Source organism: Pseudomonas sp. NPDC087342 (assembly GCF_044744265.1).
In the GTDB taxonomy this organism is placed as follows: domain Bacteria; phylum Pseudomonadota; class Gammaproteobacteria; order Pseudomonadales; family Pseudomonadaceae; genus Aquipseudomonas; species Aquipseudomonas nunensis.
Map to the genome: position 1 here is coordinate 156,175 of NZ_JBIUXZ010000002.1, position 48,045 is coordinate 204,219.

The window sequence follows — 48,045 nt, forward strand, 5'->3', positions numbered from 1 at the left end:
CAGCCGCACCTGGCCTTTACCTGCCTGGCGCCACGGGTCGAGGACCACGAATACGACGTCGACCACGGCGCCCTCAATGGCGAATGGACCTGGTTCATCCGCACTAACCGCGACGGCATCAACTTCGCTCTGTACACCGCTCTCGATACCGGCGTGGCGCCGACCGAGGCCGACTGGCAGAACCTGATCCCGCACAGCGACACGGTGATGATCGAAGGCTTGAGCCTGAACGTCGAAGCCGTGACCCTGAGTCTGCGCGAAGGTGGCTTGCCGATCATCGAGGTTCGCCCACAAGGCCTGGCGCCTTATCGCGTGCAATTGCCGGACGCGGCCTACAGCCTGCATGTGCAAAACAGCCTGGAATTCGTCAGCGACAGGATTCGCCTGCGCTACGAGGCGTTGAATCGTCCGGCGCAGGTTCGGCAATTGGAACTGGCCACGGGCGAGCAGAAAGTCCTCAAGGAAACCCCGGTGCTTGGCCCGTTCGATGCCGATGCCTACGTTAGTCAACGCCTGTGGGCCACGGCGCCGGACGGTACGCAGGTACCGATCAGCCTTGTGGTCAAACGCGAAGCCCTCGGTAGACCAACACCGCTGTACCTCTACGGCTACGGCGCTTATGGCGAAAGCCTCGACCCGTGGTTCTCCCACGCGCGCCTGAGTTTGCTGGATCGCGGCGTGGCGTTTGCCATCGCCCACGTGCGCGGCGGCGGTGAACTGGGGGAAGCCTGGTACCGCGCCGGCAAGCAGGAACACAAGCACAACACCTTCAGCGACTTCATCGCCTGCGCCGAGCATTTGATCGCCAACGGCTTCACCAGCCCACAGCAATTGGCGATCAGCGGCGGCAGCGCCGGGGGTTTGCTGATCGGCGCGGTGCTCAATCAGCGTCCGGAGCTGTTCGCGGCGGCGATTGCCGAGGTGCCGTTTGTCGACGTGCTCAACACCATGCTCGACCCGGACCTGCCACTGACCGTCACCGAATACGACGAATGGGGCAATCCTGAAGAGCCGGACGTCTATGATCGGATCAAGGCCTACGCCCCGTACGAAAACGTGACTGCCCAGGCGTATCCGGCGACTCTGGTGATCGCCGGTTACAACGACAGTCGCGTGCAGTACTGGGAAGCGGCCAAGTGGGTGGCGAAATTGCGCGCGACCAAAACCGACGACAACCTCCTGCTGCTCAAGACCGAACTGGGCGCCGGGCATGGCGGGATGAGCGGGCGTTACCAGGGATTACGTGACGTAGCCCTCGAATACGCATTTGTTTTCCAGGTTTTGCGCATTGCGTGAGGAACTTGGCTTGGCGTACCGGTCTTAATCTCGTACGCCGACCTACCCTTGTAGGAGCGAGGCTTGCCCGCGAAGAGGCCATAAGATCCAACATCAATGTTGGCTGATACATTGCCTTCGCGGGCAAGCCTCGCTTCTACAGGGGGATGAGCATCAATCAGCAAAAAACAAAAAAGACCGTGACGACATGTCAGAACCGACCTTACTGAACAACGAAATCCGCGACTGGCTGATGGACTGCGGCCTGTTCGATCAACTGCTGCCGGTCGACTTTGCCGCCGCTTCCGGTTATTTCAGCATTAGCACCATCGCCCAGGGCGAAGAGATTTTCCACGAGGGCGATGCCGGCAGCTTCATGTGCATCATCCACACCGGCCAGGTGTCGGTGCAGAAGACCAACAGCGACGGGCAAACGGTGGTCATGGCCACCCTGCGCAGCGGTCGGGCGTTCGGCGAGATGGCCGTGCTCGATGGCGAGCGGCGCTCGGCCAGTTGCGTGGCGGCGAGTAATTGCCAGCTGCTCAACCTGGGCAAGGACTCGCTGGAAAAGATGCTCAACGACGCACCGAAGATCGCCGCCAAAATCATCCGCGCCCTCGCCGTCTCCCTGTCCAAACGCCTGCGCATGGCCGACGGGCAGCTACTGTCGCAACAGGTTTAACCGCCCGGCGATTTGATTTTCGTGCTGTTCGGCTCAAGTCCCGGCAACGGCTGGTCCTTGGTCGGCGGGCTGGGCATTTCGATCGGCACAAGGGGCGGGCCGCCACTGCCAACCCCGGTCCGAGGCACGCTGGTGGGGGTGATCTGCGGGTACGGCGTGGGCGTCGCGGTGCCGGGTGAACCGGACATCGGCGCCGGACTGGTGGGTATGGTTTGCTGCTCCTGGGCCTGCACTGCAGTTATCGAGAGCGCGGCCAAGGCAATGACCGTTAGAATGGTGCGCTTCATCAATGGCTCCGTTGGCCTTGTTGTCTGCTTGCAGGCTACTCCCAACCGCGTCCGTTTGCCTTATGCCAATTTTTTCCAAGAGCCCGCCATGAAACGTTTCGTTCTGCTCGACACCGCCCCCATCCCTGAAAACGGCGGTGCCCTGTGCCTGTTCGAATACGGTGAGGATTTCGTCATCAAGATCCAGGGTGGCGACGGCGGGCAATTGATGAACACCCGCATGCACGGCTCCGAAGACGCCCTGGCCGAGATCCCGTGCCGCAAGGTCGCCGGCCGGCCGAACTCGCGCGTGTTGATCGGCGGTTTGGGCATGGGCTTCACCCTCGCCTCCGCCCTCAAGCACTTGGGCAAGACCGCCGAAGTGGTGGTCGCCGAACTGGTGCCGGGCGTGGTCGAGTGGAATCGCGGGCCGCTGGGCGAAAAGTCCGGTAACCCATTGCTCGACCCGCGCACCGTGATCCGCATGGAGGACGTGGCCAAAGTGCTGCAAGCCGAGCCCCAGGGTTTCGACGCGATCATGCTCGATGTCGACAACGGCCCCGAAGGCCTGACCCAGCGCGCCAACAGCTGGCTCTACTCGTCCGGCGGCCTCAGCGCCTGCGCCAAGGCCCTGCGGCCCAAAGGCGTGCTGGCGGTGTGGTCGGCCAGCGCTGACAAGCAGTTTTCCGACAAGTTGAAGAAGGCCGGTTTCAAGGCCGAAGAAGTCCAGGTCTTTGCCCACGGCAACAAAGGCACGCGCCATACGATCTGGATTGCCGAGAAGCTCAAGGGCTGAGCTAAACTCTGTTCATAACCGTCATTAGTCTTCTACAAAGGTGAACCCATGAGTTCGTCCACCCCGACCAATACCTCGAAGCTGGATCGCATCCTCGCCGACAACCAGCGCGACAAGGAAATGGGTTACCGCGACAAAGCCCTGAAGATGTACCCGCACGTGTGCGGCCGCTGCGCCCGTGAGTTCTCCGGCAAGCGCCTGAGCGAACTGACCGTGCACCACCGCGACCACAACCACGACAACAACCCGCAAGACGGCTCGAACTGGGAACTGTTGTGCCTGTATTGCCACGACAACGAACACTCGCGTTATACGGATCAGCAGTACTTCGACGAAGGCTCGCTCAGCAGCCCGAAAATCGCCAAGGCCACCCACAACCCGTTCGCGGCGCTGGCCGGGCTGATGAAAAAAGAAGACTGACCCGAGGCAATACACTCCCCCTGTGGGAGCGAGCTGTGGCGAGGGGGCTTGCCCCCGTTCGGCTGCGCAGCAGTCGTAAACCAGACACCGCGGATCTGACAAAAGACTGCGGTGTTTGGTTTTAGGGCCGCTACGCAGCCCAACGGGGTGATGCGGCATTCCGACAAGCCCCCTCGCCACAGTTCGCTCCCACAGGGGGATTTGTGTTTCCAGCGGCAATTGCTTGCCGCTTCCGGCAAGCTTGCCGCATTACAAACATGTCAAAACCGCTACAAACCCTCCATCCAACAGCCCTTCCCCCCGCTGGCACTGTTCTTGCGATGTATCAGCATCAATACACGCCAGGCAATGAATGCGATGAACGTCACTTCAACCTTCAACAGCCCCGCCATGGTGGCTTATCAGGCTGCGGCGCAGGCCAAGGCTAAAACCAGCGCCACCGGGCAGGCTGCCAAAGACGCCAAGAACGATGACGCGGTCAGCCTCTCGAAAAAATCCACCGACTACAGCGGTTCGATCGGCAACAACGCGCCGTACTTTCCGGTGCGTGCGGGTATGAACGCCGACGCGCTGGTGCTGGGCGTCACGCAACCCGGTGCGGTGTCGAGTTCCAAGGACAAGTCCTTCGCGGAAGTAGCCGTGGATGCGCGCAAGCGCATGGACGACAAGTACGCGCAGATGAAGGCCGGCGAAAAGCCGTACAGCGGCAGCGTCGAAGACAAGAATGCGTTGATGGGCGATCTGGATCGTCGTTCGCTGAACGCTGTAGCCACCAATGAAGGCGGCAAGTTTTCCAGCGAAGAGCAGGAAGCGGCCAAGGCGCTGATGCAGCAACAGGCGCGGCTGGCCTCGGGTCATTACAGCGGCCCGGAAGATCAAAAGAAAAACTGGAAAGACCCGTTTGCCAACGACCCGATCGGTCGCGCCAAGGCTGCGCTGAACTTCCTCGACAACATGAGCCCCGAGGAAAAGACCAAACCCGAATGGTTGTCCCAGCACCAGACCTTGCAGGACGCACTCGCCCAGTACGACAAGGGCGATGTGGCCGCCGGCGGCAAGAAGAAAGACGGGCACTTCAACAATCTGGCGGAAATCCTCGCGGGTGTAGACACCAGTGGCTCGGGGAGCAAAGACCCGGAGGGCAACAAGATCACCAACGCGGCCAGCGCGATGATGGACAAGCTGAAAGCGATGCTGCCTGCAACCAAGTAATCCCCAACCAGACACATATCCCTTGTGGGAGCGAGCTTGCTCGCGATAGCGGTGGGCCAGTCGATATTGATGTTGGATGAGCTGCCGCCATCGCGAGCAAGCTCGCTCCCACAGGGAACTGAGGCAGGCTTTAAAAAGTGTTGGCGGTATAGCGCATTTCCTTTGTATCGCACATGAAACTTTCCTCAGCAAACCGCTAACCGTTTATTGGCAAAATCGTGACATCCGGATCTCTGAACAGGTAACCGACATGTCCCGAATCTTGACCATCGAAGACGATGCCGTGACCGCCAAGGAAATCGTCACCGAGCTGCAAAGCCACGGCTTTGAAGTGGACTGGGTGAGCAATGGCCGCGAAGGCCTGGTGAGCGCGGTCAGTGGCAATTACGACCTGATCACCCTCGATCGCATGCTCCCCGAGCTGGATGGCCTGGCGATTGTCACCACGTTGCGCGCGATTGGCGTGGCCACACCGATCCTGATGATCAGCGCCCTCTCCGACGTCGATGAACGTGTGCGCGGCTTGCGGGCCGGTGGCGATGACTACTTGGCCAAGCCATTCGCCACCGACGAGATGGCGGCACGGGTCGAGGTGTTGCTGCGACGCAAAAGCCCGGCCAAAACCTTCGAAACCACCCTGCGTATTGCTGACCTGGAACTCGACTTGATCAGCCACGAGGCCAACCGCGCGAATCAGCCGCTGAGCCTGTTGCCCACCGAATACAAATTGCTGGAATTCATGATGCGCAATCCAGGGCAGATTCTGTCGCGGATGATGATTTTCGAAGAGGTCTGGGGTTATCACTTTGATCCGGGCACTAACCTGATCGACGTGCACATTGGCCGGTTGCGCAAGAAGATCGACCCGCCGGGTTTGCCGCCGTTGATACGGACGATGCGCGGGTCGGGGTATGTGATCGCTGACCCGCTGTAGACAAACCACAACCCCTGTAGCAGCTGGCGAAGCCTGCGTTCGGCTGCGAAGCAGTCGTAAAATCAGACGGCGCGGTGTGTCAGTTAAACCGCGTTATCCGTATTTGCGACTGCTTCGCAGCCGAACGCAGGCTTCGCCAGCTGCTACAAAGGTTTCGTCGCCTACAATGCTATCCGGGCATGCACTGGAAATCGTCAGTCTGCGCCACCTGCTTACCGTGCGAATCCTCAAGCCGCGCGCTCACAGCCTGGCCCAGGCTGGACTCCACCAACTGATAATGCTCGCCCGCCTTGAACTGCGTGTAATGGACCTTGCCTTGGCAGTCTTCCTGATTCGAATCACCACTCGGGATTTCGAACAGCGTCACCGCCAAGTCATGCGCACCGGGCGTCACTTCAAAGAAACGTCCGTCATCAATGCGCCGGCCATCCACCCGTTCGGCCAGCATGTCATTCGGCGATTCTTCCTGAAGCCCGATCCAGGCCAACCCTGGATCGGGTTTGGGCATAGGGCCGGCGCAGGCGGACAGCAGACAAACCACGCTCAGACCAGGAATCAATAGCAGCTGTTTAAGTGTCATTGGAATGTGTTCCTTCATGCACCGCCGCCCCCTGTGGGAGCGAGCTTGCTCGCGATAGCGGCGGGTCAGTCAATATTGATGTTGAAGGCAATGGCCTCATCGCGAGCAAGCTCGCTCCCACAGGTTTTGCACACCGCTCAAGAGCACCGAAAGCCCCGGCTCTGCGCCACCTGATTACCGTGGGAATCCATCAGGCTGACACCCGCCTTCAATCCCTCGCTCGACGCATTGACCTGGTAGTGCTCGCCAGCCTTGAACTCGCTGTAGCTCAGATGCCCGGTGCAACTGAGGTCCAGCGAATTACCGTCCGCGCCGCTGATCAACGTCATGTCCAGGCGATGAGCCCCCGGTTTGACCTCGAAATAGCGCCCGTCATTCACCTGCTGCCCGTCGATCCGCTGCGCCAGCAAATCGGCACTTCCCGGTTGCTCCAGACCAATAAAGGCTTCGCTCGGATCAGCCTTGGGCATCGGTCCCGCGCACGCCGACAACAGACACACCAGGCCCAGGCCCGGCAGCATTAACAGGGGTTTGAATGTCATGGAAAAACACCTCGCAAAATGGACGCCGATACCGCCGCCAGGTGTGGCGGTGGGCACTCGGCTTGAGGTGAAGAGTGGCGGGCTAGAGCGCTGCGGACAAATGAATCCCCATGAAAGGATTTTCAGCAAATGCTTAAAAATTTCTTCATCCCCGTGAAGGCAAATCTTTAAGTAACAACCGCAAGACTGCCCGGCAATTGCACTTCAAGACCTCGGAGGTTTACGGCATGCTCGGGCTGGTAAAGACTGCACTGCTCAAGCCCTACACGTTTATCGTGCTGGCAATTTTCATCTGCATCATCGGGCCCATGGCGGCCCTGCGCACACCCACCGATGTGTTTCCCGACATCGGCATTCCAGTGATTGCAGTGGTCTGGCAATACAACGGCCTGGCGCCGCAGGACATGGCCGGGCGGGTGATTTACACCTACGAGCGCTCCCTGAGCACCACGGTCAACGACATCGAACACATCGAGTCGCAATCGCTGCCGGGCATGGGCATCGTGAAGATTTTCTTCCAGCCCGGCGTGGATATCCGCACCGCCAACGCCCAGGTCACGGCGGTGTCGCAGACCGTGCTCAAACAAATGCCACCAGGCATCACGCCGCCGCTGATCCTCAACTACAGCGCCTCGACCGTGCCGATTTTGCAGATGGCGTTCTCCAGCCCGACGCTGTCGGAAGCGAAGATCCGCGACCTGGTGCAGAACAACATCCGCCTGCCACTGACCTCGGTGCCGGGTCTGGCGATCCCGACGCCGATGGGCGGCAAACAACGGCAAATCACCCTCGACCTCGACCCGCAGGCGCTGGCCGCCAAAGGCCTCTCGGCACAGGACGTCGGCAATGCGCTGGCGGCGCAGAACCAGATCATCCCGGTGGGCACCGCCAAGCTCGGGCCCAACGAATACACGGTACTGCTGAACAACAGCCCGAAAGCCATCGACGAGCTCAACGACTTGCCGATCAAAACCGTCGACGGCGCGCTGATCACCATTGGCCAAGTGGCCCATGTGCGCGACGGCTCGCCGCCGCAGACCAATATCGTGCGGGTCGACGGTCGCCGCGCGGTGCTGATGCCGGCGCTGAAGAACGGCAATATTTCCACGTTGTCGATCATCGACGGCATTCGCCAGATGCTGCCGCGTATCAACGAAACCGTGCCGCCGTCGCTCAAGACTTCATTGCTGGGCGACGCCTCGGTGTTCGTCAAACAGTCGGTAGGCAGTGTGGCCAAGGAAGGCATCATCGCCGCGCTGCTGACCAGCGCGATGATCCTGCTGTTTCTCGGCAGTTGGCGTTCTACGCTGATCATCGCCGCGTCGATTCCGCTCGCGGTGCTGTCGGCCATCGCCCTGCTCGCCGCCAGCGGCCAGACCCTCAACGTGATGACCCTCGGTGGCCTTGCGTTGGCGGTGGGGATTCTGGTGGACGACGCCACGGTGACCATCGAGAACATCAACTGGCACCTGGAACAGGGCAAAGCGGTGAAGACCGCGATTCTCGACGGCGCGAAACAGATCGTCGGCCCGGCCTTCGTTTCGCTGCTGTGCATCTGCATCGTGTTCGTGCCGATGTTCCTGTTGCAGGGCATCGCCGGTTACCTGTTCCGGCCGATGGCGCTGGCAGTGATTTTTGCCATGGCCAGCTCGTTCATTCTGTCGCGCACGTTGGTGCCGACCCTGGCGATGTTTTTGCTCAAACCGCACAGGCCGGAACAAGGTCCGGGGCATCACCCGGAAGATGAATTCATCAACCATCACGAGGGCGAGCAGCACCGCAAAACCCATCATCCATTGCTGCAACGGGTGCTGAATTTCCAGCAGGGTTTCGAGCGGCATTTCTCCAACCTGCGGGACACCTATTTCGGTTTGCTGGAGCTGGCGCTGGAATATCGCAAGCGTTTCCTGCTCGGGTTCCTGGCGTGTGTGCTGGCCTCTTTTGCGCTGCTGCCGAGCCTGGGCGAGGACTTCTTCCCCGCCACCGACGCCGGCGCACTGTCGCTGCATGTGCGCTTGCCGCTGGGCACGCGGATTGAAGAAAGTGCGGCGGCGTTCGACCGCATCGAAGCGCGGATTCGCGAGATCATCCCGGCGGAGCAACTGGACACCATCGTCGACAACATCGGCATCCCGCTGAGCGGCATCGACATGGCCTACAGCAACAGCGGCACCATCGGCCCACAGGACGGTGATATTCAGGTCAGCCTCAAGGCCGAGCACAGCCCCACCGCCGATTACGTGAAGCGTCTGCGTGAAGCCTTGCCCGAGAGTTTTCCCGGTAGCCACTTTGCGTTCCTGCCGGCGGACATCAGCAGTCAGATTCTCAACTTCGGCGCTCCGGCACCGCTGGACGTGAAAATCTCTGGCCCCAACGACGCGGCCAACCGCGCCTACGCGGTGGAACTGGAGCGGCGCCTGCAACATGTGGCTGGGGTCGCTGACCTGCGTATCCAGCAGTCCACCGGTTATCCGTCGTTGCAGGTCAACGTTGATCGACTGCGCGCCAACGGCCTGGGCATCACCGAGCGCGATGTGACCAACAGCATGGTCGCGTCGCTCGCTGGCAGTTCGCAAACCGCGCCGACCTTCTGGCTCAACCCGGCCAACGGCGTGTCCTATGGCGTGGTCGCTGCCACCCCGCAATACCGCCTCGACAGCCTGCCTTCGCTGGAAGCCTTGCCGGTGACCGGCAGTGACGGGCAATCGCAGATCCTCGGCGGTTTGGCGAGCATTTCCCGGGTGCAGAGCCCGGCGGTGGTCAGCCACTACAACATCATGCCGACCCTGGATTTGTACGCCAACGTGCAGGGCCGCGACCTCGGCGGCGTGGCCAAGGACATCCAGAAAGTGCTGGATGACACGGCCTCGATGCGACCCAAAGGCGCGGTGATCAGCCTGCACGGGCAGATCGATGCGCTGCACGAAGCCTTCAGCGGTTTGAGCTTCGGCCTGCTCGGCGCGGTGGTGCTGATCTACTTGCTGATCGTGGTCAACTTCCAGTCCTGGGTCGATCCGTTCGTGATCATCACCGCCCTGCCCGCCGCACTCGCCGGGATTGTCTGGATGCTTTTTCTCAGCGGCACCTCGCTGTCGGTGCCGGCCCTGACCGGGGCGATCCTGTGCATGGGCGTGGCCACGGCCAACTCGATTCTGGTGGTGAGTTTCTGCCGTGAACGCCTGGCCGAACACGGCGATGCGCTCAAGGCTGCGCTCGAAGGCGGCTACACGCGGTTTCGGCCGGTGTGCATGACCGCCCTGGCGATGATCATCGGCATGCTGCCGCTGGCCCTGTCCGAAGAACAGAACGCGCCGTTGGGCCGCGCTGTGATCGGCGGCCTGATCCTCGCCACCACCGCCACTTTGCTGTTCGTCCCGGTGGTGTTCAGCCTGGTTCACGGACGCCAATCATCTCGTACTGTTGTTGGAGAAAGCTCTCATGTCGCCTGATCAAAAACCGTCGCGCAAACGCCTGATGTGGGTGGGGGTCGGCGGCCTGACCCTGGCCGCGTTGCTGGTGGCCAACGGTCTGGCCGCCCGCACCCGCCACGAGAAAGCCGTGGCGGCCTGGACCGAAACCGCCGCCATGCCGCTGGTCAGCGTGTTCCAGCCGCAACAGAACGTGCATGGCGACAGCCTGCGTTTGCCGGCGCATCTGGAGGCTTGGAGCAAAGCGCCGATTCATGCGCGGGTCAGCGGTTATTTGAAGGACTGGAAAACCGACATCGGCAGCCAGGTGAAGGCCGGGCAGATTCTGGCCGAGATCGACAGCCCGGACCTCGATCAACAAGTCGCGCAAACCCATGCGCGGCTGATCCAGGAACAGGCCAACGCGCGCCTGGCCGAGACCACGGCGAGCCGCTGGCAAAACCTGTTGGCGACGCATTCGGTGTCGCGTCAGGAAGCCGATGAAAAACGCTCCAACGCTGCCGCCGCCAAGGCCAACGCGGATGCGGCCGCCGCCGACTACGCGCGACTCTCGGCGCTGGAGGACTACAAGACCATTCGCGCGCCGTTCGCCGGGACCATCACGGCGCGCAATACCGATATCGGTCAGTTGATCAAGGCTGATAACGACAGCGATCCGGAGCTGTTCGACATCGCCGACACCCACCAACTGCGCCTGTACGTGCCGGTGCCGCAGAACTACGCCAGCGTGATCCGCCCCGGCATGCAGGCCGAGCTGATCGTGCCGGAACATCCCGGCGAGCATTTCAGTGCGCGATTGATTGGTGACTCCACGGCAGTTGACCGGCGCTCCGGCACCTTGCTCGCGCAGTTTGTTGCGGATAACCCGGACGGCGCGTTGTTGCCCGGCGACTATGCCGAGGCAACCTTGCAGATTCCAGCGGACACCCATGGCGTGAGCATTCCGGCGAGTTCGCTGATCTTCCGCGCTCAGGGCACGCAAGTGGCGGTGCTCGACCCGGATAATCACGTGCATTTACGTGACATTCATATCGGCCTGGATCTGGGTGAACGGCTGGTAATCGATCAAGGTTTGAAGCCTGCGGACCGGGTCGTCGATAACCCGCCGGATGCCCTGCGTGAAGGCGATACCGTGCAACTGGCCGACGCTGGAGGTGTGCATGCGCCCAAGGCTTGAGCTGCTGATCATGGCGCTGGCGTTGCAAGGGTGTTCAATGGCGCCGGCGTACAAAGCGCCGGTTATCGACTTGCCGACGCAGTATCGCGAGCAGACCAGCGATGGGCCGTGGCACCTGGCCAAGGCTCAGGAGTCGAACCCGGACTGGTGGCAGATTTATCAGGACTCGCGCCTGAACGACCTGCAACAGCAACTGCTCAAGGCCAACCCGGACCTGGCGGCAGCCCTCGCGCACTTTGATGCGGCGCAAGCGTATGCCGGGCAGTTGCATGCCGGGTTGTTCCCACAAATCACCGCCAGCGCCCAACCGCTGCGCCAGCGTCAGTCGGACGGCAAACCGTTGCGCGGCAGCAACCAGCCGTCGGTGTACAACAGCGACACTGCCGGGTTTGCGCTGAGTTTCGACCTCGATTTGTGGGGGCGAATTCGCAATCAAGTCGCGGCGGGCGATGCCCAGGCTCAGGCTTCGGCGGACGACTTGGCCGCCGCTCGATTGAGCCTGCAACAGCAACTCGCGACGCTGTATATCGAGCTGAATGGACTGGATGCGCAGAACAAAATCCTCACCAGTTCCCTCGACGATTACACCCAGGCGCTGCAACTGACCCGCGACCGTTATGAAGGCGCCATCGCTTCGGAACTGGACCTGACCCGCGCGCAAAGCCAATTGGCCGAAGCCCGGGCGCAACTCGACGATGTGCGCGCGCAACGGGATCTGGCCGAACATGCGATGGGGGAACTGGTGGGTGAGCCGGCGAGTGTTTTCCGGCTCCAGGCCAGCGATCAGCCATTGGCGTTGCCCTCGGTCCCCGACGCACTGCCGAGCACGCTGCTACAACGTCGCCCGGACATCGCCGCCGCCGAACGTCGGGTGTTCGCCGCCAACGCCAACATCGGCGTGGCTCGCGCCGCGTGGTATCCGGATTTCAGCCTGACCGGCCTGCTTGGTGGGCAAACCGCCGGCAGCGGCAATCTGTTGGCCGCCGGCAATCGCTATTGGGCGCTGGGGCCGCTGGTCAACCTGCCGATTTTTGATGGCGGCCGACTCGACGCCAACGAACGCCAGGCCAAGGCCGAATTCGAAGAAGCCGCCGCACATTACCGCAGCCAGGTGCTGCGGGCGGTGCGGGAGGTTGAGGACAACCTCGGGCAACTGCGTGATCTGCAACGGGAGGCGGAGGATGAGCAGGCGGCGGTCGATGCGGCGCAACGGACGCAGACGCTGGCGATGAACAGCTATGAGGCCGGGGCGGTGAATTATCTGGATGTGGTGACGGCGCAGACCTCGGCGCTACAGGCGCAGCGGCGGTTGCAGAGTTTGCAGACGCGGCAGTTGCAGGCGAGTGTCGGGTTGGTGGTGGCGTTGGGTGGGGGTTGGAGCAGCGACATCTGAATAACAACCTTCCCTGTAGCAGCTGGCGAAGCCTGCGTTCGGCTGCGCAGCAGTCGTAAACCCGGATAACGCGGTTTAACTGGAATAACGCGCCGTCTGATTTTGCGACTGCTTCGCAGCCGAACGCAGGCTTCGCCAGCTGCTACAGGGGGAGCGTCGCCCAGACACCGCCAATCCCGAATCTGCCCGCTCCCGGCCAATCCCCGTATAATCGCCCTCTTTTTCCCGAAGGCACCCCGCTCGTGGCAGACAAACGGTACAGCTGCATTGGTTTGTATAACCCCAAATCACCGGAGAACGTCGGTTCGGTGATGCGCGCCGCTGGCTGTTATGGCGTGGCGTCGGTGTTCTACACCGGCAAGCGCTATGATCGCGCCGCCGACTTCGTCACCGACACCAAGCGTGTGCACTACGACATCCCGCTGATCGGCATCGACGACCTGAAAAAGATCCTGCCGCTGGGCTGTGTGCCGGTGGCCGTGGAACTGGTGGAAGGCGCCCGTTCGCTGCCGGAATACACCCACCCGGATCGCGCCCTTTATATCTTCGGCCCGGAAGACGGCTCGCTGGATAAAGAGATCCGCGACTGGTGCGAAGACGTGGTCTACATCCCGACCACCGGTTGCATGAACCTGGCCGCCACGGTCAACGTCGTGCTCTACGACCGCATGGCCAAAGGGCTGAACACCCGCTCCGGTCCGAAATTCCGCTGAATCGCCGCACATCCGATGGAACAAGCGGCCCGCTTCGGCAGTCAGCTTTACTATCCTTCCCTGCCTGGAGATAGATCATGAGCGAACTCAAACGCGTAGAACGCATCGAATCCACCCCGTTCCAGACTCGTCACGAACAGAACGTCGAGGGCTGGGAACGCATTGGTTCCCTGGCCGGCGGCGTGGTGATGATGGGCAAAGGCCTGCGTCGCGGTGGCGTGTTCGGTTTGATTCAAGTGGCAATCGGCGGCGTGGCCTTAGCCCGTGGCATTACCGGGCACAGCTCGGTGAAAAGCCTGCTGGAGAAAAGCCGTCAGGACATGAACAACGTGCGAGCGAAGATTCAGCGGGCGGGTGATGAGTTGAACCAGTTGAAGGCGGCTGCGGAAGCGGCGACCAAGACAGCGACCGTTACCGGGAATGATTCGTTGAAGTCGCCGAAAACCGGGGTTTGATCCGGGATTTGTAGCGGGTCTAAGGGCCTCTTCGCGGGCAAGCCTCGCTCCTACAGAATATGTGTCGTTCGCCGATTATGGGAACGACACACACCCTGTAGGAGCGAGGCTTGCCCGCGAAGGCGATCTCACTGAAGCAACTCGGTATCGAGGACTTTGGAGGGCTCGCCAATCACGCTTTCGGCGAGCTGGACAAACTCCTTGGTATCCACGCTTTCCAGATGCATCGCCCCACGCTGCACATCATCCAGCGACCGCTTGTTGCGGGTCTTGATGCGAATTTCCTGATCCAGTTCCTGTAGCAACAACACTGCCCTGGCAATTTGCGCCGGGTTGACCTGCGAGCCGCGCAGGGTCGTCACTTTCTGGCTGTCCTTGGCCAGTTTCTTCTGCAAACTTTCATAGCGCTCATCGCTCATGCCGCCGGCACGTCGCACCAGTTCGATGGCGTAATACTCGGCCAGGCCTTCGCTGATCCATTCGCTGTGTTGTTTGTCGTTGACCCGGCCGAACACCTGGGCCAGTTCGCGCACCAGCACACTGGTGCCGCTTTCGCTGACCAGCGGCAAACGGCTGTTGAGGTAGATCGATTCCCGCGCCGCCAGGCTGCCGCGCCACATCGGGTCGTTGGCGCCGACAATCAGCAGTTTGCTTGGATGGCGTGGGAATACGGCCTGGGCTTGCGGCCAGACAAAGGTCAGCAGCGTCAACACGTCCATGCGATGCATGCCCTGCCCCACTGGCGAGGCGACGGTGACTTCGGTTTCGCCCAAGCGTGTGCGACGGCTGCCGAGGTGGCCGGCAAGCATCCAGCCAGTGGGCCGGTCGAACAGGCGCGAGACGTTGTTGATGCGGAACGTGTTCTTGCCGATACGCGGCCAGGCGGTCTCGACGCTTTTCCAGCCGCTGGGCAATTCGAATTCCAGGCGCGATACCAGTTCGATGCCGTCCTGCTGATCGAGTTTGGCCGCCGGCACCAGGTCGTCGCCGCGCATCAGCGCCCAGTTTGGCGTCATGCGCGTGTCGAAACTGCCGCTCTTGCGCCCGTGGCTGATGCGTACGCGGTAAGTCAGGCTGGCCTTATCGGCGGCCGGGCGCCAGACGCCCCGGGCGGTTTTGCCCGGCGTGAGCTGCCATTGGCCGTCGGCCTTGAAATCGCTGTAGTGGCTGCCGTCGCCCAGGTCAAAGTCGAGGCTGCGCACCGCCGAACCTTGGGCCAGGGTCAGCCGCACTTCCGCCTGATCGCTTTGCGGCAACAGGCGCACGTGGTAATCCAGATCGACCTTCTTCGCCGCCCACACCGACGAACTCAGGGCCAACGCCCCGACGGCCAATGCCAGCCGCAATCCCCCAGCCATACACACTCCTTGTGGCAATAATCACTGCCTATTTATTGGGTGAGTGCTTCGCACTCAAGCGGGAGCAAGCTCCCTCGCCACAGCAAGCTCCCTCGCCACAAAAGCGGTGGACCTTTAGCCCGCCCGGAAAATCAGGTGATCTTCCCAATCGTCTTCCGGCACGCTGCCTTCGGCGAGCATGCGCCCGGACTGGGAAATGCGTTCGTGGTGCACCGCATCGCGATCACCGCACACCAGGTGATGCCACAGCGGCAGGTCCTTGCCCTCGCTGACCAGCCGATAACCGCAGGTCGGCGGCAGCCACTGGAACTCTTCGGCCTTGCCCGGGGTGAGCTGGATGCAGTCCGGGACGAAGTCGCGACGGTTCGGGTAATCGGTGCACTGACAGGTGTTCAGGTCCAGCAGTTTGCAGGCGATGCGCGTGTAGTAGACGCTGTTGTCTTCTTCATCTTCGAGCTTTTGCAAGCAGCACAGGCCACAGCCGTCGCACAGCGATTCCCATTCCTGCGGATCGAGTTGATCGAGGGTTTTGCGTTTCCAGAACGGTTCGACTGTGGCGGCCATGGCTCAAGCATCAACATCAGGTGGTGAAAAGGCCGCCAGTCTAGTGCCCAAGGCCTTGCGGGCCAAGCGCTGGCGACTGCCGGTAAGAACTTCACTTGTCAGTTTTGGCGCCACGAAGTAGCTTTGCCAGTCGCAACGAGCCAAACCTGAAGGCCATTAACGCGCAACCGCGTTGCATTCCGGTGAACTGCCACGGCTCGAAAAACCTCATCGCTCAGCTCAACTGTGGCCGCTGGTTTTTATTTCGACTCCCTGACCCAAACGTAGTAAGGAACCTCTGCATGAGTGCCAATCCACGCGTTGCCGAATATGCCATCCACCCACAGTTCACTGATCGCTGGTCGCCACGGGCCTTCACCGGCGAAGCCATTCCGGAAGAAACCCTGCTGAGCTTCTTCGAAGCCGCGCGCTGGGCGCCGTCCGCCTACAACTCGCAGCCTTGGCGCTTTCTCTACGCGCGCCGCGACACGCCGAACTGGGAGCGTTTCCTGGGTCTGCTGAATGAGTTCAACCGCGGCTGGGCGCAACACGCCTCGGCGCTGGTGATCGTGATCTCGAAAACCACCTTCACCGCGCCCGGCGCCACCGAAGAAACCCCGGCGCTGTGGCACACCTTCGACACCGGCTCGGCCTGGGGCCACCTGGCGCTGCAAGCCAGCATCAGCGGCTGGCACACCCACGGCATGGCCGGCTTCGACCAGGAACTGACCCGCAAAGAGCTGAACATTCCCGAAGGTTATGCGCTGCACGCGGCGGTTGCCGTGGGCAAACTGGGCGACAAGGCAACCCTGGCGGAATACCTGCAAGCCCGCGAAGAACCAAGCCCGCGCCGTCCGCTGAGCGAACTGGCGGCTGAAGGCGACTTCACCCTCTAAACCACGCCGCAAAACCCACTGTGGGAGCGGGCTTGCTCGCGAATAGGTCCTCACATTCAACATCTCTGTTGACTGCCAGACCGCGATCGCGAGCAAGCTCGCTCCCACAGTTGATCTTGGCGTTCACGAATTCTGAGTTTCACAGTGGATACCAATGTGGGAGCGGGCTTGCTCGCGAAGGGGTCGGCACATTCAACATCATCGTTGACTGGCAGACCGCTTTCGCGAGCAGGCTCGCTCCCACATTTTGGTTTTCGGTGTACTCAGTAACCGCGGTTGAAATCCACTTCGCCGCGCAACGCTTCGCCCGATTGGTACGCCCGCAGGTTTTCGACGAACAGGTCCACCATCATCGTTGGCGATGTGGGTGCCGAGCTGTGGCCGGTCAGGAGCAAGCCCCAGGCAGTCCAGAATGGATGCCGTTGCGGCAGCGGTTCCTGGCGGCAGACGTCGATCACTGCGCCTGCCAGGTGCCCTTCTTTCAAGGCTTCCACCAGGTCCGCATCGACCACTGCCACGCCGCGTCCGACGTTGATGAATACGCCGGTCGGCTTGAATTGCTTGAACAGCGCCGCGTCATACAGATCATGGGTGTTAGGCGTGTTCGGCAGCAGGTTGATCACGTAATCCACTTGACCGACCAGTCGCGGCAGGTCGGCCAGCGCGGCCACTTCAACAAACGGTGCCTGCTCGCGGGCTTCGCTGGCGATGCCGTACAACTCGACGCCAAACGGCACGAGGAAATTCGCTACGGTCTGGCCGATGTCGCCAGTGCCGACGATCAGCACTTTACGTCCCGCCAGGCTTTGGCCCTGACGACTGTCCCATTTGCGCTCGACCTGGCTGACCAACCGCGCCAACACCTCGCGTTCGTGGCCGAGCATGTAGGTCAAAACGTATTCAGCCATGACCTGGCCGAAAATCCCCACCGCCCGGGTCAGGCGATAGTGGCGTGGCAAGCCGTCGGCCAGCAGCGGCGTGATGCCGGCCCAGGTCGATTGCAGCCATTGTGGCTGGTGGCCTTGACGCAGCAGGTTGGCCAACAAGTCGGGCTGGCCGAGCCAGATCGGGCAATCGGCGGCCTGGCGCGCCAGTTCGGCGGAGTCGCCGCTGGTCAGTACTTCCAGCTCGGGCGCTGCCTGACGCAGCAGTTGGGCGTACACAGGGTGGTCGTGTTCAGCAATCAGAACGCGCATGGCTCAAACCTTTCAAAACAGTGCAGACGACCGCGGACGGAGTATCGCTCCATCCCCACGGCCATCATAAAAATCATTCCAGTCTTTCACACAGGTTCTGAACAGAACCTGTCTGCCGATCACATCGGGTCGTTGCGACGCAGCAATTCTTCGGGCAAGTGTTCGATGTACTCGTCCTCGGCCGGCGGCATTTGCAAGTGATAACCCTGTTTTTCAAGGTTCGCCAGAACCACGGTGATGTCCTCGCGCGACAGTTTGCGCTCGGGGCTCAGCACCAGGTCAAAGGCGTGATGCGGCTTGCCGAACGCCGCCATCAGCGATTCCGGGACGCGCTCCAGTGCATCGCTTTTGAGCACATAGAGGTACATCTCGTTTTTCTTCAGGCTGCGGTAAATGGAGCAAATACGTTTCAAGGCTGTTCTCCGGCGGTGGCCAGGCTGTCGAGCAGCGCCTGGCCCATCAATTCGCGGCGCCAGCCACGCAGCGAATCAGGCAATTGGTAAGGACCGTTGGGGTAACCGCTCTTGAGCAGCGCTTCCAGGGTTTTCTTGCGCAGCATCAGTTCTGGCGCGATGTTCAGGCGTTCGGCTTCGGCCTGGCCGATGGCCCGCAGTTGCTTGACCAGCACCGCGGCGTCCACGGGCAATGGCTCCGGGACAGCGGGCGGCCATTGATCCGGCGACACATTGGCCGAGCGCTTGATCAGGTCCAGCAGGAATTCGCCGTCCTGGCGCACGGTACGCGGGTGCATGTCTTCGATTTTCGCCAACGCACCGAGGTTGTCCGGTTGCGTGCGGGCCAGCGGCCACAAGGAATGCTCACGCACGATGCGGTTGCGCGGCAGATCCCGGGCGCGGGCTTCGTGCTCGCGCCAGGCGCAGAGCTCACGCAATACCGCGAGTTGGGCACGGGACAACTTCCAGGCGAGTTTGGCTTCGCGGTAGACCTCGTACGGATCGACCTCGCGGCGCAGGTTGGCCACCAGTTCGGCGCCGTCCTCCAGCACCCAGTTGTATTTGTCTTCGGACAGTTTTGGTTGCAGGCGTACGTACACTTCCGCCAGGTGCAAGGCATCTTCGGCGGCGTAGCTGATCTGGGTATCGGACAGCGGACGTTGCAGCCAGTCGGAACGGGTTTCGCCCTTGGGCAGGTCGATGCCGAGCACTTCCTGGACCAGTCGCGAGTAACCCATGGAGAAACCCAGGTTCAGGTAAGCGGCGGCCAGTTGCGTGTCGAACAGCGGCGCCGGCAAGCTGCCGGTCAGGCGCAACAGGACTTCGAGGTCTTCGCTGCACGCGTGGACGACTTTGACCACGGCCGGGTTTTCCAGCAACGCGGCCAATGGGTGCCAGTTGTCGATGGTCAGCGGATCAATCAGGTAAGCGCGTACGCCATCGCCGATCTGCAGCAGGCCTGCGATCGGGTAAAAGGTGTCGACCCGCATGAATTCGGTGTCGAGGGCAACGAACGGCAGCTGCTGCCACTCGGCGCAAAACTGACCGAGGCTATCGTTGTCGCGAATCCAGTGAATATCGATGGCCACACGGCTCTCCCTTGAAGAATGGCGCGCAGTATATATCGCCCCCGGCGATTTCCGCGCATCCACTGAACAAGAGCTTTAGCGAAAAGACCTGCTTAAAGGCAAGAAATGTCTGACGAAGGGAGGTTAACCGGTCTTACGCAACACGTAGACCCGCATCCGCGCGCAACCGGGAAAGAAGTCCTGATGACTGAGCAGGCTGAAACCCGCCTGTCTGAACTCGGCTTCCAGCAACAGCTTGCCCGGCAGCGGCTGGGGCTCGAAGCCCTCGGCGGCGGATGGGCGGCGCCCGAAGCGGCTTTGCAGGCGCACCGCGACAATCACCGTGTCACGGCTGACGCGGTGGAATTCCCCGAGCATGGCCAACCGGTGGTCGGGGCTGGCGATATGTTGAAACAATTGCATGCAAATCATGCAATCCACTGAGTTCGCCGACAAATCGAGAGTGAACGCCGAGCTCTGAAAGGTCTTGATCCGCTTGAGCAACTGCTGCGGGTGATGGGTGCGGGCGTGATCGAGCATGTCCTGGGACGGATCCGACGCGAGAATCACCCGGTTGCCATGCTCCGCCAGCACCGGCCAGAAACGCCCGGCGCCACAGGCCACATCCAGCAGCAACCCCGGTTCGCCGGCGACCTTGAGCGCATTGCGCACCAGTTGCTCGGCGCGCCAGAACGCCAGGCGTCCGGCCAGGCCACGGGGTTGCGGCTGCAGGCAGACGCGGGCGTGTTCCTGATCGTAGCGCCGGGCGAACTCAAGTTCGATGGCGGATGGGGGCAGCGAAGACATGTGCATGGGCTCTTGTTGGAAGATCTACCGCGCGCAGGTTAGCGGCCGGTCCGTGAAAAATAAGTCGAAGCCCTCATTTTTTTGCCAGTACGCCATCGATGATCGGCGCGCGGCAGCCGGCGAACATGTCGAGATCCGGGTTGTAGACCTTGCTGTCGACCTCCAGCAGACCAAGCATCGAATGGAACAGGTTGTCCTGGCTCAAGGGTTGGTCGCGGCTCATTTGCAGGCAATGGGTGTCCACCGCGAACGACTTTTGATAGCTGTCGGAGAACCACGCCAGCATGGCCACATGTTTCTGCTGTTCCGGCGCCATCATGTAAGGCGTGCCGTGCAGGAACAGGTTGTACTCGCCCAGGGATTCCCCGTGGTCGGACAGGTAGAGCATCGCGGTATCGACTTTGTCCTGGTTGCTGCGCAGCAGATCAATCAGGGTCGACAGCACGTGGTCGGTGTACACCAGCGTGTTGTCGTAACCATTGACGATACTGTCGCGGCTGCAATTGTTCAGCGCATTACTTTCGCAAACCGGGGTGAAGTGTTCGTACTCTTTGGGGTAACGCTTGAAGTATTCCGGGCCATGGCTGCCCATCTGGTGCAGGACCAGCACAGTGTCTTTATCCAGGGTGTCGATAAAGTGCTGCAAACCTTGCAGGAGAATTTCATCGCGGCATTCGCTGCTCGAGCACAACAGCGGATCCTTCAAGTTGCTGACGTCGTCGATGGTGACCCGATCGCAGGTGCCCTTGCAGCCTGACTGGTTATCGCGCCAGATCACGTCCAGGCCGGCACGCTTGAGCACATCCAGCAGGCCTTCTTCGTTCTTCGCCTTGCTCGCGTTGTAATCCTTGCGCCCCATGTTGGAGAACATGCACGGCACCGACACCGCCGTTTCCGTGCCACAGGAGTGCACGTCAGTGAAGGCGATCAGCCCGGCTTCCTTACTGAGTTTGGGCGTGGTGTCGCGCTCATAACCGAGGACCCCGAAGTTCTCGGCCCGGGCACTTTCGCCGACCACCAATACCGTCAGGGATTTGCGCCCGTGGGTCTGCCAGCTCAGGTCTTTGCGGGCGTCTTCGCCGATCTTGACGAAGGGCTGTTGCGCCGAGGCGACTTGCTCGCGCAGATAACCGATCGAGGCGCCGATGTAGTTGCTCGGCACCACCATCAAATGCAATTCATGGTGATTGCGAAACAACGACGACAGGCCCTGGTAATTCACCAGTGCCACACCACCGATGACGGCCACGGAGGCAACACTCACCAATACTTTACTTAATAGGTCACGGTGCCAGGCGCGATAACTGATCGGTGTTTTCCACAATAACCACGTTGGCAAAACACCCAAAACAACAATATAAGCCAACAACTTTATCGAGAGTAAGTCGCGAACTTCCGTGGCATTGGTTTCGGCAAAGTTACGGAACATACCGGCGTCGATCAGCACGCCATATTGGCTCATGAAGTAAGCCACGCCGGCGCTGACCATGAAGATCAACGTCAGCAGCGGCTTGAGCAGGGGCCGGAACGCCAGCAGGGTCAGGACAATGTTGAAGGCGCCGAGCACCATCACGCCAAACGCCACGCGCATGGCAATGCCCTGGGCGTTGGTGGCGGTGATGTCGAACAGGTGCTGCCAGAGCACCAGATTGAATCCGGCCAATAAAAAAGCGCTGGCAATCAGTGTCACCCACTCGGGGCGCACGGCTTTTAATTTCAACATGCGGATGGACTGTTCCTGAAAAGAAGTGCCGCCGGCAAATGTGAAAATTTCATTTTCCGCGACAGCACAAACTTTAAGCAGCCAACCATCAATTTTTCGTGAAAAAGAAGCCAACGATTAGTTGGCTCCGGATAGTAACGTGAAACTTTTAATGTATTTGAGAAACTGTCAGGCCTGGTTCAGGTACCAGCGCCAATCCTGCTCCCCGACCTCGCCCATGAACTGCCGATATTCGGCACGCTTCACCGCCAGGTACACACCGAGGAACTCACCGCCGAACGCTTCCCGCGCCCACCCCGAACCTTCCAGCGCGCGCAACGTGGTCAGCCAGTCGGTGGGCAGCAGCTCGGCGGCCTGCGCGTAACCGTTACCTTCTACCGGCGCACCGGGGTCGAGTTGCTCGCGAATGCCACGGTGAATGCCGGCCAGGATCGCCGCCGCTGCCAGATAAGGATTGGCGTCGGCCCCGCAGATGCGGTGCTCGATGTGCCGGGAGAACGCCGGCCCGCCGGGAACCCGCAGGCTCACGGTGCGGTTGTCCACGCCCCAGGTGGCGGCCAGCGGCGCATAGCTGTTGGTCTGGAAACGGCGATAGGAGTTGGCGTTCGGGCAGAACAACAGCAGCGAATCGAGCAAGGTGCTGAGCATACCGCCCACCGCGTGCCGGAGCAGCGGCGTGCCGTCCGGCGCTTCGCTGGCGAACAGGTTGTTGCCGTCCTTGTCCGCCAGGCTGACGTGCATGTGCATCCCGGTGCCGGCCAGATCATCGAAAGGCTTGGCCATAAAGCACGCCGCCATCCCGTGCTTGTGCGCCACGCCTTTGACCAGCCGTTTGTAGCGCACCGCTTCGTCCATCGCCTGCAAAGCATCGGTGCGGTGTTCGAGGGTGATTTCCACTTGGCCCGGCGCGTATTCGGAAATCGCCGTGCGCGCCGGAATGCCCTGGAGTTTGCAGGCGCTGTAGAGGTCGGCGAGGAACGGTTCGATCTGCTCCAGTTCACGCAGACCGTAGACCTGCGTGGCCCGTGGCCGTCCGCCATCGACGTCCCGGGCAGGTTGTGGCCGACCGTGACTGTCGCGCTGTTGATCCAGCAGGTAGAACTCCAGCTCCGCTGCCATCACCGGGTAATAGCCGTCGGCCTGCAAGCCTTCCATGACCTTCGCCAGCAGGTGACGCGGATCGGCAATGGTCGCCGGCAGGCCTTCCTTGGGGTGCATGCTGACTTGCACCGCCGCCGTGGGAATCAAGCGCCACGGCATGCGCTGCAAACTGCCGCTGACGGGATAGGCGCGGCAATCGATATCGCCGACGTCCCACACCAGGCCGGAATTTTCCACGTCGTCACCATTGATCGTCAGGCCGAGAATAGTGCTCGGCAAGGGCCGGCCGCTTTCATACACCGCCAGCAGTTCATCGCGATGCAGCAACTTGCCCCGGGGCACGCCGTTGTTGTCGAGGATGAACAACTCGAACATCTCGATATCCGGGTTCTGTTCCAGAAAGGTCAGGGCTTCTTGCTTGGTTGCGAAGGAGGTCGTGGCACAACTCATGGGAATTCTCGTTTTTCCGTGTCAGGCAAACGCGCAGGCGCCGCCGGTTTGATCCCGACGCATGGCGCGGGACCTGTAGGAACAATCAACGGGAAACGCAGGAATCCGGCGGGCGCGCGTGACGGCAATGCCACAGCGCCCAGAAGGCCAGTTCAGAAGGAAGTGCAGAGAGGGTTGGCGCGGTGGCAGGCAGGAATCGACGACCGAGGCTGGATACTTGGTGGTGGAGTGCGACTGGCCAACCGTCCATAGAAGAAACCGCAGAAAACAGATGAGCAGCAGCGTCACATGGGTGGATGGGGGGGTAAATCGGGAATTGAAGAACTTTGGATGCAGACTGACTAAACATTCACCCGGCCAGCTGCAAGGTGACTTGTAGCAGCTGGCGAAGCCTGCGTTCGGCTGCGAAGCAGTCGTGAAATCAGGCGACGCGGTGTTTCATGAAGACCGTGTGCTCAGGTGGGACGACTGCTTCGCAGCCGAACGCAGCCTCGTACCTCGGCAGCTGCTACAGGTCGCGTTCCGGATTAAAGCCCCGGTTCATGGCAGTTTATTTAATTTCTAGATACCGCCCCAGACTTTCTGATTTGCCGCTGCCCGGCCCCTCGCGCCTAATCAAGACCTTGTTCTTGAAGGCTTGCTTATGGAAAACGTTCGCGCAACTACCCGCCCTGCCCTCTGGTTGATCGCCAGTATTGTTCTCGTCGCATTGAACCTGCGACCGTCCATGGCCGCCGTCGGCCCCTTGCTGTCGGCGATTCGCGGGGATATCCCGCTGAGTTTCAGTACCGCTTCGCTACTGACCATGCTGCCCGTCATGGCCATGGGTCTGGCGATGTTCTTGGGCATGCGCGTCGCGCAGCGCTTCGGTGAACACCGCACCATCGACCTGTCGCTGGTGATCATCGGCGTGGCCACGGTCTCGCGGCTGTACCTGGACAGCACCCTTGAACTGATCCTCAGCGCGGTACTCGCCGGGGTCGGGATCGCCCTCATTCAAGCGGTGATGCCGGCGCTGATCAAGTCGCGCTTCAGCGACAACGTCTCGCTGTTCATGGGTTTGTATGTCACCTCGATCATGGGCGGCGCGGCTATCGCCGCTTCGTTCTCGCCGTTCGTGCTGGCGCAGACCGGCAGTTGGCGCATGGGCCTGGCGATCTGGGCGCTGCTCGCGTTGCTGGCCCTGGGTTTCTGGTTCGCTCAACGCTCGGCCATCCCGCAACTACCCGCCGCGCCGCAAGGTCGCCAGGAGTCGTTTGTCGGTAACTCGCGGGCCTGGTTGCTGGCGATTTTCTTTGGTTTGGGCACCGCCTCCTACACCTGCGTACTCGCCTGGCTTGCGCCGTATTACGTGGAAAAAGGCTGGAGCGAACAGAACGCCGGTTTGCTGCTCGGGTTTCTGACCGCCATGGAAGTGATCTCAGGTCTGGTGACCCCGGCGATAGCCAATCGCAGCCAGGACAAACGCCTGGTGCTGGCGGTGCTGCTGGCGTTGATCATGGCCGGTTTCTGCGGCCTGATCCTCAGCCCGGAACGCTTCAGTTTGTTGTGGCCGTGCCTGTTGGGCTTGGGCATTGGCGGTCTGTTCCCGATGAGCCTGATCGTATCCCTCGATCACCTGGATAACCCGCGTCGTGCCGGCGGGTTGACCGCTTTCGTGCAGGGCATCGGATACCTGATCGCCGGGCTCTCGCCGCTGATTGCCGGGATGATCCGCGACCAGTTGGGCAGCTTCGAATGGGCCTGGTGGTCACTCACCGCAGTGATGGCGGTGATGATCGTGATGGTGCTGCGCTTCAACCCGAAACGTTACGCGCAACACATCCAATAAGCTTCGACGGTCCTTTCAAGGCCTGCCTCCTGGCTGATCAGCCATTTCCTTGAAAGGACCTCTGCAAGTAATTGCAGTCATGTATTTAAAAACTCGCCCGTGCCCGCAGGCCGGCCTACCTATCATTGGCGTCTTGCACTTAAACGCTGGGGAGCACTCATGAAACAAGTCGGTTTTGCAGCAGCTCATTGGGGCATGTTGATCTGGGCGATGCTGATCGCCGCGTCGTTTTTTGCGGCGGCGGAGGTCAGCCAGGCGATCGATCCGATCCTGCTGACCGGCCTGCGCCTGTTGTTTTCAGCCTTGATGTTCCTGCCGCTGCTGCTGTTGAAAAACCACTCACCGATCTCGGTCAAAGGCTTGCTTGCGCATGCGGTGCTCGGGCTGTTGCTGGCGACGTATTTCGGTTCACTGTTCGAAGCGCTGCGCTACACCACGGCGGTCAACACCGCGACGCTGTACACGCTGGTGCCGCTGATGACGCTGTTCTTTGAAGTGTTCCTGCTGCCGAGCCCAAGCCTGAAGACTCGCCTGTTGCCGATGCTGATCGCGGCGGTCGGCGCGGTGTTGCTGATCCTCAAGGGGTCGGCGCCAGGGGAATTGCCGGCGCTGTATCCGGTCGTGGTGTTCGGCATTGGTTGCCTGGCGATGGCGCTGTACTCGCCCCTGAGCCAGCGCTTCAAGGCCAAGACCTTGAAGGGTCGTGACCCGGTGGCAATGACCTTCTGGAACATGCTGTTTGGTTCGTTGTTCCTGCTGGTGTTCTGCCTGTTCAGCGGCGGCTGGCGCAGCGGTGCGCGATTGGCGGTCAGCGATATGTTGTGGCTGGTGTACCTGGCGCTGTTTGGCACCCTGGCGACGTTCTGGTTGCTGCACCGGGCGATCGGGGTGATTTCGCCGTCGACAGTGATTTCGTATGTTTATCTGAATACGTTGTTTGTCACGCTGTTCCATTGGTTCTGGCTGCGGCAGCAACCGGCGTTGATCGAAGTGTGCGGGGCGGTGTTGGTGGGGATCGGGATGTTGGCGCTGGTGATCAGCAGCCGAAATGTGAAAGCCGTTACGGCTTGAAAAATGTGGGAGCGAGCCTGCTCGCGAAAGCGTCGTATCAGTCGACATCATCGTCGGATGACACACCGCTTTCGCGAGCAAGCCCGCTCCCACATTTGGTCTTCGGTGAACTCGATATTTGATTCAACTCCGATCCCCTGTGGGAGCGGGCTTGCTCGCGATGGCGTCTTATCAGTCGACATCGTCGTCGGCTGACACACTGCCTTCGCGAGCAAGCCCGCTCCCACATTGAGATCACTGTGTGACTGGGTTCACCGGGCTCCAGCGGGTCATTTCTCGTTCGAGGAAGTTGGCCACGGCCAGCAGCCGTTCTTCTTGCCAGTGCGGGCCGATGATTTGGATGCCGATCGGCATGCCGCTGACTGGGTCGTGTCCGGCGCGGATGACCACCGCTGGCGAGCCGGACAGGCTAAACGGGAACACGAAGGCGTAGCGATCACGGTCCAGCAGCGACTCGCCATGGGCGAACGCCACGTCCGGGAACACCGGGCAGATGAACAGATCGTGCTGATTGAAGAACTTCGCCAGTTGATAGCGAAACGTGTCGATCATGATCCAGTCGCGCTTCATCTCATCGACGCTCAACTCGACCTCTTCGCTCAAGCGAATCAGTTCCGAGGTGGCCGGCGTGTAGGTCTGTTTGTTCATCGACGCAAACAGTTTTTTCCAGCTACGTCCGGCATCCGCACCGGTGATGAACACCCGCCACAACACATCGCTGGCGTCATCAAGCATCGGTGGCGTGGTCGAAGTAACGTCCGCGACCACACTGCCCAGGCACGCTTCGACCTGTTGCAGCACCTGCTTCACCGCCGGGCTGACTTCGGTCCGCGCCGACTCCCAGGACAACGCGACACGCAGTTCAGACAAGGGTTTGCTGTCATTGAACGGCACGTCGACAGTGTCCGGATCATGACCGTCAGCGCCGCTGATGAGTTGCCCGAGCAGTGCCAGGTCGTCGACGTAACGCCCCATCACGCCAAACGCCGAGGTCAGGTGGAACAGCCCCGAACGGTCGTTGGGAAACTGCCCGGTCAATGGCACTCGCCCCTGGGTCAACTTGAGGCCGCAGATACCGTTGAAGTGCGCCGGAATCCGAACACTGCCGCACGCATCCGAGGCCAGCCCGGCCGGCGAACAACCGGCCGCGATGGCCGCCGCTTCACCACCGCTGCTACCACCGGCGGAACGTTGCGGGTCACAGGGGTTGAGCGTGCGGCCATACAAAAGATTGTCGGTTTCGAACGCCATGCACAGCTCCGGCACGTTGGTGATGCCGAGGATAATCGCGCCGGCCTCGCGCAACCGGGCCACCACCGTGGCGTCCTCTTGGCTGGCTGCGCCAAGCAACTCCTCCAGCCCACGGGACATGCGGAAACCGCGCACATGGCAGACGTCCTTGATGGTCATCGGGATGCCGTGCAACGGGCCACGAATATTGCCAATGCGCGCCATCTCATCGGCCTCCCGGGCCTGCCGACGCAATTCGTCGGCGGACTCCAGCTGGATCAGCGCATTGATCTGCGGGTTACGCTCGGCAATCCGCTGCAGATAGAACTCCAGCAGGCTGACGCTGGTCAGCACGCCGCGTCGCAGCAGGCCGGCCATTTCGCGCAGGGTCAGGGTGTCCGGATTGAAAATGCTCATCAGCGCTCCGCTTTGCTGCGTAGCAGCTTGTTGGGGATGTGGTACATGTTGCGGACCACCAGGGAAAACGCCTTGACCGCGAGTTTCGGCCGGCGGGCGATGGCTTCCAGGGCTTCTTCAGTCATGGTCAGGACATGCCGCAGGGCTTCGGGGGTGATGTTCAGCGGCGGGTAAAAACGCAGCACCGGGTGCTCGGCTTTTTCATTCATCGAATGCCCGGCGTGCACGCCACGCTTGCCCAACTCCATGCTCATCAGCGCTTCGTAGACCGAGCCGCGCAAGCGCAGGCCAGTCATCAGGCCGACACCAGGCACGTCTTCAACAATCTGCGGGTAGCGCTGGGCCAGCCGTTGCAGACCATGACGCAGCAAACCGCCATTGATCCGCGACGCCTCAACCAGGTTGTGCTTGTAGATAAAGTCGATCGCGGCCAGCGCCGAGGCGCAACCGACCGGATGCCCACCGTTGGTACGCTGGTCCGGCTCGATCTCGCGCAACGGGTATTGCGTGCTCAAGCGCTGGCTGTACATCGCGCAGGCGAATGAGGTGTAGCCGCCGGTCAGGCCTTTGGAGAGGATCATGATGTCCGGCACGATGTCGTCGTACTGCACGGCGAACCATTTGCCGCAGCGGCCGAAACCAGTCTGGATTTCATCGGCGATCAGCAACGTATCGGTGGCATCGCACAGGGCGCGAATGTTCGCCATGTAGCCCACCGGCGGCACCTGCAAATGCGCGCCGCCGAGAATCGGTTCGACGTACACCGCACACACGCCCTCGCCCACCGCTTTCTGCAACGCGGCGAAATCGCCGTACGGTACGTAGGTCACTTCCGACGCGGCGGTGCCGTAACTGCGATGGTGCTGTTGCTGGCCGAGGATGCTCATCGCCGCCAGCGTCTTGCCGTGGTAGGAATCGCTCATGACCACGATCCCGCGCCGGTGCTTCTGCACCTTGAGCACATAACGCATGCTCTGTTCGATGGCTTCGGCGCCGGAGACCATGTACTGCACATCGCCCCACTCACCCGGCACCAGATCGCGCAAACGTTCGGTCAGTTGTTCTTGCACCGGGTGCACGCGACCTTCGGGGATCCAGGCCATCTGGTGCAATTGGGTCTGCACGGCTTCACGCACCGACGGGTTGCGATGACCGACGATAAACACGCCGTAGCTGCAAGCGCAGTCGATAAAGCGCTTGCCGGTATGGTCAGTGACATAGATGCCATCGGTTTCCTGCTCGACGCTGGTCTTGCCCATGCGATACAGCTTGGTCGCCGAAGCACTCCAATGCCGCTGGCAATCATCCAGCAGTTGTTCATGCGGCATGGTTAAGGACATGGCTGAAAGTCTCCTTGATGAGGGTGGCGGCACGCTGGATATATTCGGCACGCGCGGTGACCGGGCAACGCAGAATCAATTCCCGGCCACGGGGCGGGCTGACATAGACGCCACGCTGATAAAGCTCTTCGCATAAACGGCCCGGATTGACGTCGCTGGCCAGCGGCAGGCTGACCCAACCGCCACACGCCACGGCACCGAAGGCGAAGAGCGCTTGCGCGAGGATCTGGCCATTGTTGAAAGACTGTTTGGCCGAGTCGTGAGCCAACACATAATCGAGTGCCGCCATGGCGGCGACGCACGCCATCGGGTTGCCGGCGGTGGTGCTGCCATGTTTGGCCGGGCTGCTGCGACCATAAACCTGATAGGCCATCTGTTCGCTGCAGGTATACGTGCCGATCGGAATCGCGCTGCCGCCCAGTGCGCCGCCCAACACCACGATGTCGGGTGTGTTGTGGTAGCGCTGGAACCCAAACAGCGTGCCCAGGCTGCCCAGGCAACTTTGCACATCGACCGCAATGACTGGCGCCGAGACCTTGGCTGCCGAGTCATGGAGCTGATCGAGCAGCGTCTGGTCGATCAGGCGCAGGCGACCGTCCGCATCAATCACAGTGCTGGTGTGGCACACGGCAAAGCAATCGTTCCAGTTCACCTTGGCCAAGTCGCGAGCATCACTGACCGCCACCAAATCGAAGCCGAGGAAACGCTGGATCTCCAGATATTCCTGCGGCGCGCCGAGGCAACGTCCGTAACTCAGCGAGCCGTAATCGCCGCCCTGAACAAACACGATAGTGTTGCCCTTGGGCTTGAGACCCTTGCACAGTTTCAAGGCCCCTTCGAACGCTTCATCGCCGGAGCTGCAAATATAGGAACTGACCAGCGGTGCCGGCAGCAGCTCGGCCAAACGCCGGCAGAACGCGATCAACGGCTCGGACATCAACACGCGATTGGACAGGCCCATGCGGTCGGCCTGCTGACTGACCGCGGCAATCACCGACGGCACCTGAAAGCCGAAGCCGCCGGACAGGTCGACGATCTGGCGCCCATCGCCATCGGTGTATGTCTCGTACTGACCCGAAATGATCTGTTTGTTATTGGTTTTCATAAGGAGGTCTCAGCGGTAGCTCAAGGCGTTGAAAATCCGACGACGCTCGTCAACGATGGCTTCGCGGCCATGCATCACCCGACGGTTGTCGATCATCACCATGTCGTGGTCACGCCAGCCGACCGGGTAGGTGTATTGCGCAGATACCGTGGCGATTTCTGCCAGGAACTCAGCGGGAATCGGCTGCCCGGATACGGTGTCGATCACCGGCACTTCGTAGTTGAAGGACGGCCCGAGGATGCTGTTGGCGAAGGCCGGGCGCTGGCTGAATTCGGAGACCAGGATCGCCGACGTGCTGAAGGCGTAGTGGATCGAATCGTCGTCAGGATTGAAGGTGATCACGGTCTGCGGATCATTGCCGACGATCTGCATCAAGTCGTTGATGCTGACCGCCGCCGGGTCCGACAGCGTCGATGAATAGTGACAAACCAGACGCCGCCATTTGTCGCCGGCCACGGTGCGGCTGTAGCGAATCGGGTTTTGTTCGAAGAAGGTGCGGCAGGCAGGCGACAGCTTCGCCAGGACTTTTTCGCCGTCGCACAGGGTGGTTTGCGAACCTTTGCGCGGCGCTTCCTGACAATAGAACCAGGTGATGTCCGGCCAGAACGGCGAGTTGCCGTTCTCGCAATGCAGGCCGATTTCCTGACGGCCCGCGTCCACCAACTGCGCCGCGCCACCGACCATGATCCGCGCCGGATCGAGGCTCAGGCGCGAACTGTTTTGCCGCACATAGCTGCTGAAATCCTCAGGGTTGTGGATGCAGTTGCGCAGCAACACGACACCGTAGTGCCCGAGCAATTCGTACAGCTCGGACTTGCCGAGGCTGGCGAAATGGTGGGCCTCAATAATCGAGATGTCGGAACTTTCACAGCGATAGGCAGGCGTGTTCATCAGCAGCATTCCCTTGCAGGTCGGCAAAAACAGTGGCTATATCGGCGCGTTTCGGGCGGCCGGTGACGGTATAGAGTTGTTCCAGCAGTGGATCGTCCTTGGTCAGCAACCAGAGACGGCTCGGACGCTCGATGTCGGAAAAGCGCCGGGTTGACCAGGAAGCCAACTCGTCGCGATCCGGCGCCGATTCGACACAGAGCAGCGCCACCAGGCCATGGGTTTCATCGAAGAACACGGCGGCATCGCGCACGCCGGGAAACTCGCGGTATTCCAGCTCGACTTGCTCCGGGCTGACGTTGCGGCCATTGGGCAGGCAGATCACATTTTTCTTGCGACCGCGGACGTAGAGGTAGCCGTCGGCATCCAGTTCGCCCAGATCGCCGGTGTCCATCCAGCCGTCGTCCGACATCGAACAGGCGCTCGGGTCCTTGCCCGAGTAACCGCTGAACAGCGAACTGCTCTTGACCTCGATGGTCTGGTCGGCGCCGATGCGCACCTGCACATGCGGCAAGGGTTTGCCGACGCTGCCCAGACGCTGGTGCTGCGCGGTGTTCATGCTGACCACCGAGGCGTTTTCCGAGAGTCCATAACCCTGGAACACTGGGATGCCGTCCTCGGCGAGGGCGTTGAGGATGTCGATGCTGACCGCCGCGCCGCCGCAAGTGATATGCACGCCCGAATGCAGATATCGAGACAAGTGATCGCTTTGCGCATCGCCTTGGGCGAGTTGCTCGTAGAAGCGATTGAGCATCACTGGCGGGACTGTCAGGGCCGTCGGTTCGACTCGCAGAATCCACGCGATCAAACGTTGCGGCGAAGTGCCCGGTTCGCCGAGCAATGGTTCGCCTTCTGGCAGGAAGTGCACGGTGCCGCCAGCCAGCAGCGGCAGGTACGCGGCGGTGACTTGTTCCAGCAACAGGCTCAACGGCACCAGCGACAGGTAACGGCGATGGGCATCCACCGGCATTCCTTGACGCAGGGAATTCAACACCGCGCCGACTGCCGCCGTGCTCAGGCGCACGCCCTTAGGCCGGCTGGTCGTGCCCGAGGTGTGAATGATTTTGCAGATCCAGTCGCTGACGCCATCCGGCTCCCGCAACAATGGCTGCTCAATGGCCGGCTCGCTAATCCGTCGCAGGCGGCTCTCGGGAAAATCCAACATCCAGCGTTCGGCCAGGGTGCGTTCGCCGGCGGCATCCACCAGAAAACCGTCGCAGCGCTCGGCCAAATGTTCGGCCTGCGCTTGGCTGAACGCCAGCGGCAGAGGCAGCGCGGTAATCCCGGCAAACAGGCACGCCAGATCGGCCACCAGCCAGTCGCTGCTGTTACGCGTCGCAATCCCCAGCACGACGTGGTCGCCATGGGCCGGGGTGTCGAAACGCCGTTGCAATTCAGCCGCCAGGTTCAGCGCCCGGGATTCCAGTTCGCCATAAGTCATGACCGTGGCGTGTTCCAGCCCGGACGCGGCACAATCGACGGCACAGACTTTCTCGCGATTGGCCTGTAGCGCCTGGCGCAGGTCCGCAATAAAGCGGCCACTCATGATTGCGCCCTCTCGGGCAAATCCGTCGGCAACTGGGTAAACAATGTACCGAGGGTCATGGCGGCGAATCGCGAACGTTTCGGGTCTACCCGGATAAAACCGGTGACCGGCATTTTCGAGTAATAGGAGCCCCAGTTCTTCCCGCCATCATTGGCCAGGCGCTCTGGATCAGCTGTCAGCAGCGGTTCGAAATCGATCTGGCAGCTTTCCATCATTTCCCGGACCCGGGGTGTGACGGTGCACAGTAGATAGTGACCGCCCATGCACCAGGCCAACAACGGGATCATGTTGACCATGATCATTCCGGCCGTCAGGTGATGAGAAATCAAACTACCAATTTCAACGATAGTCGACCGATCGATCGGCTTTTCAAAGCGTTCGGAGAGTATCGTTTCTATCGGTTGCGACAGATATTGCTCAGAGAAGAGTGTGCGGTGATCGGCAAACGTTATACCGGCACAAGAAAGAATGCGTTCCTCATTATCCAGAGTTACCGCAAAATACTGCGGGCTGGGCTCTACTGTCGCCTTATAAGAACTGCGAAATTTTTCCTTCACAACTTCAGTGGCTTGCACCCATAACGGTGTCTGACTTTCCGTGACACGTACCAACACTTCGACCTCCCTGTCCCTGTTCAGGACGCTCCTTAAAGTGAGCGAGAATATATTGAGGAAATCTCCGACAGACTATTTAAAAAACCAATTGCTTCCGCTAATATATAAATAAATAACCTTGTCACAAAAACAAAAGATAGTGACGCGCATGGATTTTCACCGAGACGGATTTTATGCTTAATAGTAATTTGCTCAGAAAACTCGATATGCAGGATCTGATGGTGTTCGTTGCCGTATACGAACAAAGCAGCGTCACCGAGGTCTCCGAAACCCTTTGCGTCAGCCAGTCCACCGTCAGTTACTGCTTGAAAAAGCTGCGCACGAGCTTCGACGATGAGCTGTTCATCAACACCCGTAATGGCATGTGGCCTACTAACAAGGCCACTACCATGTATGGCCATGTGTTGAAAATCCTGAAAAGCATAAACATATGCCATTCCGGCTTACACGCATTCGACCCCACGCAAAAAGAGATTACGTTTAATATCTGCGCACCGGAATATTTTGAACTTCTGATACTTCCAAACTTGTTGAAGCGATTCATCGGCAGTAGTTTTCCGGTCATTGTAAACATCCAGAAGTTTCACAGAGACATTCCAATCGAAGAACTTATCGACGGTCGTTTCGACCTGGTTATTTGTTTCGGCCCCAACTTCCATCGCAGCTCTAAAAATTTGAAGTCACAAGTTTTGCTGGAAGACGATCTTGTCTGTGTCGTTGATAAAAACTCTGCCCCGGCGGAGGGTGAATTCAGCCTGGACAGCTTTGTCGCACGCCAGCACATCTTCCCGACCCCGTGGACTTCAGACACCAACATGGTGGATGGCTGGCTCAGCAAATGGGCTTACAGCCGCCAGATAGTGGCGCGAGCCAACAGTTACGTCGCGGCACTGAACATGATTCCCGGAACCGATTTCGTGCTGACGTTGCCTCGGCGTATCCAGATGCTGATCAGTAACGAAGATAAATTCGCACATTGCCAACCGCCCACCGGTTTACCCAACTTTACGCTGGACATGTTGTGGAACGAAAAGCCGGGGCAGGACAGCGCGAATAACTGGTTTCGCGAACAAATTGTCAGCGTCTGCGCACAAGACGGCCTGCTGTAATAAGAACTATTAACCTACCACTTCAGATTGAATGACCCACCGAAGCCAAATTCGGCGCATCAGCTCAGCACTTGGCGGGTGGGTCATCATCGCGGCAGTCTAGCGCTGATCGCTTTCTGCCAGCAGGTCGTGTTACCTACACGATGTGTCCCACATCTGACACCGAAGTCTCCTACAGGCCATTCTCCTGGCACCATCGTTCCGTTACGATCGTTCGCACACGTTTGCGCACCGTCAGCGCAAGGAGCACAGCGAGACAGAACGGATGCTAAACAGTAACTTGCTTAGAAAGCTCGATATGCAGGACCTCATGGTGTTTACCGCCGTGTATGAGCAAAGCAGCGTCACCGGTGTGTCGGAGGCACTCTTCGTCAGTCAGTCCACCGTGAGTTACTGCCTGAAAAAACTGCGCACCAGTTTTGAAGACGAGTTGTTTATCAACACCCGCACCGGAATGCGCCCCACCTACAAAGCCAGCACCATGTACAACCATGTGCTGAAGATTCTTGAAAGCATTAACCTCTGTCACGCCAGCGGCCAGGCGTTCGACCCGACTTCACAGCCCGTCACCTTCAATATTTGCGCACCGGAATACTTCGAGCACTTGATTCTGCCGCGCCTGTTAAAGCGCTTCGATTTCGCCGATTTGCCGGTAGCGGTCAACCTGCACAAATTCGAAACCGATATCCCGGCCGATGAATTGCGCGATGGCAGCCTCGACCTGCTGATCTGTTTTGGCCCGAATGCTCATCCGGGTCAAACCGACTTCAGGTCACGGATGTTGCTGGAGGACGACCTGGTCTGCGTCTTCGACAAACGCGCCACGCCATTGGAACCACGCTTGAGTCTGCAAGCCTTTACTGAACGCCAGCACGTGTTCTCGACACCGTGGTCAGCCGCCACCGACAAGGTCGATGGCTGGCTGGCGCGGCAGGCGCAAAAGCGCGAGATCGTCAAACGCTCGAACAGCTACAGTGCGGCGCTGAAGATGATCACCGGCACTGATTTCATCCTGACCCTGCCCCGGCGTATCCAGCGGCTGCTGGCGAACGAAGCGGTGTTCAATCATTGCGAAGCGCCTAACGGCCTGCCGGGTTTTACCCTCGACATGCAATGGAGCCAAGCCGTGGATCAGGACAGCGCCAACACCTGGCTGCGTGAGCAAGTGCTAGAGGTCTGTGCCGAGCAGCAAGCCGCCTGAAACTCAGAAGCCGATGGCGGTCTTGGTGTAGGACTCACGATCGATGTCGAGGATTTCCACGCACAACTGGACTTCAACATCCGTCGGCCATTCACACAAATCCTGCACCACGGCCAACAGGCTGTCGGACAGCTGTTTCTTGATTTGCGGCGAGCGACCGCTCAGCAACGCCAACTTCACATGCACGAACGCCCGCTCGCCCAAGCCAGTGCCGACCTTGAAGGTTTCGACCTTCAGGGCACGGCTCTTGATATCGTGCTCCGCCGCAAACTGACCGGAACCCACCAACGTATTGTTGAGCCGGATCAACGCGACATCAGCGTTCAACCCGGGCAGGTTGGCGGTGTATTCCATGTGCAGGTGAGGCATGACGATGCTCCTGAGGATTGGCAGAAAGGGTCTACATATATCACAGAGCCGCCCGGCTTCCGGCGGACTTTTAGTGCTGCAACGCACCCAGTCAGAGTGAACCGGCGCTGTGCATGTCGGCCAGACCGCGTTCACTCATGAACGCTTCGAGACGCGAACGCAGCCAGCGTTCGGCCGGGTCGGTGTCGACGTGGCTGAGCCAGACCATGGACAAGTCCAGGGTCGGCGTCTTGAACGGGAACGGTTCCTGGAATAAATGGCCGGACGCCGCCATGGCGCTGGCGGTGTAGTCCGGCAGGCTGGCGATCAGGTCAGTCCCTGCCAGCAAGGCTGGCAATGAGCTGTATTGCGGCACGGAAAGGACGACATGGCGCTTGCGGCCAATCTCCGCCAGCCACTCATCGGCGTAGCCACTGACGTTGGCGGTGTGGGAAACCAGCACGTGAGGCCGTGAGCAATATTCATCGAGGGTCAACGGCGTGTCGGACGCATCGGCACGCAAAAGGCTGGGCTGGATATGCCGTAGCAATTTGCGCTTGGCGTTGGCCGGCAATCCGCGGGTCTGGCTGATGCCGACAGTAATATCGCCGGAGGCCAACAGGTCGGGAATCCGCCAGTAATCGACATGCTGGACGACAAACACCACCTTCGGTGCTTCCTGGCGCAAGGCCCGCAGTAACGGGGGCAACAGGCCGAATTCGACATCATCCGAGAGCCCGATCCGAAAGGTCATAGTGCTGCTGGCTGGGTCAAAATCGTGTGTCAGGCTCAAAGCCACCGACAGCGAGTCCAGCGCGGGCGACAGGTGCTGGATGATTTCTTCGGCCCGGGCCGTCGGCTCCATGCGATGGCCGACGCGAATGAACAGCGGGTCATTGAACATCGTGCGCAAACGGTTGAGCGCGGCACTGATGGTCGGCTGGCCGAGAAACAGCTTCTCCGCCACCCGCGTCACGTTACGTTCGAGCATCAATGTCTCGAACACCACCATCAGGTTGATGTCGGCCTTGCGTAGTTCATTACGATTCATCCACTGCACCCCGTCCCCAAGACTTGCGCCAGTTTAGAAAGGCCGGGGGGTGACGTCTATCGGCATGATCGCCGCCATACGCAGGATCACTGCACCGTCAGCGACTTCATGCCCAGGTCCATGACACGCTGATCCTCTCCAAGCCCCAACTGTTTCGGGCTGATCGCATCGGGCAACTGCACTTGAATCCGCATCAGCCTGTCGCCGGCGATAGCTTCGCGGATAGCCGGGGTTATCGGGATTTCGATGCGATTGCCTTGAACCGTTGTCAGACGCGTCGTCAACGCCTGTACGCCGTTGATACTGAAGACCATCGTCTGACCGGCATGCATCGGCAGGACGAAGGCCAGCGCATCGATGACGATGGAGCTTGCCTGTGGCGGAACCCGAAGCTGGATCTCAGCCTGCGCGCCGTCAGACCAGGTGCCCCAGGCTTCCGGAGTTCCCCAGCCCTGAACCAAGTGAAGGGTCGTGTGGTTAAACAGTTGCTGCTGCCCGACCTTGATCAGTGGCATTGACTGCATCGCGCGTCCTTCGTCCTCGACCGCGAGGCATCGCGCGCATTGCTTCCAGCCCGGCGCCAGCACCACCATGCCATCGATGCGGGTGAGCAGATCCGTGGCACTGTTCACGGTTTTCACCGCCTCAAGCCTGGCCTTTTCATCGAGGATATACAGCGAGTCCGGGTCGTATTGCCCCGTTTGCAGCATGCGCGTGGCTTTTTCCCCAGCCTGTTCCAACGCCGTCGTGCTCATTCGGCCCAGATAAGCTGCGTCGGTTTTCATTCCATGGGTCGCGGCAAAGTCGGCCAGTGGCTGCCAGGTGTCCGGCTGATTCTTGGGCGACAACGAACGAATGTTGGCGTAGTGCAATGCCGCACTTTTCCAGAACGGGTCTTGCAGGGGCGTCGCCCATTCGCTGGCCGGCTCCATCATTCTGCCCTGCCGCAGCCCTGCCCAACCGTTGCGGGTATCGACAACCTGGACACACAGCGCCACTGCCAGCAGGCACACCGCCGTGCGTGGCCGGTTGCCGCGCACCACGAGATAAATGATGGCAAACACAATGACGTAGAACACCGGCCAGAACATCCGGCCCGACGCCCGGAAGATATTCGCCAGTTTGACGAACGCCTTGGGCAACGGGTAGTGAGCATTGAGCAGGCCGAGACCGATGTCGTTGGACAGCGCAAACAGCAGCAGGCCAAGCAGCGCCAACATCAGGACCGGCAGGCTGCGCACCGCCCTGCCGAAGCCAGTATTACGGCGCAGCAGCGCGACGGCGGCGAAGATCGCCGCCAACAGCGTCCCCGCGCCTAGGAAGTTGAAACCCTCATAGTCGCCGGGACCTTCCGGCAAGTCCGGCACGATCGAGGACCAGCCACTGGCGTCGATCAGCGACAACACATTCATGCGGTACAAGCCAAAGCCACCCGCCACAGCGCCTTTGCCGATACTGAAATAGCCCGCCTGCCAGCAACACAGGCTTACCAGCAAAAACAGAACCAGCAGTTCGATTAGTGCGGTACGCCGGGTCAACTGACCGTTGCGGGTTCTACCCGCCAGATCCGCAATCCAGATCAATGCCACCATCGCGAGCAAATAAGCGTGTACCAGCGCCGTCGACGCCAATAGCGCGCCCCAGGCCAATCGCCGCTTCTGCACGCCAGGGTGCAGCGCCAGGTAAAGTGCCGCCAGAACCAGAAAATGCCCGGCGAGAGATAAATGCCCGCCCATGCGCAAAAACATCGGCGGCGAAAACAGGAACAGGCCAGCCCCCAGCAACTTCAGCGCGACATTGGGCGTCACCAGCCCCACCAGCTTCCAGGCAAACCAGGCTTGCAGGACGAAACACGCCATCAACCAGATACCGAAGTATTGGAATGTCTCGGGCAGCCATGCGCTGAAGGGTTTGAACAGCAGGGCCAGCAGCGGATTCGAGTCAGAAAAGATGATCGCGCTACCCAGCTCCAATCCATAGGACGGGTTAAGTCCGAGCGGAAAAGTCCAAGGCGAGTGTCGGAAAAATACCCAGCCCAGGTAATGAGTCGCCGGATCGCCACTTTCCAGCCAGACGATGTTTTGCGGGTCCAGAGCGCGCGGCCCGATCACGATGAAAAACGCCACCACGCCCATCAATAAGGGCAGTAATTCCAGCGCCCAATGCTTGCCAGAATTCTTCATCGATACGTCCAGAAATTGTGCAATACAAAGGTGAAGGCCGGAATGGTCAATGCCACCGCGCCGATCCCCATCAAGTAATTGAGCCCGGCAATCTGTGCCGCCCAGGCCACGAACATCGCCAGCAGGAAACCTGCGCCGGACACCATCATGAAGCGCATCAACGTGCGGCCATGCAGTCGGGCGGAAAAGCTCCAGGTCGTGTTAATCAAGTAAGACACTACCGTCGCCACGGCGAATGCGACGCCATTGGCCAGAGGCGGCATGGGCATCACGAAGTTGATGAACAGAACAGCAACGACCGCGTGAAGCGCCGTGACAAACAATCCCGTCACAGCAAACCTCAATGCTCTTTTGATCAGTGCGGATTTTTCGGCTGAAGTCACGGCTTCTGCGCCAGCACGAACACCGTCAGGCCGGCCAGGCGATTCGCCCCCATGAACGGCAGCTCAATGCTGCACAAGGTCTTCAGGATCGAATTCACCACGGGATGATGCTGCTTGAGCTGCGAACGCGGCGGCGACGGTTGTGTGCCTTTGGGCAACAGCCGCAGCGTCGCCGCAATCGGGAACACCGCGCCGAAGTAGTAGGCGCCCTGCTTCACCGTCAAACCGGCGTCACGGGCTACTGTTTCAAACTGCGCCAGGGTGTAACGGCGTTTGTGTTCCAGGAAGTCATCGTGACCGCTCCAGAGAAACTGGAACGCCGGCACCGTCATCAAAAAGCGGCTACCGGAAGGGACTTTATCGACGTAGGCCTTGAGCAATCCGACGTCATCATCCACATGCTCCAGCACGTCCATCAACAGCACCAGATCGGCGTCCACCGAATCGATGCCACGTCGATAATGCACCGGTTTTCCAGAGGTGCTGGCGTCCGAGTCGACGTCATAACTGATGTCGACACACCAGGCTTCGTTCGCGGCGGTGTGGGTCAGCAGGTGATGGGTAAAAAACCCGGAACCGGCACCGACGTCGAGAATCTTTTTGATCGGCGTATCGCCCAGTAGACGCTTGGTCGCCGCGGCTTTCGATGAGTAATACCAGTGCTGGTCAATGCTTGAACCGAGGATGTCGGTTTCCTTGAGATCCATGGTTCAGTCCTTGGGGTTATAGACACGCCGCACCAGATAAACCGGCCGGCGTTTGGATTCGATGTAGGTGCGGCCCAGGTATTCGCCGAGCACCCCGATGCCGATCAGTTGCAGGCCACCCAGAAACGTCACCGCGACCATCAGCGAGGCGTAACCCGGTACGTCGACCCCGGTAATCAACGTGCGCAAAATAATGAAAATGGCAAACGAGAAAGACACCAAGGACACGAACAGCCCCAAATACGTCCAGACCTTGAGCGGGTCGGTACTGAAACTGGTGATGCCTTCCAGCGCGAAATTCCACAGGCGCCAACCATTGAATTTGGTCTCACCCGCCACCCGTTCCGGGCGCTCGTAATCGACGCGCGTGGTGCGAAATCCGACCCAGGCAAACAGGCCTTTCATGAATCGCCGGGACTCGGGCAGCGACTCCAGCGCCTCGACTACACAGCGATCCATCAACCGGAAATCACCGACATCCTTGGGAAGCGGCTGATCCGAGATTCTGTTGTGCAGGCGGTAGAACCAATTGGCCGAGGTTTTCTTGGCCCAGGAGTCGGACTTGCGACTCACACGATGACCCAGCACCACTTCATAGCCTTGTCGCCACAGGGCAATCATCTGCAGGATGACTTCCGGCGGATCCTGCAAATCGGCGTCAATCGGCACTACCACCTGGCCGGTGGTGGCCTGCAAGCCAGCGGTCAATGCCGCTTCCTTGCCGAAGTTGCGGCTCAGGTCGATGACCCGGATACGCGAATCAGACTTCTGGCGCTCCAGAAGCAAATCCAGCGTTGCGTCGGTGCTGCCGTCATTGACGAACACCATCTCCAGCCCCACCAGCGCCTCATCCTTGAAGACGTCAGTAATCCGCGCGATGAACAAATCAATGGTCGCCGCTTCATTGAATACCGGGATGACGAGTGAAAGCTCCACATGCCCGGCCAGTTGCGTTCCTTGCTGATGAGTCAATTGATTGCTCTTTTTTATAGTGTTTTTTCAACAATCTTCGGTCGCCGAGATATTTCCGGCGCCATGAGCTGCCCCGTATTAAGCAGGAGCAAGAGAGGTGATGCAAGGGCGAAACTGCGGCGGTTTTGGCCATTCTTCCGAGGCTCGGTCAACTGTAGGAAAAGCCCTCAAATCATTGGAAACAAATGCCCGATGGCCAAAAAAACCAGCTCCGCTAGGCTTGCTGACATGCGGCACACAGGTTGTCGAAATTAACCAATCGCATGGAGCGAGCTGAATGTATTTTGAGATTTACAGGCAATCGAAAGGCACCCCGAGTACCGGAAAAGGGCAATGGCGCTGGCGGCTACGGGCGGGGAATCATGAGACGGTCGCGAGCGGGGAATCGTATGTGAACAAGTCGGATTGTTTGCATGTGATTGAGTTGATCAAAAGCGTAGATGGCGGTACCCCCGTTAAGGAAATCTAGACACCGGGTCTCTCTCCCGCAAAAAAAACAAGCCTCATAACGTTTTTAGCTATGAGGCTTATCCCGAAATCGGACAAGGTATTTTTTGCAAGAAGAAAGCCTATGTCGCAGAGTCCAACTTGGATGCCAACACTCTGACAACAAGAGTACCGTTTTGATCAGGCCCCAACACTTCAATGTAGGATGACGGCATAATTTGCCCAGGGGTATAAGGCACAGACCGCACGAAAGCAAGTGTGACGATTGAAGAGTTCGACCCGATACCTACTGTAGCACTGGCAAAGCAAACATCCGCTGTGCATTTTTTCACCTGAAACGGCAGATCTAACAAGTACACGCCATCTCTAATGCGAGACTTCCCGATAGCACTCTCTTCAAATCTAGGTTGGTAGTTGCTCATCTCAAAAAGTTTGAAGTATGCCTCAGCAAACGATCCCATTTGCTGTTTACCTGCCTCAATCGCTACCCTTCGTTCATACGTATTGAGCCGTTGCTGCTCAGCAATACGGACAGCATCACTTTTACTGGCATCTATCCGCTGGGCCACCGCATAGTGTGTGTCTCGCAGCTCAAGGTAGGCAGGTCCCGTGCGTTCGAGAAAATCAACTTTTCGCAATGCGACATCAGTGTCTCCAGACAATTCGCCAACACTCCATGGGTGAACGCTGGCGAAGGTTTCGATTCGGGCTATGTCATCACGAAATAGCTGCTTACTCTCTGAAACGGATCCGAGGTTGTAGACCTGGCATCCTGACAGACAAAACATTGCGACGACGATTAAAATCCCTGTCTTCATGTTTGTGCTCCAAATATTGAGCGCGAAGATTACCCGTCAGTCCTTTCATTCGCCACATGATCATTGCCTTTACACACACCGGCCCGTGTGGAAAGAAGGAGCAAAAAAGCTCCGATGACCACTTCTTGCACCACTTCCCTCCAAGGCCTAGCTCAGCCAGATCGGTCAGGCAGTCAACGGGATTTCTAAGCCACGGACTGGAGGTGTTTATATGATCTCGACGCTGCCATCAGAGCGTATCCTGAGGGAAAGAGTCCAGAGAGAAATCAGGAACAATGCCTCAGATTTTGCGCTCCAGCTTTGAATGTATGCATTGAGACACGCTTACGGTGGCCAAGATAGTGGCACTATAGTAGCATTCCGTGATCTGCGTCTTTCAAGGAAGTAGTGACGAAGGTTACTGCTTGCGAAGCGAAAAAGGAGATGGAAAATGAGCTTCTGGAGTAAAGCTGGCGAACTAGCGTTGAAGGCCGGAAAACTTGCAGTGCAAGAGACAAAAGCCGCGGGAGAGCGCTCTCGGGAGTACAAGGAAGCAATGCCTGGGCTGAGCGACGATGAGCTGATTCGTATTTTGAAAAATGAAAGATCATCGTCTCCAATGAAAGCAGGAGCAGCGAATAATGAGCTCAAAAATCGAGGCTATGACGCAGACTCGATCAAAATGTTAATTATTGGAAAAGTTTAATAATTTTCTATATCCAAACAAGTTTGAATGAGGAATGGACATGTCATGTAGTGTTTGTGGAGCAGGGAACCACAATAAAATAAATTGCCCAAATGTCAATCGCTGCTCCGTATGCAACAAGCCTGGTCACAATGCACAGACCTGCCCGGAAGCTCGACGTTGCAGTATTTGTAACGGACGGAATCATGACGCCAGAAACTGTCCTGTTAAAAAATAGTGTCATTGAGCCCGTTTGAAACGGGCTCCATTGACCTCGCATCAACGTACTCTATTCTTATATAAAATTTAGAAAAACTGATTAGAGCCTTGAGCAAGGGGATGGGGAGCGGTCTATTTTCATACTTAGAACGTATGCCCGAGGCTGTAATTTTTTGATGATTTCAACATATCGACAAGCTTCTGCCGAAACTCGTAATTCCACCTGCAACTAAAGACCGCGCAAAGTCCTGCATTTCTCTAGAAACTCCCCTTCCTGTCAATCCCTGCTCTCTCATTCGCCATCCAGCTTTTAGTTTTCCCGTCGCCAATGTGGCAATCGGATTTAATGACCTGCAGTGATAATTCTCTAATCTCTGGAGCTTTACTCATACAAGGCTACACGGCTTTAAACAGTAATACCGACGACCTCTACCCCAGTCGTCAAAACCTCGCGACCCTTGCATGCAGTACTCCACACAACCGGCTATCGAATCCGTGGCGCCACCCGAATTCTGGAAAAATATCGCGATGCGCGGCGACATCACCACCCACCCGGTGATTCTCAGCCACCTCGCGCTGCTCTGCTGCACTCCTCTACGCAATGGCTGCTATTTACTCAGTGTAACTTCACACCGTATGGATGCGGAGCCCTCGCCCGCAAGCGGATACTTTCAAGCCTAAATCCAGAAATTAAAAAGCCTCGTAACGTCGCGTTACGAGGCTTTTTAATGACTGCACAATTGGCTTCTGCCCAGGCGCATCCACACTACCTCCAACGATTCTCAAGCCACGTACCGATGACAATGCCCCAGCCCCCCAGCCTTGATCCAGACGCTTGCCATGCTGTATACCTAAAAAGACCTATCGTCACACCGAAGGAAATAACACCGCCTTATGCATGGAATCACACGTATCGATCGCCTTGTCGGCCCACTCTCCGCAGCCCTGATTGCGCACTGTGGGCCTAACGTCAAACGCTGCGCTGGTGCAGCCACAGGGCTTGTTTCCCGTCTCGTTGCACTCCTCGCTCTACACCGCTTGCGACCTCGTTTGTCGGACTGGTGCGCCCATCGGCGCCATTGCTCAGTCCCTCCGCCCTCTAGTTTCTGATCGTTAGCCATTGAACCGGCACATCTATCTCCCGTTTTTTCGCGGGGCTCGTGCTCGGCTGGCTTTTCTATCTGACCTCATCACGTCCTGAGCGAGACAGCGCCCGGTCGGCCTTTGCGCCTTGAACCGTAACCGTACCCGTCAGCTCCAGGCCAGCGCATTTTTTGCCGGCGCAGCGCCCCTATTCAGGCGGCTTTGCGTTGAGCTTCTCCACGGTACAAGGAGTATCAATCGATGATTTATTTCCAGGGAAAAAGAATTCTCAGCGCCATCTTCGACATGGATGGCACCATGTTTGACACCGAACGCCTGCGCTTCAAAACCCTCAAGCAGGCGTCCAGCGAGATTTTTGGCAAGCCGTTGAGCGAGGAAACCCTGATCGGCTCGCTCGGCCTAAGCGCCAAGAAGGCCGAGGCGCTGGCCAAGGCCCACAACGGTGACGATTTCCCCTACGCCGAGATCCGCCAGCGCGCCGATGAGCTTGAGCTGGCGTATGTGCGCAATGAAGGCGTGCCGATCAAGCCTGGTTTGCTGGAAGTGCTGGAGCGCTTGCGCAAGTACGGCCTGACCATGGCGGTCGCGACCTCAAGCCGTCGAGCTATTGCCGAGGAGTACTTGATCAATGCCAACGTGCTCAAGTATTTCGACATCACCGTGTGTGGCGACGAAGTCACCCAGGGCAAGCCCCATCCCGAGATTTTCCTGCGGGCCGCCAGCGCGCTCAATTGCGAGCCGGGCCACTGTTTCATGGTCGAGGATTCGGAGAACGGCCTGCTCTCGGCGATCCGTGCCGAGGGGCAGCCGATCCTGATCGAGGACATCAAGCCACCCGCGCCCGAGGTCAAGGCCGGCGCACTCAAGGCTTACGGCAACATGCAGGAATTTCTCGGCGACCTGACCGAATGCATGCCCGACCTCGGCACACCCGAGCTGACCGAAACCTTCCCCCAGGCACTCAACCAGTTTCGGGTAGGCATCCACGGCTTCGGTGCGATGGGTGGCGGCTACCTGACGCAGATTTTCTCCCACTGGGACGGCTACACGCGGCCCTGTGAAATCATCGGCGCCACCCGCTCGCGCATGTTGCGCGAAACGGTCGAGGCCTTCGGCCGATTCAGCGTGCGCTACAGCGCGACGTCCTTCGACCAGACCATCGAAAACCTGCGGATGATCGACATGGACGATGCCGAAGCGGTGATCGATATGTACGACGTCGCGGAAATCGTCGGCCTGAGCCTGCCCGAACCGGCCATCCGCAAACAGGCTGATGTGATCGCCAAGGGCTTGATCCGCCGCTTCGAACGCCGCAAGCGTGAGCTGACCATCCTGATCGTGCTGAACAAGGTCGGTGGCGCCGCCTTCGTGCGTCGCCATGTCGAAACGCAGTTGCTGCTCCTGGTGTCACCCGAGACCTGCCAGCAGATCCTCGACAATACTCACTTTGCCGAAACGGTCGTCAGTCGCATAGTCTCTAAGATTTCCAACGAGGCACTGCTTCGGCAATTGCGGATCAAATCGAAGATTTTCCAGAACAGCCTGAGCGATGAGCCGACCACTCACTCAACATCGACGGCCGTCAAAGCGCCTGAATACGAACGACTGATCGGCCGCTTCCGCCCCTTTGCCCAGTCCAGCAACGCCCTCAGCCAGATGCACCTGATCCTGTTCAACAGCGAACCGGACATGCCGCTCTACGTCGAGCGCGGTAGCAATTTGCTGGAACGACTGCGCCAAGTGAAAACCGTGGAGGACATCACCCAGACCCAGGTCATCAAGAATCTGCTGTGGAATGGCCCACACGCGATCATTGCCTGGTACGCCAGCCTGCTGGGTTATTCGTGGCTGGGACAAGGCATGGGCGACCCGCGCGTCAGCGCCCTGGCCGAACGTCTGATCCGCCAGGAAGTCGGCCCAGCCCTGATCGCCGAAAACCCGCACATGAGCGAAGCCGTCGCCGGCTTCGCCAAAACCTTTCTTGAACGCTGCAACACATCCTTCAAAGACCCTTGCGCCCGGGTCGGCCGCGACCCGCTACGCAAACTGCAACGCAACGAACGCATCCTGCGCAGTATCGACCTGGCCCGAAAACACGGCATCGATTCCACCGGTCTGGAGTTCGGTACGGCGTTAGCCCTGCACTACGCCCTGCGTTCGACGGACGCCAAGGATCAGGAAAGTCAGTTGATGCGCACGCTCTATGAAGAGAACGGGAGTGTCGAGGCGATGCTGACGTATACCGGGAGCTATAACGGCAAGCCGTATCCGGGACTGGACCCGGTCAGGGATGCCGGGTTGGTTGAGGGGATTGGTGGGCATTTTGAACGGCTGGTGAAGCCGGATGCCGGGCATTGGGGGTGGCCAGCCCAGGAGAAACTCGCAACGGTTTAGCCGTAGCGATGTGATTCGTCCTGATATTGGTGAAAATCAATTTCAGGACGGATCACCAGAAACGAAAAAGCCCCGTAGCTTATTCAGCTACGGGGCTTTTTCTATGTAATGGCGGAGAGATAGGGATTCGAACCCTAGGTACCGGTGAAGGTACAACGGATTTCGAATCCGTCCCATTCGGCCACTCTGGCATCTCTCCAACGGCGCGCATCATAACAACACTTTTGCCGGAAGCGAACCCCTTTAAGCAAATTTTTTCCGTGCTATCAGATGCTTGCGTCGGTTAAAGCGGTACGCCCAGACGATTGGCGACTTCTTCGTAGGCTTCGATGACGTCACCGAGGCCCTGGCGGAAGCGATCCTTGTCCATTTTCTTGCCGGTGGCCTTGTCCCACAGGCGGCAGCCGTCCGGGCTGAATTCGTCGCCCAGGACGATGGAGCCGTCCGAGAACACGCCGAATTCGAGTTTGAAGTCGACCAGCAGCAGGCCGGCGTCGTCGAACAATTTGCTCAGGACTTCGTTGACCTTGAGCGACAGTTCTTTCATGCGAACCAGTTGCTCGGCGGTGCCCCAGCCGAATGCCACCACGTGGGATTCGTTGATGAACGGGTCGCCCTTGGCGTCGTCCTTCAGGAACAGTTCGAAGGTGTAAGGGTTGAGCTTCATGCCTTCTTCGACGCCCAGGCGCTTGACCAGGCTGCCGGCAGCGTAGTTACGCACGACGCACTCGACCGGGATCATGTCGAGTTTTTTCACCAGGCATTCGTTATCGCCCAGCAGTTTGTCGAATTGGGTCGGCACGCCGGCGGCTTCGAGTTTCTGCATGATGAAGGCGTTGAACTTGTTGTTCACCATGCCTTTGCGGTCGAGCTGCTCGATGCGCTTGCCGTCGAACGCCGAGGTGTCGTTGCGAAACAGCAGGATCAAGAGGTC

Annotated in this window: 44 protein-coding genes, 1 tRNA gene and 1 pseudogene (1 of these 46 only partly in view); 20 read left to right on the plus strand and 26 right to left on the minus strand. The window is 59.4% G+C overall.

Going from position 1 to position 48,045, the window contains the following annotated elements:
* Both ACIOYV_RS08585 and ACIOYV_RS08590 read left to right on the plus strand, forming a co-directional pair.
* Window positions 1-1,296: the 3' portion of a S9 family peptidase gene (locus tag ACIOYV_RS08585; RefSeq protein ID WP_401322850.1), read on the plus strand. 759 nt of this gene lie to the left of the window's left edge; the window shows 1,296 of its 2,055 coding nt (coding positions 760-2,055); the start codon falls outside the window, past its left edge; the stop codon is at window positions 1,294-1,296.
* Window positions 1,297-1,483: 187 nt separating this feature from the next.
* Complete coding sequence (locus tag ACIOYV_RS08590; RefSeq protein ID WP_054049022.1) at window positions 1,484-1,957, plus strand: cyclic nucleotide-binding domain-containing protein; 474 nt, start codon at window positions 1,484-1,486, stop codon at window positions 1,955-1,957.
* Here the strand turns inward: ACIOYV_RS08590 and ACIOYV_RS08595 are convergent.
* Window positions 1,954-2,244, minus strand: coding sequence for a hypothetical protein (locus tag ACIOYV_RS08595; RefSeq protein ID WP_265043923.1), 291 nt, complete (start codon window positions 2,242-2,244; stop codon window positions 1,954-1,956). The two genes, ACIOYV_RS08590 and ACIOYV_RS08595, sit on opposite strands and share 4 nt — an antisense overlap.
* Window positions 2,245-2,332: 88 nt before the next feature.
* Here ACIOYV_RS08595 and ACIOYV_RS08600 point away from each other — a divergent pair, with 88 nt between their 5' ends.
* From ACIOYV_RS08600 to ACIOYV_RS08615, 4 genes are all read left to right on the plus strand, one after another.
* Entirely contained in the window at window positions 2,333-3,019 is a 687-nt protein-coding gene (locus ACIOYV_RS08600) for a spermidine synthase (protein WP_163908963.1), read from the plus strand.
* Between the two features lie 48 nt (window positions 3,020-3,067).
* Window positions 3,068-3,439: a YajD family HNH nuclease gene (locus ACIOYV_RS08605; protein WP_008153129.1), complete on the plus strand. Its 372-nt coding sequence runs from the start codon at window positions 3,068-3,070 to the stop codon at window positions 3,437-3,439.
* Window positions 3,440-3,796: 357 nt separating this feature from the next.
* The gene (locus ACIOYV_RS08610; protein ID WP_401322855.1) at window positions 3,797-4,651 is read left to right on the plus strand and encodes a hypothetical protein; all 855 of its coding nucleotides are present in this window, start codon (window positions 3,797-3,799) and stop codon (window positions 4,649-4,651) included.
* A 250-nt stretch (window positions 4,652-4,901) separates the two neighbouring features.
* Window positions 4,902-5,585: a response regulator transcription factor gene (locus ACIOYV_RS08615; RefSeq protein WP_054049014.1), complete on the plus strand. Its 684-nt coding sequence runs from the start codon at window positions 4,902-4,904 to the stop codon at window positions 5,583-5,585.
* A 169-nt stretch (window positions 5,586-5,754) separates the two neighbouring features.
* Here ACIOYV_RS08615 and ACIOYV_RS08620 read toward each other — a convergent pair whose 3' ends face one another.
* Both ACIOYV_RS08620 and ACIOYV_RS08625 read right to left on the minus strand, forming a co-directional pair.
* Entirely contained in the window at window positions 5,755-6,165 is a 411-nt protein-coding gene (locus ACIOYV_RS08620) for a hypothetical protein (RefSeq protein WP_163908960.1), read from the minus strand.
* 137 nt (window positions 6,166-6,302) lie between these two features.
* Complete coding sequence (locus tag ACIOYV_RS08625) at window positions 6,303-6,707, minus strand: hypothetical protein (RefSeq protein ID WP_054055142.1); 405 nt, start codon at window positions 6,705-6,707, stop codon at window positions 6,303-6,305.
* A gap of 227 nt (window positions 6,708-6,934) precedes the next feature.
* Here ACIOYV_RS08625 and ACIOYV_RS08630 point away from each other — a divergent pair, with 227 nt between their 5' ends.
* From ACIOYV_RS08630 to ACIOYV_RS08650, 5 genes are all read left to right on the plus strand, one after another.
* Window positions 6,935-10,156: an efflux RND transporter permease subunit gene (locus ACIOYV_RS08630; RefSeq protein WP_401322859.1), complete on the plus strand. Its 3,222-nt coding sequence runs from the start codon at window positions 6,935-6,937 to the stop codon at window positions 10,154-10,156.
* On the plus strand, window positions 10,146-11,312 hold the full coding sequence (locus tag ACIOYV_RS08635) for an efflux RND transporter periplasmic adaptor subunit (protein ID WP_265043912.1): 1,167 nt from the start codon (window positions 10,146-10,148) through the stop codon (window positions 11,310-11,312). Before ACIOYV_RS08630 ends, ACIOYV_RS08635 begins: the two co-directional genes overlap by 11 nt.
* A complete protein-coding gene (locus tag ACIOYV_RS08640) occupies window positions 11,296-12,705 on the plus strand; it encodes an efflux transporter outer membrane subunit (protein WP_401322863.1) in 1,410 nt (469 codons plus the stop codon). The genes ACIOYV_RS08635 and ACIOYV_RS08640 overlap by 17 nt, the downstream gene beginning before the upstream one ends.
* A 242-nt stretch (window positions 12,706-12,947) precedes the next feature.
* Window positions 12,948-13,418, plus strand: a complete 471-nt coding sequence (locus tag ACIOYV_RS08645; RefSeq protein WP_054055178.1) for an RNA methyltransferase — start codon at window positions 12,948-12,950, stop codon at window positions 13,416-13,418.
* A 77-nt stretch (window positions 13,419-13,495) separates the two neighbouring features.
* Entirely contained in the window at window positions 13,496-13,873 is a 378-nt protein-coding gene (locus ACIOYV_RS08650) for a DUF2892 domain-containing protein (RefSeq protein WP_054055151.1), read from the plus strand.
* Window positions 13,874-14,001: 128 nt separating this feature from the next.
* Here the strand turns inward: ACIOYV_RS08650 and ACIOYV_RS08655 are convergent, their stop codons facing one another.
* Together ACIOYV_RS08655 and ACIOYV_RS08660 are read right to left on the minus strand one after the other, a co-directional pair.
* Window positions 14,002-15,231, minus strand: coding sequence for a hypothetical protein (locus ACIOYV_RS08655; protein WP_401322868.1), 1,230 nt, complete (start codon window positions 15,229-15,231; stop codon window positions 14,002-14,004).
* A gap of 114 nt (window positions 15,232-15,345) precedes the next feature.
* The gene (locus ACIOYV_RS08660) at window positions 15,346-15,795 is read right to left on the minus strand and encodes a YcgN family cysteine cluster protein (RefSeq protein WP_054055155.1); all 450 of its coding nucleotides are present in this window, start codon (window positions 15,793-15,795) and stop codon (window positions 15,346-15,348) included.
* A gap of 281 nt (window positions 15,796-16,076) precedes the next feature.
* Between ACIOYV_RS08660 and ACIOYV_RS08665 the strand changes: the two genes are divergently transcribed.
* The gene (locus tag ACIOYV_RS08665; RefSeq protein ID WP_054055158.1) at window positions 16,077-16,670 is read left to right on the plus strand and encodes a nitroreductase family protein; all 594 of its coding nucleotides are present in this window, start codon (window positions 16,077-16,079) and stop codon (window positions 16,668-16,670) included.
* Window positions 16,671-16,933: 263 nt separating this feature from the next.
* On the opposite strand, the gene ACIOYV_RS08670 is transcribed toward ACIOYV_RS08665, so the two are convergent.
* From ACIOYV_RS08670 to ACIOYV_RS08695, 6 genes are all read right to left on the minus strand, one after another.
* The gene (locus tag ACIOYV_RS08670; RefSeq protein ID WP_401322872.1) at window positions 16,934-17,866 is read right to left on the minus strand and encodes a D-2-hydroxyacid dehydrogenase; all 933 of its coding nucleotides are present in this window, start codon (window positions 17,864-17,866) and stop codon (window positions 16,934-16,936) included.
* Between the two features lie 119 nt (window positions 17,867-17,985).
* Window positions 17,986-18,279 (minus strand): YcgL domain-containing protein, encoded by a 294-nt coding sequence (locus ACIOYV_RS08675; protein ID WP_054055162.1) that lies wholly within the window; start codon window positions 18,277-18,279, stop codon window positions 17,986-17,988.
* A complete protein-coding gene (gene rnd / locus ACIOYV_RS08680) occupies window positions 18,276-19,409 on the minus strand; it encodes a ribonuclease D (protein ID WP_401322875.1) in 1,134 nt (377 codons plus the stop codon). Before rnd ends, ACIOYV_RS08675 begins: the two co-directional genes overlap by 4 nt.
* A gap of 123 nt (window positions 19,410-19,532) precedes the next feature.
* The gene (locus ACIOYV_RS08685; RefSeq protein WP_401322878.1) at window positions 19,533-20,195 is read right to left on the minus strand and encodes a class I SAM-dependent methyltransferase; all 663 of its coding nucleotides are present in this window, start codon (window positions 20,193-20,195) and stop codon (window positions 19,533-19,535) included.
* Between the two features lie 73 nt (window positions 20,196-20,268).
* A complete protein-coding gene (locus ACIOYV_RS08690; protein ID WP_401322880.1) occupies window positions 20,269-21,918 on the minus strand; it encodes a phosphoethanolamine transferase in 1,650 nt (549 codons plus the stop codon).
* A gap of 168 nt (window positions 21,919-22,086) precedes the next feature.
* The gene (locus ACIOYV_RS08695; protein WP_401322883.1) at window positions 22,087-23,469 is read right to left on the minus strand and encodes a glutamine synthetase family protein; all 1,383 of its coding nucleotides are present in this window, start codon (window positions 23,467-23,469) and stop codon (window positions 22,087-22,089) included.
* A 643-nt stretch (window positions 23,470-24,112) separates the two neighbouring features.
* On the opposite strand from ACIOYV_RS08695, the gene ACIOYV_RS08700 reads away from it, so the two are divergent.
* The 3 genes and pseudogenes from ACIOYV_RS08700 to ACIOYV_RS08710 all read left to right on the plus strand — a co-directional run.
* A complete protein-coding gene (locus tag ACIOYV_RS08700) occupies window positions 24,113-25,300 on the plus strand; it encodes a cyanate transporter (RefSeq protein WP_401322886.1) in 1,188 nt (395 codons plus the stop codon).
* 159 nt (window positions 25,301-25,459) lie between these two features.
* Window positions 25,460-26,371, plus strand: a complete 912-nt coding sequence (locus ACIOYV_RS08705; RefSeq protein WP_401322889.1) for a DMT family transporter — start codon at window positions 25,460-25,462, stop codon at window positions 26,369-26,371.
* A pseudogene (locus ACIOYV_RS08710) lies at window positions 26,368-26,487 on the plus strand (metal ABC transporter ATP-binding protein); the annotation flags it as partial. The gene ACIOYV_RS08705 and the pseudogene ACIOYV_RS08710, both read left to right, overlap by 4 nt.
* Before the next feature lie 118 nt (window positions 26,488-26,605).
* On the opposite strand, the gene ACIOYV_RS08715 reads toward ACIOYV_RS08710, so the two are convergent.
* The 6 genes from ACIOYV_RS08715 to ACIOYV_RS08740 are packed head-to-tail and all read right to left on the minus strand — an operon-like array spanning window position 26,606 to window position 33,511.
* Window positions 26,606-28,018 carry an amidase gene (locus ACIOYV_RS08715; RefSeq protein WP_401322891.1) on the minus strand — a complete coding sequence of 471 codons (1,413 nt, stop codon included), beginning with the start codon at window positions 28,016-28,018 and terminating at the stop codon, window positions 26,606-26,608.
* The gene (locus ACIOYV_RS08720) at window positions 28,018-29,358 is read right to left on the minus strand and encodes an aspartate aminotransferase family protein (RefSeq protein WP_401322894.1); all 1,341 of its coding nucleotides are present in this window, start codon (window positions 29,356-29,358) and stop codon (window positions 28,018-28,020) included. Before ACIOYV_RS08720 ends, ACIOYV_RS08715 begins: the two co-directional genes overlap by 1 nt.
* Window positions 29,336-30,463 carry an aminotransferase class III-fold pyridoxal phosphate-dependent enzyme gene (locus tag ACIOYV_RS08725; RefSeq protein WP_401322896.1) on the minus strand — a complete coding sequence of 376 codons (1,128 nt, stop codon included), beginning with the start codon at window positions 30,461-30,463 and terminating at the stop codon, window positions 29,336-29,338. Before ACIOYV_RS08725 ends, ACIOYV_RS08720 begins: the two co-directional genes overlap by 23 nt.
* Window positions 30,464-30,472: 9 nt before the next feature.
* A complete protein-coding gene (locus tag ACIOYV_RS08730; RefSeq protein ID WP_054615856.1) occupies window positions 30,473-31,354 on the minus strand; it encodes a TauD/TfdA family dioxygenase in 882 nt (293 codons plus the stop codon).
* Window positions 31,329-32,897 (minus strand): AMP-binding protein, encoded by a 1,569-nt coding sequence (locus ACIOYV_RS08735; protein WP_401322899.1) that lies wholly within the window; start codon window positions 32,895-32,897, stop codon window positions 31,329-31,331. The genes ACIOYV_RS08730 and ACIOYV_RS08735 overlap by 26 nt, the downstream gene beginning before the upstream one ends.
* Complete coding sequence (locus ACIOYV_RS08740; protein ID WP_054046676.1) at window positions 32,894-33,511, minus strand: thermostable hemolysin; 618 nt, start codon at window positions 33,509-33,511, stop codon at window positions 32,894-32,896. The genes ACIOYV_RS08735 and ACIOYV_RS08740 overlap by 4 nt, the downstream gene beginning before the upstream one ends.
* A 173-nt stretch (window positions 33,512-33,684) precedes the next feature.
* On the opposite strand from ACIOYV_RS08740, the gene ACIOYV_RS08745 reads away from it, so the two are divergent.
* Window positions 33,685-34,620, plus strand: a complete 936-nt coding sequence (locus ACIOYV_RS08745; RefSeq protein WP_401322903.1) for a LysR family transcriptional regulator — start codon at window positions 33,685-33,687, stop codon at window positions 34,618-34,620.
* Window positions 34,621-34,885: 265 nt separating this feature from the next.
* Window positions 34,886-35,821: a LysR substrate-binding domain-containing protein gene (locus ACIOYV_RS08750; RefSeq protein ID WP_401322906.1), complete on the plus strand. Its 936-nt coding sequence runs from the start codon at window positions 34,886-34,888 to the stop codon at window positions 35,819-35,821.
* Between the two features lie 3 nt (window positions 35,822-35,824).
* Here the strand turns inward: ACIOYV_RS08750 and ACIOYV_RS08755 are convergent, their stop codons facing one another.
* From ACIOYV_RS08755 to ACIOYV_RS08780, 6 genes are all read right to left on the minus strand, one after another.
* Entirely contained in the window at window positions 35,825-36,190 is a 366-nt protein-coding gene (locus tag ACIOYV_RS08755) for a 5-carboxymethyl-2-hydroxymuconate Delta-isomerase (RefSeq protein ID WP_054046682.1), read from the minus strand.
* A gap of 91 nt (window positions 36,191-36,281) precedes the next feature.
* Window positions 36,282-37,220: a LysR substrate-binding domain-containing protein gene (locus tag ACIOYV_RS08760; protein ID WP_054615859.1), complete on the minus strand. Its 939-nt coding sequence runs from the start codon at window positions 37,218-37,220 to the stop codon at window positions 36,282-36,284.
* A gap of 86 nt (window positions 37,221-37,306) precedes the next feature.
* Window positions 37,307-39,403 (minus strand): DUF6311 domain-containing protein, encoded by a 2,097-nt coding sequence (locus tag ACIOYV_RS08765; protein WP_401322910.1) that lies wholly within the window; start codon window positions 39,401-39,403, stop codon window positions 37,307-37,309.
* Window positions 39,400-39,786 carry a GtrA family protein gene (locus ACIOYV_RS08770; RefSeq protein ID WP_401322913.1) on the minus strand — a complete coding sequence of 129 codons (387 nt, stop codon included), beginning with the start codon at window positions 39,784-39,786 and terminating at the stop codon, window positions 39,400-39,402. Before ACIOYV_RS08770 ends, ACIOYV_RS08765 begins: the two co-directional genes overlap by 4 nt.
* A complete protein-coding gene (locus tag ACIOYV_RS08775) occupies window positions 39,783-40,493 on the minus strand; it encodes a class I SAM-dependent methyltransferase (RefSeq protein ID WP_401322916.1) in 711 nt (236 codons plus the stop codon). The genes ACIOYV_RS08770 and ACIOYV_RS08775 overlap by 4 nt, the downstream gene beginning before the upstream one ends.
* A 3-nt stretch (window positions 40,494-40,496) precedes the next feature.
* Window positions 40,497-41,465, minus strand: coding sequence for a glycosyltransferase family 2 protein (locus tag ACIOYV_RS08780; RefSeq protein ID WP_401322919.1), 969 nt, complete (start codon window positions 41,463-41,465; stop codon window positions 40,497-40,499).
* Between the two features lie 277 nt (window positions 41,466-41,742).
* On the opposite strand from ACIOYV_RS08780, the gene ACIOYV_RS08785 reads away from it, so the two are divergent.
* Window positions 41,743-41,934 carry a YegP family protein gene (locus ACIOYV_RS08785; protein WP_401322922.1) on the plus strand — a complete coding sequence of 64 codons (192 nt, stop codon included), beginning with the start codon at window positions 41,743-41,745 and terminating at the stop codon, window positions 41,932-41,934.
* A gap of 100 nt (window positions 41,935-42,034) precedes the next feature.
* Here ACIOYV_RS08785 and ACIOYV_RS08790 read toward each other — a convergent pair whose 3' ends face one another.
* A complete protein-coding gene (locus ACIOYV_RS08790) occupies window positions 42,035-42,730 on the minus strand; it encodes a hypothetical protein (RefSeq protein ID WP_401322925.1) in 696 nt (231 codons plus the stop codon).
* 430 nt (window positions 42,731-43,160) lie between these two features.
* Here ACIOYV_RS08790 and ACIOYV_RS08795 point away from each other — a divergent pair, with 430 nt between their 5' ends.
* Both ACIOYV_RS08795 and mtlD read left to right on the plus strand, forming a co-directional pair.
* Entirely contained in the window at window positions 43,161-43,415 is a 255-nt protein-coding gene (locus ACIOYV_RS08795) for a hypothetical protein (protein WP_401322928.1), read from the plus strand.
* A gap of 1,542 nt (window positions 43,416-44,957) precedes the next feature.
* Complete coding sequence (gene mtlD, locus ACIOYV_RS08800) at window positions 44,958-47,111, plus strand: bifunctional mannitol-1-phosphate dehydrogenase/phosphatase (protein ID WP_401322931.1); 2,154 nt, start codon at window positions 44,958-44,960, stop codon at window positions 47,109-47,111.
* A gap of 109 nt (window positions 47,112-47,220) precedes the next feature.
* On the opposite strand, the gene ACIOYV_RS08805 is transcribed toward mtlD, so the two are convergent.
* Together ACIOYV_RS08805 and purC are read right to left on the minus strand one after the other, a co-directional pair.
* Window positions 47,221-47,310 (minus strand) — tRNA-Ser (locus ACIOYV_RS08805).
* 84 nt (window positions 47,311-47,394) lie between these two features.
* Window positions 47,395-48,045 (minus strand): phosphoribosylaminoimidazolesuccinocarboxamide synthase (purC, locus tag ACIOYV_RS08810; RefSeq protein ID WP_401322934.1); only part of this gene is annotated, 651 nt, incomplete at its 5' end.

Excerpts from the sequence above, each read along its gene's own strand:
- ACIOYV_RS08590 (WP_054049022.1), top strand. The coding sequence starts at position 1,484 with ATGTCAGAACCGACCTTACTGAACAACGAAATCCGCGACTGGCTGATG.
- ACIOYV_RS08715 (WP_401322891.1), bottom strand. The coding sequence starts at position 28,018 with ATGAGCATTTTCAATCCGGACACCCTGACCCTGCGCGAAATGGCCGGC.
- ACIOYV_RS08795 (WP_401322928.1), top strand. The coding sequence starts at position 43,161 with ATGAGCTTCTGGAGTAAAGCTGGCGAACTAGCGTTGAAGGCCGGAAAA.
- ACIOYV_RS08605 (WP_008153129.1), top strand. The coding sequence starts at position 3,068 with ATGAGTTCGTCCACCCCGACCAATACCTCGAAGCTGGATCGCATCCTC.
- ACIOYV_RS08600 (WP_163908963.1), top strand. The coding sequence starts at position 2,333 with ATGAAACGTTTCGTTCTGCTCGACACCGCCCCCATCCCTGAAAACGGC.
- ACIOYV_RS08775 (WP_401322916.1), bottom strand. The coding sequence starts at position 40,493 with ATGGATCTCAAGGAAACCGACATCCTCGGTTCAAGCATTGACCAGCAC.
- ACIOYV_RS08690 (WP_401322880.1), bottom strand. The coding sequence starts at position 21,918 with ATGTTGAAATTAAAAGCCGTGCGCCCCGAGTGGGTGACACTGATTGCC.
- ACIOYV_RS08705 (WP_401322889.1), top strand. The coding sequence starts at position 25,460 with ATGAAACAAGTCGGTTTTGCAGCAGCTCATTGGGGCATGTTGATCTGG.
- ACIOYV_RS08635 (WP_265043912.1), top strand. The coding sequence starts at position 10,146 with ATGTCGCCTGATCAAAAACCGTCGCGCAAACGCCTGATGTGGGTGGGG.
- ACIOYV_RS08665 (WP_054055158.1), top strand. The coding sequence starts at position 16,077 with ATGAGTGCCAATCCACGCGTTGCCGAATATGCCATCCACCCACAGTTC.
- ACIOYV_RS08700 (WP_401322886.1), top strand. The coding sequence starts at position 24,113 with ATGGAAAACGTTCGCGCAACTACCCGCCCTGCCCTCTGGTTGATCGCC.
- ACIOYV_RS08785 (WP_401322922.1), top strand. The coding sequence starts at position 41,743 with ATGTATTTTGAGATTTACAGGCAATCGAAAGGCACCCCGAGTACCGGA.
- ACIOYV_RS08595 (WP_265043923.1), bottom strand. The coding sequence starts at position 2,244 with ATGAAGCGCACCATTCTAACGGTCATTGCCTTGGCCGCGCTCTCGATA.
- ACIOYV_RS08615 (WP_054049014.1), top strand. The coding sequence starts at position 4,902 with ATGTCCCGAATCTTGACCATCGAAGACGATGCCGTGACCGCCAAGGAA.
- ACIOYV_RS08655 (WP_401322868.1), bottom strand. The coding sequence starts at position 15,231 with ATGGCTGGGGGATTGCGGCTGGCATTGGCCGTCGGGGCGTTGGCCCTG.
- ACIOYV_RS08760 (WP_054615859.1), bottom strand. The coding sequence starts at position 37,220 with ATGAATCGTAATGAACTACGCAAGGCCGACATCAACCTGATGGTGGTG.
- ACIOYV_RS08720 (WP_401322894.1), bottom strand. The coding sequence starts at position 29,358 with ATGTCCTTAACCATGCCGCATGAACAACTGCTGGATGATTGCCAGCGG.
- ACIOYV_RS08765 (WP_401322910.1), bottom strand. The coding sequence starts at position 39,403 with ATGAAGAATTCTGGCAAGCATTGGGCGCTGGAATTACTGCCCTTATTG.
- ACIOYV_RS08730 (WP_054615856.1), bottom strand. The coding sequence starts at position 31,354 with ATGAACACGCCTGCCTATCGCTGTGAAAGTTCCGACATCTCGATTATT.
- ACIOYV_RS08790 (WP_401322925.1), bottom strand. The coding sequence starts at position 42,730 with ATGAAGACAGGGATTTTAATCGTCGTCGCAATGTTTTGTCTGTCAGGA.
- ACIOYV_RS08640 (WP_401322863.1), top strand. The coding sequence starts at position 11,296 with ATGCGCCCAAGGCTTGAGCTGCTGATCATGGCGCTGGCGTTGCAAGGG.
- ACIOYV_RS08610 (WP_401322855.1), top strand. The coding sequence starts at position 3,797 with ATGAACGTCACTTCAACCTTCAACAGCCCCGCCATGGTGGCTTATCAG.
- ACIOYV_RS08650 (WP_054055151.1), top strand. The coding sequence starts at position 13,496 with ATGAGCGAACTCAAACGCGTAGAACGCATCGAATCCACCCCGTTCCAG.
- mtlD (WP_401322931.1), top strand. The coding sequence starts at position 44,958 with ATGATTTATTTCCAGGGAAAAAGAATTCTCAGCGCCATCTTCGACATG.
- ACIOYV_RS08750 (WP_401322906.1), top strand. The coding sequence starts at position 34,886 with ATGCTAAACAGTAACTTGCTTAGAAAGCTCGATATGCAGGACCTCATG.
- ACIOYV_RS08725 (WP_401322896.1), bottom strand. The coding sequence starts at position 30,463 with ATGAAAACCAATAACAAACAGATCATTTCGGGTCAGTACGAGACATAC.
- ACIOYV_RS08745 (WP_401322903.1), top strand. The coding sequence starts at position 33,685 with ATGCTTAATAGTAATTTGCTCAGAAAACTCGATATGCAGGATCTGATG.
- ACIOYV_RS08735 (WP_401322899.1), bottom strand. The coding sequence starts at position 32,897 with ATGAGTGGCCGCTTTATTGCGGACCTGCGCCAGGCGCTACAGGCCAAT.
- ACIOYV_RS08660 (WP_054055155.1), bottom strand. The coding sequence starts at position 15,795 with ATGGCCGCCACAGTCGAACCGTTCTGGAAACGCAAAACCCTCGATCAA.
- ACIOYV_RS08695 (WP_401322883.1), bottom strand. The coding sequence starts at position 23,469 with ATGAGTTGTGCCACGACCTCCTTCGCAACCAAGCAAGAAGCCCTGACC.
- ACIOYV_RS08685 (WP_401322878.1), bottom strand. The coding sequence starts at position 20,195 with ATGTCTTCGCTGCCCCCATCCGCCATCGAACTTGAGTTCGCCCGGCGC.
- ACIOYV_RS08620 (WP_163908960.1), bottom strand. The coding sequence starts at position 6,165 with ATGACACTTAAACAGCTGCTATTGATTCCTGGTCTGAGCGTGGTTTGT.
- ACIOYV_RS08630 (WP_401322859.1), top strand. The coding sequence starts at position 6,935 with ATGCTCGGGCTGGTAAAGACTGCACTGCTCAAGCCCTACACGTTTATC.
- ACIOYV_RS08670 (WP_401322872.1), bottom strand. The coding sequence starts at position 17,866 with ATGCGCGTTCTGATTGCTGAACACGACCACCCTGTGTACGCCCAACTG.
- ACIOYV_RS08755 (WP_054046682.1), bottom strand. The coding sequence starts at position 36,190 with ATGCCTCACCTGCACATGGAATACACCGCCAACCTGCCCGGGTTGAAC.
- ACIOYV_RS08625 (WP_054055142.1), bottom strand. The coding sequence starts at position 6,707 with ATGACATTCAAACCCCTGTTAATGCTGCCGGGCCTGGGCCTGGTGTGT.